This is a genomic window from Aquimarina sp., assembly GCF_977115655.1.
On sequence record NZ_CDSBKO010000028.1, the window covers coordinates 1 to 57,671 of the forward strand.

The 57,671-nt window shown below is 33.1% G+C and carries 51 protein-coding genes and 2 tRNA genes (1 of these 53 running past the window's edge); 19 read left to right on the forward strand and 34 right to left on the reverse strand.

Annotated features, from left to right (window positions below):
- From ACZIYX_RS12745 to rpsT, 3 genes are all read left to right on the forward strand, one after another.
- A tRNA-Glu gene (locus ACZIYX_RS12745) sits at positions 1–72 on the forward strand.
- Positions 73–139: 67 nt separating this feature from the next.
- Positions 140–211 (forward strand) — tRNA-Glu (locus tag ACZIYX_RS12750).
- Positions 212–247: 36 nt separating this feature from the next.
- Positions 248–496 carry a 30S ribosomal protein S20 gene (gene rpsT, locus ACZIYX_RS12755; protein WP_462682629.1) on the forward strand — a complete coding sequence of 83 codons (249 nt, stop codon included), beginning with the start codon at positions 248–250 and terminating at the stop codon, positions 494–496.
- A 118-nt stretch (positions 497–614) separates the two neighbouring features.
- Here rpsT and ACZIYX_RS12760 read toward each other — a convergent pair whose 3' ends face one another.
- The 3 genes from ACZIYX_RS12760 to ACZIYX_RS12770 all read right to left on the reverse strand — a co-directional run bounded on the left by ACZIYX_RS12760 (position 615) and on the right by ACZIYX_RS12770 (position 3,793).
- Positions 615–1,856 carry a glycosyltransferase gene (locus ACZIYX_RS12760; RefSeq protein WP_462682630.1) on the reverse strand — a complete coding sequence of 414 codons (1,242 nt, stop codon included), beginning with the start codon at positions 1,854–1,856 and terminating at the stop codon, positions 615–617.
- 62 nt (positions 1,857–1,918) lie between these two features.
- Complete coding sequence (locus ACZIYX_RS12765; RefSeq protein ID WP_462682631.1) at positions 1,919–2,695, reverse strand: zinc ribbon domain-containing protein; 777 nt, start codon at positions 2,693–2,695, stop codon at positions 1,919–1,921.
- A gap of 3 nt (positions 2,696–2,698) precedes the next feature.
- Positions 2,699–3,793, reverse strand: a complete 1,095-nt coding sequence (locus tag ACZIYX_RS12770) for a Nif3-like dinuclear metal center hexameric protein (protein ID WP_462682632.1) — start codon at positions 3,791–3,793, stop codon at positions 2,699–2,701.
- Positions 3,794–3,935: 142 nt separating this feature from the next.
- Here ACZIYX_RS12770 and lpxK point away from each other — a divergent pair, with 142 nt between their 5' ends.
- Positions 3,936–4,979, forward strand: a complete 1,044-nt coding sequence (gene lpxK / locus ACZIYX_RS12775) for a tetraacyldisaccharide 4'-kinase (RefSeq protein WP_462682633.1) — start codon at positions 3,936–3,938, stop codon at positions 4,977–4,979.
- Between the two features lie 65 nt (positions 4,980–5,044).
- On the opposite strand, the gene ACZIYX_RS12780 is transcribed toward lpxK, so the two are convergent.
- The 4 genes from ACZIYX_RS12780 to ACZIYX_RS12795 all read right to left on the reverse strand — a co-directional run bounded on the left by ACZIYX_RS12780 (position 5,045) and on the right by ACZIYX_RS12795 (position 10,263).
- The gene (locus ACZIYX_RS12780) at positions 5,045–7,267 is read right to left on the reverse strand and encodes a response regulator (protein WP_462682634.1); all 2,223 of its coding nucleotides are present in this window, start codon (positions 7,265–7,267) and stop codon (positions 5,045–5,047) included.
- 31 nt (positions 7,268–7,298) lie between these two features.
- Positions 7,299–8,303, reverse strand: a complete 1,005-nt coding sequence (gap, locus tag ACZIYX_RS12785; protein WP_462682635.1) for a type I glyceraldehyde-3-phosphate dehydrogenase — start codon at positions 8,301–8,303, stop codon at positions 7,299–7,301.
- A 22-nt stretch (positions 8,304–8,325) separates the two neighbouring features.
- The gene (gene lipA / locus ACZIYX_RS12790) at positions 8,326–9,198 is read right to left on the reverse strand and encodes a lipoyl synthase (RefSeq protein WP_462682636.1); all 873 of its coding nucleotides are present in this window, start codon (positions 9,196–9,198) and stop codon (positions 8,326–8,328) included.
- Positions 9,199–9,414: 216 nt separating this feature from the next.
- Complete coding sequence (locus ACZIYX_RS12795) at positions 9,415–10,263, reverse strand: M57 family metalloprotease (protein WP_462682637.1); 849 nt, start codon at positions 10,261–10,263, stop codon at positions 9,415–9,417.
- A gap of 655 nt (positions 10,264–10,918) precedes the next feature.
- On the opposite strand from ACZIYX_RS12795, the gene ACZIYX_RS12800 reads away from it, so the two are divergent.
- The gene (locus ACZIYX_RS12800; protein ID WP_462682638.1) at positions 10,919–11,149 is read left to right on the forward strand and encodes a hypothetical protein; all 231 of its coding nucleotides are present in this window, start codon (positions 10,919–10,921) and stop codon (positions 11,147–11,149) included.
- Here ACZIYX_RS12800 and ACZIYX_RS12805 read toward each other — a convergent pair.
- The 4 genes from ACZIYX_RS12805 to ACZIYX_RS12820 all read right to left on the reverse strand — a co-directional run bounded on the left by ACZIYX_RS12805 (position 11,141) and on the right by ACZIYX_RS12820 (position 14,261).
- Positions 11,141–11,725 carry an RNA polymerase sigma factor gene (locus ACZIYX_RS12805; RefSeq protein ID WP_462682639.1) on the reverse strand — a complete coding sequence of 195 codons (585 nt, stop codon included), beginning with the start codon at positions 11,723–11,725 and terminating at the stop codon, positions 11,141–11,143. The genes ACZIYX_RS12800 and ACZIYX_RS12805 overlap by 9 nt on opposite strands.
- A gap of 37 nt (positions 11,726–11,762) precedes the next feature.
- Entirely contained in the window at positions 11,763–11,969 is a 207-nt protein-coding gene (locus ACZIYX_RS12810) for a membrane or secreted protein (RefSeq protein ID WP_462682640.1), read from the reverse strand.
- An 88-nt stretch (positions 11,970–12,057) separates the two neighbouring features.
- Positions 12,058–13,071 carry a UDP-N-acetylmuramate dehydrogenase gene (gene murB / locus ACZIYX_RS12815; protein ID WP_462682641.1) on the reverse strand — a complete coding sequence of 338 codons (1,014 nt, stop codon included), beginning with the start codon at positions 13,069–13,071 and terminating at the stop codon, positions 12,058–12,060.
- On the reverse strand, positions 13,071–14,261 hold the full coding sequence (locus ACZIYX_RS12820; protein WP_462682642.1) for a pyridoxal phosphate-dependent aminotransferase: 1,191 nt from the start codon (positions 14,259–14,261) through the stop codon (positions 13,071–13,073). Before ACZIYX_RS12820 ends, murB begins: the two co-directional genes overlap by 1 nt.
- A gap of 137 nt (positions 14,262–14,398) precedes the next feature.
- Here ACZIYX_RS12820 and ACZIYX_RS12825 point away from each other — a divergent pair, with 137 nt between their 5' ends.
- A complete protein-coding gene (locus ACZIYX_RS12825; protein WP_462682643.1) occupies positions 14,399–15,736 on the forward strand; it encodes an aspartyl protease family protein in 1,338 nt (445 codons plus the stop codon).
- Positions 15,737–15,889: 153 nt separating this feature from the next.
- Here ACZIYX_RS12825 and ACZIYX_RS12830 read toward each other — a convergent pair whose 3' ends face one another.
- Positions 15,890–16,291 carry a DUF1573 domain-containing protein gene (locus ACZIYX_RS12830; RefSeq protein ID WP_462682644.1) on the reverse strand — a complete coding sequence of 134 codons (402 nt, stop codon included), beginning with the start codon at positions 16,289–16,291 and terminating at the stop codon, positions 15,890–15,892.
- A 126-nt stretch (positions 16,292–16,417) separates the two neighbouring features.
- Between ACZIYX_RS12830 and ACZIYX_RS12835 the strand changes: the two genes are divergently transcribed.
- Positions 16,418–19,051, forward strand: a complete 2,634-nt coding sequence (locus tag ACZIYX_RS12835) for a valine--tRNA ligase (protein ID WP_462682645.1) — start codon at positions 16,418–16,420, stop codon at positions 19,049–19,051.
- A gap of 51 nt (positions 19,052–19,102) precedes the next feature.
- On the opposite strand, the gene ACZIYX_RS12840 is transcribed toward ACZIYX_RS12835, so the two are convergent.
- The 6 genes from ACZIYX_RS12840 to rsfS form a co-directional block, all read right to left on the reverse strand.
- Positions 19,103–19,369 carry an acyl-CoA-binding protein gene (locus ACZIYX_RS12840; RefSeq protein ID WP_462682646.1) on the reverse strand — a complete coding sequence of 89 codons (267 nt, stop codon included), beginning with the start codon at positions 19,367–19,369 and terminating at the stop codon, positions 19,103–19,105.
- Between the two features lie 156 nt (positions 19,370–19,525).
- A complete protein-coding gene (locus ACZIYX_RS12845; RefSeq protein WP_462682647.1) occupies positions 19,526–20,173 on the reverse strand; it encodes a phosphatidylserine decarboxylase family protein in 648 nt (215 codons plus the stop codon).
- The gene (locus ACZIYX_RS12850; protein ID WP_462682648.1) at positions 20,163–20,972 is read right to left on the reverse strand and encodes a phosphatidate cytidylyltransferase; all 810 of its coding nucleotides are present in this window, start codon (positions 20,970–20,972) and stop codon (positions 20,163–20,165) included. The genes ACZIYX_RS12845 and ACZIYX_RS12850 overlap by 11 nt, the downstream gene beginning before the upstream one ends.
- Position 20,973: 1 nt before the next feature.
- Positions 20,974–21,585, reverse strand: a complete 612-nt coding sequence (locus ACZIYX_RS12855; protein ID WP_462682649.1) for an LUD domain-containing protein — start codon at positions 21,583–21,585, stop codon at positions 20,974–20,976.
- Between the two features lie 116 nt (positions 21,586–21,701).
- On the reverse strand, positions 21,702–23,651 hold the full coding sequence (gene ftsH / locus ACZIYX_RS12860) for an ATP-dependent zinc metalloprotease FtsH (protein ID WP_462682650.1): 1,950 nt from the start codon (positions 23,649–23,651) through the stop codon (positions 21,702–21,704).
- Between the two features lie 13 nt (positions 23,652–23,664).
- Positions 23,665–24,036, reverse strand: a complete 372-nt coding sequence (gene rsfS, locus ACZIYX_RS12865; protein ID WP_462682651.1) for a ribosome silencing factor — start codon at positions 24,034–24,036, stop codon at positions 23,665–23,667.
- Positions 24,037–24,125: 89 nt separating this feature from the next.
- Between rsfS and ACZIYX_RS12870 the strand changes: the two genes are divergently transcribed.
- Positions 24,126–24,857, forward strand: coding sequence for a biotin--[acetyl-CoA-carboxylase] ligase (locus tag ACZIYX_RS12870; protein ID WP_462682652.1), 732 nt, complete (start codon positions 24,126–24,128; stop codon positions 24,855–24,857).
- 122 nt (positions 24,858–24,979) lie between these two features.
- On the opposite strand, the gene ACZIYX_RS12875 is transcribed toward ACZIYX_RS12870, so the two are convergent.
- Positions 24,980–25,372, reverse strand: a complete 393-nt coding sequence (locus ACZIYX_RS12875; protein WP_462682653.1) for an SRPBCC family protein — start codon at positions 25,370–25,372, stop codon at positions 24,980–24,982.
- Positions 25,373–25,387: 15 nt separating this feature from the next.
- Positions 25,388–26,029: an orotate phosphoribosyltransferase gene (gene pyrE / locus ACZIYX_RS12880; protein WP_462682654.1), complete on the reverse strand. Its 642-nt coding sequence runs from the start codon at positions 26,027–26,029 to the stop codon at positions 25,388–25,390.
- Between the two features lie 8 nt (positions 26,030–26,037).
- Here pyrE and ACZIYX_RS12885 point away from each other — a divergent pair, with 8 nt between their 5' ends.
- Together ACZIYX_RS12885 and ACZIYX_RS12890 are read left to right on the forward strand one after the other, a co-directional pair.
- Positions 26,038–26,631 carry an NUDIX hydrolase gene (locus ACZIYX_RS12885; RefSeq protein WP_462682655.1) on the forward strand — a complete coding sequence of 198 codons (594 nt, stop codon included), beginning with the start codon at positions 26,038–26,040 and terminating at the stop codon, positions 26,629–26,631.
- Positions 26,632–26,686: 55 nt separating this feature from the next.
- Positions 26,687–27,919, forward strand: coding sequence for a glycosyl hydrolase family 18 protein (locus ACZIYX_RS12890; RefSeq protein WP_462682656.1), 1,233 nt, complete (start codon positions 26,687–26,689; stop codon positions 27,917–27,919).
- Between the two features lie 16 nt (positions 27,920–27,935).
- Here the strand turns inward: ACZIYX_RS12890 and ACZIYX_RS12895 are convergent, their stop codons facing one another.
- Complete coding sequence (locus ACZIYX_RS12895) at positions 27,936–29,678, reverse strand: M14 family metallopeptidase (protein WP_462682657.1); 1,743 nt, start codon at positions 29,676–29,678, stop codon at positions 27,936–27,938.
- 158 nt (positions 29,679–29,836) lie between these two features.
- Between ACZIYX_RS12895 and ACZIYX_RS12900 the strand changes: the two genes are divergently transcribed.
- The gene (locus ACZIYX_RS12900; protein ID WP_462682658.1) at positions 29,837–31,468 is read left to right on the forward strand and encodes a SulP family inorganic anion transporter; all 1,632 of its coding nucleotides are present in this window, start codon (positions 29,837–29,839) and stop codon (positions 31,466–31,468) included.
- Positions 31,469–32,279: 811 nt separating this feature from the next.
- On the opposite strand, the gene ACZIYX_RS12905 is transcribed toward ACZIYX_RS12900, so the two are convergent.
- Complete coding sequence (locus ACZIYX_RS12905) at positions 32,280–33,428, reverse strand: hypothetical protein (RefSeq protein ID WP_462682659.1); 1,149 nt, start codon at positions 33,426–33,428, stop codon at positions 32,280–32,282.
- Positions 33,429–33,811: 383 nt separating this feature from the next.
- Here ACZIYX_RS12905 and ACZIYX_RS12910 point away from each other — a divergent pair, with 383 nt between their 5' ends.
- Genes ACZIYX_RS12910 through ACZIYX_RS12920 form a run of 3 tightly spaced genes read left to right on the forward strand, consistent with a single transcriptional unit; the run spans position 33,812 to position 36,151 of the window.
- Positions 33,812–34,552, forward strand: a complete 741-nt coding sequence (locus ACZIYX_RS12910; protein WP_462682660.1) for a prolipoprotein diacylglyceryl transferase family protein — start codon at positions 33,812–33,814, stop codon at positions 34,550–34,552.
- Positions 34,542–35,936, forward strand: a complete 1,395-nt coding sequence (locus tag ACZIYX_RS12915; protein WP_462682661.1) for a radical SAM protein — start codon at positions 34,542–34,544, stop codon at positions 35,934–35,936. The genes ACZIYX_RS12910 and ACZIYX_RS12915 overlap by 11 nt, the downstream gene beginning before the upstream one ends.
- Complete coding sequence (locus tag ACZIYX_RS12920) at positions 35,933–36,151, forward strand: hypothetical protein (RefSeq protein WP_462682662.1); 219 nt, start codon at positions 35,933–35,935, stop codon at positions 36,149–36,151. The genes ACZIYX_RS12915 and ACZIYX_RS12920 overlap by 4 nt, the downstream gene beginning before the upstream one ends.
- 129 nt (positions 36,152–36,280) lie before the next feature.
- Here ACZIYX_RS12920 and ACZIYX_RS12925 read toward each other — a convergent pair whose 3' ends face one another.
- The 7 genes from ACZIYX_RS12925 to ACZIYX_RS12955 form a co-directional block, all read right to left on the reverse strand.
- Positions 36,281–37,297, reverse strand: coding sequence for a UDP-glucose--hexose-1-phosphate uridylyltransferase (locus ACZIYX_RS12925; RefSeq protein ID WP_462682663.1), 1,017 nt, complete (start codon positions 37,295–37,297; stop codon positions 36,281–36,283).
- 58 nt (positions 37,298–37,355) lie between these two features.
- A complete protein-coding gene (locus ACZIYX_RS12930) occupies positions 37,356–38,663 on the reverse strand; it encodes an MFS transporter (RefSeq protein ID WP_462682664.1) in 1,308 nt (435 codons plus the stop codon).
- A 50-nt stretch (positions 38,664–38,713) separates the two neighbouring features.
- The gene (locus ACZIYX_RS12935) at positions 38,714–39,649 is read right to left on the reverse strand and encodes a glycerophosphodiester phosphodiesterase family protein (RefSeq protein WP_462682665.1); all 936 of its coding nucleotides are present in this window, start codon (positions 39,647–39,649) and stop codon (positions 38,714–38,716) included.
- 114 nt (positions 39,650–39,763) lie between these two features.
- A complete protein-coding gene (locus tag ACZIYX_RS12940; RefSeq protein WP_462682666.1) occupies positions 39,764–40,702 on the reverse strand; it encodes a glycerophosphodiester phosphodiesterase family protein in 939 nt (312 codons plus the stop codon).
- A gap of 244 nt (positions 40,703–40,946) precedes the next feature.
- Complete coding sequence (locus ACZIYX_RS12945) at positions 40,947–42,350, reverse strand: RagB/SusD family nutrient uptake outer membrane protein (protein WP_462682667.1); 1,404 nt, start codon at positions 42,348–42,350, stop codon at positions 40,947–40,949.
- Positions 42,351–42,364: 14 nt separating this feature from the next.
- Positions 42,365–45,838: a TonB-dependent receptor gene (locus tag ACZIYX_RS12950; protein ID WP_462682668.1), complete on the reverse strand. Its 3,474-nt coding sequence runs from the start codon at positions 45,836–45,838 to the stop codon at positions 42,365–42,367.
- A 233-nt stretch (positions 45,839–46,071) separates the two neighbouring features.
- On the reverse strand, positions 46,072–47,235 hold the full coding sequence (locus ACZIYX_RS12955) for a FecR family protein (protein WP_462682669.1): 1,164 nt from the start codon (positions 47,233–47,235) through the stop codon (positions 46,072–46,074).
- 173 nt (positions 47,236–47,408) lie between these two features.
- Between ACZIYX_RS12955 and ACZIYX_RS12960 the strand changes: the two genes are divergently transcribed.
- A complete protein-coding gene (locus ACZIYX_RS12960) occupies positions 47,409–47,993 on the forward strand; it encodes an RNA polymerase sigma factor (RefSeq protein WP_462682670.1) in 585 nt (194 codons plus the stop codon).
- A gap of 237 nt (positions 47,994–48,230) precedes the next feature.
- Here the strand turns inward: ACZIYX_RS12960 and ACZIYX_RS12965 are convergent, their stop codons facing one another.
- Together ACZIYX_RS12965 and ACZIYX_RS12970 are read right to left on the reverse strand one after the other, a co-directional pair.
- Positions 48,231–51,110 carry a T9SS type A sorting domain-containing protein gene (locus tag ACZIYX_RS12965; RefSeq protein ID WP_462682671.1) on the reverse strand — a complete coding sequence of 960 codons (2,880 nt, stop codon included), beginning with the start codon at positions 51,108–51,110 and terminating at the stop codon, positions 48,231–48,233.
- Between the two features lie 31 nt (positions 51,111–51,141).
- Positions 51,142–52,194 carry a glycerophosphodiester phosphodiesterase family protein gene (locus tag ACZIYX_RS12970; RefSeq protein ID WP_462682672.1) on the reverse strand — a complete coding sequence of 351 codons (1,053 nt, stop codon included), beginning with the start codon at positions 52,192–52,194 and terminating at the stop codon, positions 51,142–51,144.
- 255 nt (positions 52,195–52,449) lie between these two features.
- Here ACZIYX_RS12970 and ACZIYX_RS12975 point away from each other — a divergent pair, with 255 nt between their 5' ends.
- Positions 52,450–53,475: a LacI family DNA-binding transcriptional regulator gene (locus ACZIYX_RS12975; RefSeq protein ID WP_462682673.1), complete on the forward strand. Its 1,026-nt coding sequence runs from the start codon at positions 52,450–52,452 to the stop codon at positions 53,473–53,475.
- Positions 53,476–53,803: 328 nt separating this feature from the next.
- On the opposite strand, the gene coaD is transcribed toward ACZIYX_RS12975, so the two are convergent.
- Both coaD and ACZIYX_RS12985 read right to left on the reverse strand, forming a co-directional pair.
- Positions 53,804–54,259, reverse strand: a complete 456-nt coding sequence (coaD, locus tag ACZIYX_RS12980) for a pantetheine-phosphate adenylyltransferase (protein ID WP_462682674.1) — start codon at positions 54,257–54,259, stop codon at positions 53,804–53,806.
- A 200-nt stretch (positions 54,260–54,459) separates the two neighbouring features.
- Complete coding sequence (locus tag ACZIYX_RS12985) at positions 54,460–55,437, reverse strand: D-alanine--D-alanine ligase (RefSeq protein ID WP_462682675.1); 978 nt, start codon at positions 55,435–55,437, stop codon at positions 54,460–54,462.
- Between the two features lie 171 nt (positions 55,438–55,608).
- On the opposite strand from ACZIYX_RS12985, the gene ACZIYX_RS12990 reads away from it, so the two are divergent.
- The 3 genes from ACZIYX_RS12990 (at position 55,609) to ACZIYX_RS13000 (ending at position 57,498) form a co-directional block, all read left to right on the forward strand.
- Entirely contained in the window at positions 55,609–56,118 is a 510-nt protein-coding gene (locus ACZIYX_RS12990; RefSeq protein ID WP_462682676.1) for a PASTA domain-containing protein, read from the forward strand.
- 2 nt (positions 56,119–56,120) lie between these two features.
- Positions 56,121–57,167: an RluA family pseudouridine synthase gene (locus ACZIYX_RS12995; RefSeq protein ID WP_462682677.1), complete on the forward strand. Its 1,047-nt coding sequence runs from the start codon at positions 56,121–56,123 to the stop codon at positions 57,165–57,167.
- A 139-nt stretch (positions 57,168–57,306) separates the two neighbouring features.
- The gene (locus ACZIYX_RS13000) at positions 57,307–57,498 is read left to right on the forward strand and encodes a cold-shock protein (protein ID WP_462682678.1); all 192 of its coding nucleotides are present in this window, start codon (positions 57,307–57,309) and stop codon (positions 57,496–57,498) included.
- A 56-nt stretch (positions 57,499–57,554) separates the two neighbouring features.
- Here ACZIYX_RS13000 and ACZIYX_RS13005 read toward each other — a convergent pair whose 3' ends face one another.
- A protein-coding gene (locus ACZIYX_RS13005) for a glycoside hydrolase family 71/99-like protein (RefSeq protein ID WP_462682679.1) crosses the window boundary here: on the reverse strand, positions 57,555–57,671 show its end. It continues 1,260 nt past the right edge of the window; the window shows 117 of its 1,377 coding nt (coding positions 1,261–1,377); its start codon lies beyond the right edge, outside the window; the stop codon is at positions 57,555–57,557.

A 57,671-nucleotide genomic window follows, 5' to 3' on the forward strand; every position in this document is an offset into this window, starting at 1 on the left:
GGCCCGTTCGTCTATCGGTTAGGACGCCAGGTTTTCATCCTGGTAAGAGGGGTTCGATTCCCCTACGGGCTACAAATAATGAAATTAATTGCAGGTTTAAAGTAAAAGCTATAAATTTGCAATCCTTGAAAAGGAAAATGGCCCGTTCGTCTATCGGCTAGGACGCCAGGTTTTCATCCTGGTAAGAGGGGTTCGATTCCCCTACGGGCTACGAATTTTATAGTAAAGAAATTTAATAGAGAGAGAGATGGCAAATCATAAGTCAGCATTAAAAAGAATTAGAAGTAACGAGACAAAGCGTCTTAGAAACAGATATCAGCATAAAACTACACGTAATGCTATAAAAAAGCTACGTGAGTCTGAAAAGAAAGAGGCAGAGACTTTGTTTCCTACTGTTGTTTCTATGTTGGATAAGTTAGCTAAAAATAATGTTATTCATAAAAACAAAGCGGCTAACCTAAAATCTCAATTAGCAAAACACGTAGCTGCATTGTAATAAAATGCTTGCGTATTTAAAATACAGAAGCCTTTCATATTATGTGGAAAGGCTTTTTTGTTTTTGATATTGAAAAAAAATATTTTTTGATAAAGTATTGAGTGTAAAACAGAACAGATTATTTTGTTTTGTTTTTTTCTTCTATCCAGCGAGACATAAATTCTGTACTTCTAATAGCGTGGTATTGCAACATTGAACCTATAAAGTTATTGTCCCTGTGCTGTTTTATGTCGTTTTGTATTTTTAAAATTTGATCTGTAAATAAAACAGAAAATGTTTTTTTTTGAAACATGGTATTTATGATCTCTATTCCATTTTGTTGCGCTTGATGCCAGATACTTGGGTTAGAATATACGTGTATGGCTGCTTTGGCAAATTCTATAGGGTCGTTTGTGATAAAACCATTCCAGTCTGATTCTTCATTAAGCATTCCTTCTGCTCCAATTGTTGTTGTTATACTAGGTGTACCACAAAGCATTGCTTCTGCTAATTTCCCTTTAATGCCTGCGCCAAATCGCAATGGAGCAAGACAAACCCTGGACTTTTGCATAACTTCGTTTGCATTTTTTGTCCACCCCTTAATATAAAATCTGTGCTTTGGATTGTGTAATTGAGTCGCTTTTTGAGGAGGGTATGCCCCATAGATATGTAGTTCGGCTTCCGGAAGTTCTTTTTGGATTAAAGGCCAGATGGTTTCTTTAAGATATAAAACGCTGTTCCAGTTTGGTTCATGACGAAAATTGCCAATAGTAATAAAATGTTTTCTGCTATAATAATTTGGCCACTCTTTTTTTGTTTTGGTAGTTATTGGTTCTAATAAAAAAGGAATATGTAGTAGCAGGTTTTTGTCTATCTTAAAAATATCCTTCAATATTTTCATTTCAAAATCTGAAATAATTAAAGAAAGGTCACACCGGTATATGCTAGCGATCTCTCTTTTGGTATATTCGTTATTTATGAGATCTTTGATTTCAAATTCTTTTTTGTTTTTAAAACATTCCTGACGTGTTTTTCTAAGGCAATGAAGATCTTCTGTATTTAATATTTTTATAGCCTCCGGGCATTGCTGGGATACTCTCCATCCAAACTGTTCTTCCATGATAAATCTGTCAAATAAAACGATATCAGGACGGATTTTTTTTAGATAAGTGTCAAAGCAGGTGCTATTTGGTTTTATGATTGCTGTAGATATATTGATGTCCTTAAGGTTGAACATGTGTTTTGTTTCTGTAGCAGGGCTGGCAAAGGTTATTTTCCAGTTTTGAGAGATGCATAATTCTATAAGTTGCATCATTCTGCTTCCTGCAGCCGAGGAGTTGGGTTCTGGCCAAACAAATCCTATGATAAGAATATGGTTCATTGTTTGTAAAATCAAAAAAGCCTCAGTTTAACTGAGGCTGTATGTTGTTTAAGTGCTTTTTGCTATAATTTAGAAAAAAGTGCTTGCATTTTTTCTTTTTCTTCTCTGGCAAGTTCTTGGTCTACCAGGATTCTGCCACTATGCTCATCTGTAATAATTTTTTTACGAGAAGCAATTTCCATTTGAACTTGAGGAGGGATAGTAAAGAAAGACCCTCCGGATGCTCCACGCTCGATAGCTACAACAGCAAGCCCGTTTTTTACATTCTCTCTGATCCTTTTATATGCAGATACCAGACGCTCTTCGATCTCTCTTTGATAGTCTTCAGATTTGGATAGTAAAGCTTGTTCTTCTTTTTCTGTTTCTGCTAAAATTGCATCAAGTTCTCCTTTTTTATGACTAAGGTGATTGTTGCGTTCAGCAAGTTTTCCTTTGGTTTGGTCAATGATTTCGTTTTTTTGAATAATTTGAACTTTGTGCTCTTTGATGTGCTTTTCGGCCAATTGGATTTCTAATTCCTGAAACTCGATTTCCTTGCTCAGAGAATTGTACTCACGATTGTTGCGAACATTTTTTTGTTGTTCTCCGTACTTTTTGATCAGTGCTTTTGCTTCTTCGATCAGATTTTTTTTAGTTTTAATGCCTTCATCTATAGTGTCAAGGTCATTGTTTAACTTTTCTAATCTTTTGTTTAATCCGGCTACTTCATCTTCAAGATCTTCCACCTCTAAGGGTAACTCTCCGCGCACATTTCTGATCTCATCAACTCTAGAGTCAATTAATTGCAAGTCATATAAAGCTCTTAATTTTTGCTCAACAGTAACTTCTTTCTTTGCCATATTTTATATGTATTGAATAGGATTGGTATTTTTATCCGATAAAATGATTGCAAAATTACTGATTTTTTTTTGAAGATAACTAACAATTAAGTTTTTTGTGTACTGCTCACTTTCATAATGACCAATATCGGCAAGTATAAGCCTTTTTTCTGCCTCATAAAATTGATGGTATTTTAAGTCGGCAGTGATAAAAATATCTGCTCCTGCACGTTGTGCATTACTAATCGCAAAACTTCCGCTACCTCCTAATACAGCTACTTTTTTTATGGGTTTGTTTAATAAAGACGAATGTCTGATACAGCCAGAACCAAAAACCTTTTTAATGTGTTTTAAAAAATCAATTTCTTTTGCAGGATCAGGAAGCTCTCCAATCATTCCCATTCCAATGTTTTGATTTTTATTTTCTAGTGTGGTGATTTCGTATGCTATTTCTTCATAAGAGTGGTTTTCAAAAAGAGCTTTTAGTATTTTGCTTTCAAAATGTTTTGGATAGGTAACCTGAATCTGTGTTTCTTTTTCTTTATGGGTTTTTCCTATTTCACCAATAACCGGGTTAGCGGCTTCTTTAGGTTTAAAAGAGCCTGTTCCGTTAGACAAAAAACTACAATTATCATAGTTGCCAATCGTTCCTGCTCCGGCTTCAAAAAGTTTGCTAAGCAATTTTTCGGCTTGATCAACAGGGGCGTAGGTTACTAGTTTTTTTATGTTTCCGCTTTGCGGAATAAGGATTTTACGGTTTATTAATCCTAATTGTTCACAGATCATATTGTTTACACCATATAAGGAGTTGTCCAGGGCGGTATGAATGGCAAAAATGGCAATATCGTTTTTGATAGCTTTGATTACCACTCGTTCTACATAATTAGTACCATTAAACTTTTTTATTCCTTTAAAAACAATAGGATGAAAACTAATAATTAGATTACAGTTATTTTGAATAGCTTCGTCTATTGTGCTTTCCAGAGTGTCCAGGGTTACCAAAACTCCGGTTACGATAGTTTCGGGTTCTCCTACCAATAAACCAATATTGTCAAAATCCTCAGCATAAGCTGTGGGGGCTAAATCTTCCAGGTGATCAATAACTTCTTTTATTTGCATTAGGATAGGTGTTTGTTTTTGTTAAAATAAAAGAAATACTATTTCTTGTAATAAAAATGGAATGTAAAAAAACTTTTGTCAATAATCAAAGTTTCGTTTTATACTTTTGTTGAATAAATATATTATTGAAAATATTAAGTACGTGAATTTACTTCGAAAATTACTTTTGCCTTTTGTTCCTTTTTATTATTTGGTTACATGGTTGCGAAATAGGATGTATGATTTTGGAATAAAAAAATCGGCCACATATCATTTTCCGGTTATTGTTGTTGGTAATTTAAGTGTTGGGGGCACAGGTAAATCACCAATGGTAGAATATTTAATTTCGTTGCTTAAAAATAAAGTTGTGTTAGCAACACTTAGCAGGGGGTATAAAAGGGAAACAAAGGGGTTTCAGGTAGTAATGCCTTCATGTACTGCAAAACAGGTAGGGGATGAGCCTCTTCAGTTTAAAAAAAAATTTGAAGATGTTATAGTTTCTGTAGATGAAGACAGGCGAAACGGGATATCAAATTTACGGTCATTATCCCCTCAGCCAGAGGTTATTGTGCTGGATGATGCATACCAACATCGTAAGGTAAAAGCAGGTTTTTATATTTTGCTTACCGCGTATTATGATCTTTATTGTGATGATATAGTTTTGCCTACCGGAAATTTAAGAGAACCAAGAAAAGGGGCTAATCGAGCAAATATAGTTGTTGTTACAAAGTGCCCTAAGGATATCTCTTTTGAAGAAAGAGGGATAATTGCTAAAAAACTTAAGCTTCAATATAATCAACATCTGTTTTTTGCAACAATTGATTACCAAGAGCATATTGTAAATGCTTCTGGGATAAAAACGTTGGATTCTTTGCAGGATATAAATTTTACTTTGGTAACGGGTATTGCAAATCCAAAACCTTTATTGGATTATTATGTGTCATTAGGTTTAAAATTTGACCACATTGGTTTTCCTGACCATCATAATTTTACTCATGAGGATTTGAAAAAGTTAAATGATCTTGAATTTATAATTACTACAGAAAAAGATTATGTTAGATTAAATAAAGATATTTCTGACAGATTGTGGTATCAACCTATGCGGATGATGTTTGTGGATAATTCAAACATTTTTGATGATAAAATATTAGATTATATAAAAAATGAGACCTTATTTGGTCTCATTTTTTATATAAGTTTTGGCTAACTCAAATGTGGTTTATAAGTATTAATATAAACCAACTAAGGCATCACCAAATATTATGCCGAAAATCAGGCTGTAGTTTGATTTTTTATTAGTGCTTTGTGAAGTTTTGTAAAAAACTCTTCAGTTTTATATGGTTTGGGTATAATATCATTAAAACCATTTTCATAAAATTCTTCCAGATTATCATCCAGTGTAACTGCGGTTAATGCAATAATGGGTATATCTTTATTAAAAGCTCTTATTTGTCTGGTAGCTTCTATTCCGCTAATTCCCGGCATGTGGATATCCATAAGGATTAAATCAAAGGAGCTTTCTTTGGTTTTTGATACAGCAATATCGCCATTGTCTGCTACATCGCACTTTATTTTATTTTTCTCTAGTATTTTTCGGGTAATTAATTGATTGATTTTATTGTCTTCAACGACTAAAATGTATTTGTCAATCATTAGATCATAATCAATTTTTTTAGCCTCTTCAGTATAATCAGTGCTTTTATCTTCAAAAATATCAAACTTTAGATCAAATGAAAATGTAGATCCTTTATCTAATTCACTTTTTAGTTTTATTTCACTATCCATTAGTGATAATAAGTTTTTAACGATAGACAAGCCGAGTCCTGTTCCTCCAAATTTTCTGTTGATTTGCACAGAACCTTGTGTGAAATTTTCAAAAATTGTAAGTTGTTTTTTTTCAGATATGCCAACACCATTATCTTTAATTTCAAAACTGAGAAATATTTTATTTTCGATTTGGTTGATTTTTTTTACCCGAATCCAGATATCTCCATTTTGTGTAAATTTTATAGAGTTACCAATAAGGTTGATAAGGATTTGAGAAATTTTTAAAGGATCTCCTTTAAGTTTTGGAGGTATGGATTCGTCAAATTCATAATGTAGATTATTGTTTCTGTCTTTTGCAGACTTGCCCAAAGCGATTAGAACATCGTTTATTCGTTTTTTCAGGTTAAACGAGGTGTTTTCTACCTCTACCTTATTTGCTTCTAATTTATTGAGGTCTAATATGTTGTTTATTAGTGACAAAAGGTATTCTCCAGAAAATTTAAGAGAATTAAGATGTTCTTTTTGGTTGGGAGTGGGGCTTTCTTCGAGTAACAAATGAGTTAATCCTGTAACAGCGTATAGTGGTGTTCTTAATTCGTGGGTAATGGTGGATAAAAACTGAACTTTTGCTTCGCTTGCCCTTTCGGCATTTTCTTTAGCAAGTATAAGTTCACTATTTTTATTTTGCAATAACTCGTTTGCCCTAGCCCTTAAATTATTGTTTTTATATAAAGAAAGTGTTAATAGCGATAATATGGTGATCAAAGCAATACTTAGTATTGTTGTTAGTCGACCTAATTTTAAAGACCTTTGTTGTTGGATGTTTTCTTCGGTTAGTTCTTCAATTAAAACATTATGTTCATTTAGATTTAGCTTGGCACCGGCTTCCTGTGCTATAATTTCTTTATTAGTATTAAATAAAGAGTCTTTTATTTTTTCGTGTGCTCTAAGATTAAATAAAGATATAGGGTATTCTTGTTTTTTTTCATATATCTGGCTATATAATTCAAAGCATTCAGATCGTATTTCTGAATAGCCCATTTCTATGCCAATTTGCATAGCCAGGTCATTTGTTTGTTTTGCTTCGTCTGGTTTATTAAGGGATAGCTGTGCTTGGGCTTTGTTTATATACAGTTTTGCCTTGTAGTAATATTGGTCAAAAGAGTGTATTATAGGAAGTCCGCTATTAAAATGTTGTATAGCTAATTCGGGTTGCTTTTGTGCAAGTGCCAAAAGCCCCATATATAGTTTTATAATACCTTCCTGATCTTTGATTTTATTCTTTCTGGTTAATATTAGTGCTTCTTCCAGGGTTTTTAAAGCAGTATTGTATTTTTTAAGCTTTATAGCTATAGATCCATAAATCGTATAGGAGCTGGATAGCATATAGGGGTCATTGTTTTCTTTTTGAAACGTAATAGCATCAAGGATTAGTTGCTCGGCTTTTTTTAAATCTCCTAGTTCACGATACAATTTTGCAAGTATCATGTTGGTTTTTGCAATATATTTTTTATCCTGTTTTAGGACTGCAAGTTCTTTGGCGTTTATAATATTAGAAAGTGCAGGTTCCAGGCTGGCTTTGTCAATAGACCGAGAGGCATTAGTAAGATAATTATCAATCGAGTCTTGTATTGGGGTTTTTTGTAGATGCTCTGCAGTTTGGGAGAAACTAAAAAAACAACAAGCAAGAAAAATTTTAATTATATAATATTTGATTTGGGTTGGCATTTTTTCTTATGAAATATGTCAACTAAGATAGTTATTTCTTACAAATGTTAATAATTAAATCTATTATTCTGTTACTATACCCAATTTCATTGTCATACCATCCTATGATTTTTACCATTTTCCCTATTACAGAAGTCATTAAAGAATCGAACGTGCAGGAGTACGGATTGCCCAGAATATCAACAGAAACGATAGGGTCTTCAGTATAAGATAAAATACCTTTTAAGTTTGTTTCAGAAGCTTTTTTGAATTCGTCATTAATTTCTTGTATCGAAGTTATTTTTTTTACATTAAATGTAATGTCGGTAAGGGATCCGTTAGGAACAGGAACTCTTATGCCACACCCCCCTATGACATTGCTTAATTCTGGAAATATTTTTGTCAAAGCTTTTGCTGCCCCTGTGGTTGTAGGAACGATAGATTGACCGGCAGCTCGTGCACGTCTTAAGTCTCTGTGTGGTTGATCGTGTAAGCTCTGGTCTGTGGTGTAACTGTGTATGGTAGTAATATATGCTTGTTCTACACCACACAGATCATTAATTACCTTGATCATTGGTGCAGCGTTATTGGTGGTGCAGGATGCATTTGATAGTATGGTTTCTGATCCGTCCAGTATGTGGTCATTAACCCCCATTACAATGGTTTTGATACTATCCTCTATTGCTGGGGCAGAAAGAATAACTCTTTTTGCACCGGCTTTCAAATGTTTTTCTGCATCAGATTTGGTTTTGAATTTACCGGTAGATTCTATAACTATATCTACATCGTATATCTCCCAGTTGCAATGCTCCGGATCTTTTTTGTTAAGTAACGGAGTGGCTTTGTTTTGAACTATAATATAATCCTGATTATGCGTTACTTCATAAGGAAGTATACCGTGTATACTGTCGTATTTTAATAGGTGGCTCAGGGTTTTTGCATCTGCAAGATCATTTATAGCAACAACTTGTATTTGAGGGTGATTTATTAATAGCCTAAATAAATTACGACCGATTCTTCCAAAGCCATTAATGGCAATTTTAACAGGAGTGTTCATTAAGTATGTACTGCTTTTTTAATTACGTTAAGTGCTTTTGTGCTTTGTATGAAGATCTAACAAGAGCGCCACTTTCAACATGTCTGAATCCCATTTTTAGACCAATTTCTTCATATTTTTTAAACTGATCGGGAGTTATAAATTCTTTTACAGGAAGATGTTTTTTACTTGGTTGCAGATATTGCCCTATAGTTACAATATCTAAATTAACAGCTCTAAGGTCTGTAAGTGTTTGTATTACTTCTTCTTCTTTTTCTCCAAGTCCAAGCATGATGCCACTTTTTGTACGCTCTATGCCATTTTGCTTAAGGTAGTTTAACACTTGTAGGCTTTGCTCATATTTGGCTTGAATCCTAACCTCTCTGGTTAATCTTTTTACGGTTTCCATGTTGTGAGAAACTACTTCAGGTTTAACAGCTATAATTCGATCTATATTATGTGTTTTTCCTTGAAAATCAGGTATTAATGTTTCTAATGTAGTATCAGGATTCATTCTTCGGATTGCCTGAATGGTTTCTGCCCAGATAATGGATCCGCCATCCAAAATATCATCTCTGTCTACAGAGGTGATGACAGCATGTTTTATATTCATAAGTTTTATAGATCGAGCTACTTTTTCGGGTTCTTCCCAATCTATAGTTTCAGGTCTTCCTGTTTTTACACCACAAAAACCACAAGAACGCGTACAAATGTTTCCTAATATCATAAAAGTTGCGGTGCCTTCGCTCCAGCATTCACCCATATTAGGGCAACTTCCGGATGTACATATAGTATGCAGGTTGTATTTGTCTACTAATCCTCTCAGTTCAGTATATTTTTTTCCTGTAGGAAGCTTAACTCGCAGCCATTTCGGTTTTCCTTTAGGGGGCGATACACTAGTAACATTGTTATTCATACAAGCAATATTTTTAGCAAAAATACAAAGAAAGCTTAGATTACTACCTAGTAGATTTAAAAGTTATGATTTTGATAAGGTTTTAAACAAGTTTATTTTATTTGTATAGCTCATTGTAAGAAATGATTATAAAATAAAATAGCATCCACTGTAATGGATGCTATTTTGATTTGATCTTTTTCTACTATTAATATAGTAGTCAGTTTTTTAATTTGTTTAGTACAGATATTCTAAAGCTACTTTGTCATATTGTCCAAATTCACCTTCGTTATAAGGAAAACAAGCGTTCATTATAGAAGAATCATCCTGGCTGGCTCCTGGCGTTCCCGGTATATGAATAGCTCCATCAGACCCTACAGGTTCTCCTTGTTGTCCACAAGATTTTCTGGTGTTCCAGTCTGTATGTCTTAATCCAAAACAATGCCCTAATTCGTGAGTAAATAATCCTTCTAATAATTGGTCATCATCATTTCTGTTAGCACCTCCGTTAATTTTGATTCTTTTAAACGGCTCTCCCGATTGAGGGAAACCAGCTTCTCCACGCACTCCATCTTGAGCTATGATAGAAGCAGTAGTTTCTGTATATGCTACAATGTCATTGGCATTAAAGCTAGAAGAAAAAACTACATTAAACTGGATGTTGATATTTAGAGCATTATAATTTGCTACAGCATATTGTAGTCCTCTCTGTGCTACAGCACTTAGTCCAAACCTGTCATTTCCTGTATATCCTACAACACGAACTGTTCTTGGGGTACTTACTAAATTGGTGGTTTGATATTGTTTGCTTTGTACTCCATTACCTATGTCCATTTTCATGATTTGGTCATAAGTCATTTTGATATCACCTTCTAATATGTACACTTCTTCTTTAGTTCCGTCAATATCTGTAACTGTTCGTTTTTCTAGCCCATTAGGATTGAAGCCTATTTTTGCTACTTTAGAAATAACATCTTTAGATATTTCTTGAGAAAGCTCATCTGTAGTTTCAATAGTTGAATCTTTTTCACAAGAAGCAAAAATCAAAATTCCTGATGCTACAAAAGTTTTTAAGTAATTTTTCATTTGAGTTTGTTATTAAATTGTTAAGAATAACTCAAATATATCTTAATGGATATTGAAAAATAGAACTGTTTTCATGAACTGTCGTTTTTATTTCATGAACTGTCGTTTTTGACTTATTAATAATTTGTTTTTGGTGTTTTTTTAACATTAGTATTTAGTTATTCTTAAATAAAAGGTATGTTTTGTTTGTAAAAAGATAAAATATGCTATTAGTATATGTGTTTTTCTAAGTTGTAATGATAATGTTGTTAGATATATTATGCCATTTTAACTTTGAAATAGCACTAATAAATTATTTCTTTTTCGTCTATTCTTCGTTAAAAAATATAACCGTAACTATAGCTATGCTTGATGCCAGATCAAGTCTGGCACAAGCTTTTTGCCTTGATACTTAAAAAATAAATTCAATTTCTATGCGCACTATTTCAAAGTTAAAATGGTATTATTTGTTATAGTACTGGTTAAAGTGTTAATAGCTAGAATGGGTACAAGTTTGAGGAGATATTAGGGGCGGTTGTTCATTTTATAATGATTTAGTTTACAGAAAAACCTTAATCATACAGAGCGTTAACACCAAGTTAAAATTAAGTTAACACAAAATTTTTTCTTAATTTATTAGTTATTCTGTCTAAGATAAAGAGAAATTAATGTAGTCATGCTCGAAGAATTGGTAAACTCCAAAAAAATAAAAAACAATAGAAAGCGTGTAGAAAAATGGTTATTGGATAATCAAAAGTATATAAATATTACAGCAATAGAAAAAGAAATTTCTGCTCCAAAGGGACTTGTTCAAAAGTTTGTAAAATACGATAAAAAGATTAATGATAAGTGGATTGATCCGTTGTATAGTGTTATTAAGCAATTTACGTCTTTTACATTAAGGTGATTTTTTTTGCACAGCACTGGTTATAATTTCTGCTAATAGTTTTCTGGCGCGTAATAATTTTATTTTTACATTATTAATAGGCTCATTAAGTTGTATTGCTATTTCTTTATAGCTTAATTCTTGAAAATAACGAAGGTTGATTACTTTTTGATAATTAGGTTTTAATTGTTTAATATAAAGAAGCAGTTGTGCAAGGTTTTGTTCTGTAATTAATTTATCTTCAGGGGTAGGATTGTCATCAATGATTTTATACACAGAGTCATCTACTTTTGTGGTGGTTTTGGACTGTATGGATGCGTTTTTTTTTCGTAATAAATCGATATGTATATTTTTTGAAATTTGTATTAACCAGGTTTTAAAGTTATACTCTTCCTTAAATGTGTCAATCTTATCAAATGCTCTGGAAAAACTTTGTATGGTTATATCTTCAGCTTCATATTCATCATGAGTTCTTTTTAATTGAAAATTATATACTTCATTCCAAAAAGTATCCAAAAGATAATTAAAAGATGTTTGTTTTCCTTCTTTGGCTTTTTTTATATGATCTTCTAGGAGCGTAAGATTTTCTTTTTTCAATGATTTTTTTTTGAGCAAAATAGATCGATTTAAAGAACTATTTAGAATGTTCATCTTCGTTACAGTTTGAAAATTGATCAGGTGTTTTTCCACAAAGAGAACAGGACTCACCATCTTTATTTAAAAACGGGCTTTGGCTGGCACAAGTACCTGCAAATTTACCATCTTTTTTAGCCCACAATTTAATGGCAATCCCCCCAAAAGCTATAAGTAACAGACCTATTGTAAGTAATAAAAGTTTCATAGTTATAAAAATCAAATTTATGTACAAAGATACAAAGAATGTATTTCTATGCCCGAAATAAATGAAAAATTAAGAATTGGTACTTTCTTTAAATGATATTAACTTCTGTTTCCAGAATAATATCAAACTTTTCTTTGATTTCAGATTGAATCTTTTTTGATAGATCTAATATTTCTGTGCCCGATGCATTATTATAATTTACCAAAACCAAGGCTTGTTTTTCATGTACACCAGCATCTCCCCATCGTTTTCCTTTAAAACCGGATTGCTCTATTAGCCATCCTGCAGGAACTTTAACATGGTCATGATCTACTTGATAATAAGGGATGGCAGGGTACTTTTCTTGTATTTTTGTAAAATGACGGGTCGAGATAACGGGGTTTTTAAAAAAACTACCGCTATTCCCTATTCGCTCAGGATCTGGTAGTTTGCTTTGTCTAATCTTTATTACGGCTTCAGAAACATCTTTAATAGTTGGTTGTATAATTCCTTTATCTACCAGGGCATTTTCAATAGCTCCGTAGTTTGTATTCAGGATATGGTTCTTTTTGGTTAACTTAAATATAACTTTGGTAATGATATGTTTACCCTTTGCTTCTTGTTTAAAGATAGAGTTACGATATCCAAATTTACAATCCTCATTTAAAAAAACATGTTTCTTTCTGGTAGAGATATGAACAGTTTCACATTGTACCATTGTGTCTTTAAGTTCAACACCATACGCTCCTATATTTTGAATTGGAGCACTGCCAACATATCCGGGAATTAAAGAGAGGTTCTCCAGCCCGCCAAAATTGTTTTTAATACAATATTGTACAAAGTCATGCCATTTTTCTCCGGCATTTACAGATATTATAACAAAATCGTCTGATTCTTCTATAATTTCTATGCCTTTTATTGCAATATGCACAACCAGGCAGTCCAGATTTTTTGTTAATAGCATATTGCTTCCCCCACTCAAAACAAAAATGGGTTTCGTACTATTTTCTGCTAGTAAGCTATTAAGATCAAGTTCAGATTTGATAGAGATAAATTTGGCAGCAATCACATCGATTCCAAAAGTATTGTATTTTTTTAGTGATTTATTGTACTCAATTCTCATTAACCCGTATATTTTTCTAAAGCAAATTTTAATATTTCTAAAGCTTTTGTTAAATCGTCCTTATTTAATACGTATGCGATTCGTACTTGGTTTTTTCCTTTATCGGGGCTTGAATAAAACCCAGAAGCGGGTGCAAGCATTACTGTTTGTTTGTTCAAATCAAATTCATCCAGCAACCATTTGGCAAAATGATCTGCATTTTGAATAGGCAGTTCGGCAATACAATAAAAAGCTCCTTTTGGTATAGCTACTTTTACACCGGGGATTTTTTTAAGACCAGCAATTAAGATATCTCTTCTTGATTTATATTCTGCAACAGTTTCTTTGTAGTAAGACTCTGGCGTTTCTAAAGCTGCTTCACTTGCTATTTGTGCCAGGGTAGGAGGGCTCAATCTGGCCTGTGCAAATTTCATGGCAGTTTGCATAACGCTTTTGTTTTTACTTATCATACAACCAATACGAGCCCCACACATACTGTATCGTTTTGAAACAGAATCTATAATTATAGCATGTTCTTCTAATCCTTTTTCTTGTAAAATAGAATAATGTTCTGAATCGTCATAAACAAACTCTCTGTACACTTCATCTGAAATTAAAAAAATATCATACTGGATTGCCAGTTTAGCTAATTGTTTTATTTCATCTTTACTATACAGGTAACCTGTAGGGTTTCCCGGATTACAAATAAGAATAGCTTTGGTTTTTTTTGTAATCAATTTTTCAAATTCGTTTATAGATGGTAAAGCAAATCCATTTTCTATTTTAGATATTACAGGTACTACTTTAACGGTTGATTGTGTCGAAAAACTATAATAATTAGCATAAAAAGGTTCGGGAACTATAATTTCATCTCCGGGGTCTGTGATGCTTCCCATGGTAAATATAAGAGCTTCACTACCCCCGGTAGTAACAAGGATGTCATTTGCTGTAACATCGATTTTATGTTTGGCATAATAAATAGTGAGTTTTTTTCTGAAACTTTCAAACCCTGCAGAATGGCTGTAGCCTAAGATATCTAGTTGGTGATTTCGTATCGCTTCCATCGCGACCACAGGTGTTTTAATATCTGGCTGACCTATGTTTAAATAATATATGTGCTTACCTTCTTTTGCAGCTTTTTCTGCAAAAGGAACCAATTTTCTAATTGGAGATTCTGGCATAGCTTTACCCTTACTTGATACTATTGGCATCTAATCTGATTTATAAAAATAAAATACCGGCAAATTTCATAATAATTTAAGAAATAGAGACATGTTTGGTGCAATTTTTCAACTATTTTTCTATATTTAGTGTAATGAAGATTTTATCACCAGATTTTTGTCAATTCATGAAAAGTAAAATAATACTTGTATTTTTGCTTTTTTCCTTTGTTCTTGCTGCGCAGAATAGTTTTGTGTTCCCTACAGGAAAAAAATATGAAAAAATTAAATTCGAACTAGCAAATAATCTTATTGTAATTCCGGTTATGGTAAATGGGGTTGAACTTTCCTTTATTTTGGACACAGGAGTTGGATCTACAATTATTTTTAGCGTTGATAATAAAAGTTCTTTAGAACTTAAAAATGCCTCAAAAATTCATCTTAGAGGGCTGGGGGATAATGAACCGGTAGAAGCAATGAAATCTACCAATAACGAGTTAAAAATAGGCGAAGTCGTTAGTTCAGATCATAAAATTTATTTGGTTTTGGATGAGACTATTAATTTTTCTCCAAGAATGGGGTTTCCTGTACATGGAATTATAGGATATGATTTTTTTAAGGATTTTGTTTTGGATATTAATTATATGAAAAAAACAATACGGGTTTATAATCCGGAATCATACATATATAAAAAATGTAAAAAATGCTATCAAGCTAAGCTTAATTTTGTAAATCAAAAGAAAAGACCATTTTTAGCGGCAAAATATAAATCCGGCGAAGATCTTATAGACGTAAATCTTTTGATAGATTCTGGTTCTGGTTCTTCTTTGTGGTTGTTTGAAAATAAAGAAAAAGGGATCTCTATACGTAATAATTCTTTCAGGGATTTTTTAGGAAAAGGATTTAATGGAGATATATATGGTCGTAAAACCAAAATAGAAGAACTTCGGATAGGTGATTTTAGGTTAAAACAAGTCAAAGCTTCTTTTCCGGATTCTATATATATACAAGGCATATCTTTAGAGGACAGGCAAGGATCTTTGGGAGGAGATATTTTAAGGCGTTTTTCTCTTATTGTAGATTATCCCGGTCAAAAAATATCTTTTAAAAAGAACAGTTTTTTTGATAAACCATTTCATTATAACATGAGCGGGCTTACTATCCAGCATAGTGGCTTTTTACTTTCTCAAAAACCCAGGAGCGATGGTTCTTACATTCATGAAAGTAATAGGGTCTATATAGGTTTGGAAGGTATTGTAAGTAAAAAAACACTAGAACTGTCTACTAATTTTGTTCTTCAGCCAAAATATGAGATATCAGATATTAGATCAGGTTCTCCGGCAGCACTTGTTGGTTTGCAAAAAGGAGATATTTTACTGGAAATAAATGGAAAAAAAGCATACAGGTACAAGCTTTCCAGCCTGAATGATTTGTTTTATTTTGAAGAAGGGAAAAAAATAAAGATGGTAGTAGATAGATTAGGAGTAGTAATAAGTTATGAATTTTATCTTAAAAAAGTACTCTAGAAAAAAAGATAGATATAGAAGTGGTTTATACTTTTTTGATTCTGGCAAAAATAGTTGTTTTTTATAGCGAATTAAAAAAGTTTAAACTACTTCATATTTAAAAAGCCACTATATAGTGGCTTTTTAAATATATATTTTGAAAATATAAAGAGGTTAATTTTTCTTTTCCAAAACACTTCCGTCAAGGACAGTACCTTTTATTTTTATAGCCATTGTTGGATTATCTGCGGCATTAGAGGTAACTGTAATAGTTTTACGAATTGGACCAACTCTGTTAGTGTCGTATTTAACTTCAATAACACCAGATTCTCCCGGAGCAATAGGTGCTTCAGGTTTTTTAGGGATAGTACATCCACAACTTGAGTAAACTTTAGAAATAACCAAAGGCGCATTTCCTGTATTTGTAAATTCAAATTGGCGAACACCATCACTACCTTTTGCTATCTCCCCATAGTCAACAACTTCGGATTTGAATTTTATTTCTGCTTTGGTATCTTGTCCATATATGGCTGTGCCAAGAAAACCAATAAATAAAATTATCATTATTTTTTTCATAACGTAGGTTTTTATTAAATGTAAAAGTACTTACTTTTTATTCAACTGCAAAATCATAAAAGACTTTCTGGTTGTCATATATAATAATTACTTTTGCACTTCAAAAATCAAAAATCAGACCAAAGTATGGCTTTAGCAGGAAAATACAACTCGAAATTGATAGAAGAAAAATGGTATGCCTATTGGATGGAAAATGATTATTTTCATTCAGAAGTAGATGAAAGAGAAGCATATACTATAGTTATTCCTCCGCCAAATGTCACCGGTGTTTTACACATGGGGCACATGCTTAACAATACAATACAAGATGTGTTAATTCGTAGAGCGCGCTTAAAAGGCTATAATGCTTGTTGGATTCCCGGAACAGACCATGCCTCGATTGCTACAGAGGCTAAAGTTGTTGCCAAGCTAAGAGAAGAAGGTATTGATAAAAATGATTTAACCAGAGAACAGTTTTTAGAACATGCCTGGGAATGGACACATAAGCATGGAGGTATTATTTTGGAGCAGTTAAAAAAATTAGGAGCTTCCTGCGATTGGGAGCGTACTGCTTTTACTATGGATGACAATTTGTCTGCGTCTGTCATTAAGGTTTTTGTGGATTTATATAACAAAGGATTGATTTATCGTGGGTACCGAATGGTAAATTGGGACCCTGAGGCTAAAACCACTTTGTCTGATGAAGAAGTGATATACGAAGAAAAACAAGCTAATCTGTATTATCTTAAGTATAAAATTGAAGGAACCGAAGATACGCTTACTATTGCAACAACCCGGCCAGAGACTATTATGGGAGATACAGCAATTTGTGTTAACCCCAATGATGATAGATTTACACACCTTAAAGGCAAAAAGGCAATTGTGCCAATTGCTAATCGGGTAATACCTATAATTGAAGATGAATATGTAGATGTTGAATTTGGTACAGGATGTTTAAAAGTAACCCCTGCTCACGATACAAACGACAAGATGTTAGGTGATAAACATGGTCTGGAAGTAATAGATATATTTAATGAAGATGCTACTTTAAATACTTTTGGATTACACTATCAAGGCAAAGATCGCTTTGTGGTTCGTAAAGAAATCGTAAAAGAGTTGGAAAGTATCGGAGCTTTAGAAAAAACAGAAACACATCTTAATAAAGTAGGGACAAGTGAGCGTACCAAGGCAGTTATAGAACCAAGATTAAGCGACCAGTGGTTTTTAAAAATGAAAGACCTGGCCCAGCCGGCATTGGATGCTGTTTTGGATAAGGAGGTTAATCTGGTTCCTGAAAAATTTGTGAATACCTACCGTTACTGGATGGAAAATGTAAGAGATTGGAATATCTCACGCCAGCTTTGGTGGGGACATCAGATTCCGGCTTATTTTTATGGAGATGGTAAAGAAGATTTTGTAGTTGCAGAAAGTAAAGAAGATGCTTTGGTTTTGGCTAAAGAAAAAACTGGAAATAATAAGTTGACAGATGCAGATCTCTCTCAAGATCCGGATACTTTGGATACCTGGTTTTCTGCTTGGTTATGGCCAATGAGTGTTTTTAATGGTATTTTGGAACCAGATAATAAAGAAATCAATTATTATTACCCTACTAATGATTTGGTTACAGCTCCTGAAATTTTATTTTTTTGGGTAGCCAGAATGATTATTGCCGGGTACGAGTATAGAAAAGAAAAACCATTTACCAATGTATATCTTACAGGTATTGTGAGAGACAAACAAAGGCGTAAAATGTCTAAGTCGCTGGGTAATTCTCCGGATCCATTAGATTTGATAGATAAATATGGCGCCGATGGTATTAGAGTAGGAATGCTGTTAAGCTCTCCTGCTGGTAATGACCTAATGTTTGATGAGGATTTGTGCGATCAGGGAAGCAAGTTTGTGAATAAAATATTTAATGCTTCAAGGCTTGTTTTAGGTTGGGAGGTTAGTGATACAATTGATCAGCCAGAAGCTTCTGCTGTGGCTATTGCATGGTATAAGTCAAAATTTCAGAAAGCATTGTTAGAGTTAGAAAACAACTATGACAAATATCGCATTAGTGATGCTTTGATGACGACATATAAACTTATATGGGATGATTTTTGTGGTTGGTTGTTAGAAGCTGTTAAACCTGCTTACCAGGCTCCGATAGATGCTAAAACATACCGGGATGTAATTTCTGTTTTAGAAAGTAATCTAAAAATAATACACCCGTTTGTTCCTTTTATTTCAGAAGAAATTTGGCATCAAATAGCAGACAGAACCAAAGAAGAAGCTTTGATTATAACTAGTTGGCCAAAAATAGATTCGATTAATGAAGATTTGATTTCTCAGTTTGAAGTTGCAGCAGATGTGATTTCCGGAATTAGAACTATACGGAAAGAAAAAAATATAGCTTTTAAAGAAGCTATTGAATTATCGGTGCTCAATAATGAGAACAATAATACTGTTTTTGACGCTATAATTTGTAAACTTGGCAATCTTTCAGAATTTAATTATGTTCAGGAAAAAGTAGAAGGAGCAATTTCTTTTAGAGTAAAATCTAATGAATATTTTATACCTGTTTCCGGAGCAATCAATGTAGAGGAAGAGATTCAAAAACTGACAGAAGAGTTGTTATATACCAAGGGTTTTTTAAAATCTGTACAGAAAAAATTACAAAATGAGCGTTTTGTAAATAATGCACCAGATCAAGTTATTGCTAACGAAAGAAAGAAAGAAGCAGATGCAGAGGCTAAAATAGCTACTTTGAAGTCTAGTTTAGAAAATTTATCGAACTAAATTGATATCCAAGACTAAAAAGGAACATTTATAAATTACAAATGTTCCTTTTTAGTCTTGAATATGCTTATTTACTAATTCTATGTATTTTATTTTAGCCTTTTTGGGAGAAATATTTTTTACTTGTAAAAGAGCGTTTAATTTGAATGCATTTCTAATCTCGTCATCCCCGGATGGCGTAAAAAAACCTTGGGTATGGGTTGCTTGTTTGTAATATGCATATAAATGAAGCATAATATCCGGAGCTAATTGCGTTTGGGTATTGCTGGCACGCTCATACGCATCATTAAAGGCGATATCTAATTCTTTTTCGGTCATGTAAGAAAAACGAAATTCCTTTTTTGAGAGTCTGTTTCAAAAAAAACTCAAAAACGGCGGTTGAACTATTTTTAATTTATACTAATTTTTTATACCTCCCGAGAGATGGATTTGTTTTTAGCATAGATCAAAATCTGTGGTTTGTATATCTTTTTTTTATAGTAAAGCAATAATGTTTTCTCCTCCTTTTACCTTTTGGTTTAAAGTAACATTTATGTTGGTTCCCAAAGGCAAATACACATCTACTCTGGATCCAAATTTGATGAATCCACTATCAGAACCCTGAACTACCTTTTCTCCTTCTTTTGCGTAATTTACGATCCTTTTTGCTAATGCTCCTGCTATTTGTCGATATAATATTTCTGTGTGATCATTTTTTACTACTACTGTAGTTCTTTCATTTTCTTCAGAAGCTTTAGGGTGCCATGCCACCAGATATTTACCCGGGTGGTATTTGCTAAAAGCAACTTCTCCACCAATAGGGTGCCGGGTTACATGCACATTTACAGGAGACATAAAAATAGATACCTGTAGCCGGTTATCTTTAAAGTATTCTTTTTCATATACCTCTTCAATAACAACAACTTTTCCATCAACTGGTGATACTACGGTAGCATCGTTAATTTTAGTGTTTCTTTTTGGGTTCCTGAAAAATTGTAACACCAAAATTAAAAAACCTAATGTTATTGCCAATATTGCAATTTGCCATTCTTTGATTTGAATAGCAACGTACGCAGCAACATTGATCCCTAAAAACAGAACAAGTGCTACTGATATTATTTTGTATCCTTCTTTATGAAACATGCTTCAATATTTGTAAAAATGCGTATAAAAACGGGCTTGCAAATATAATACTATCTAAACGATCATATATGCCTCCGTGACCGGGCATTATAGTGCCGCTGTCTTTTACCCCAGCCTGCCTTTTGAACTTAGATTGAATTAAGTCTCCCAGTGTGCCAAAAATACTCATAATTATGCTTATAATCAACCAAATTCCTATAGATAAAATTTCAGAAAAAACAGCAATTAAATATCCTGCCAATAATGAAAATATAAAACCACCAATAAATCCTTCAATGGTTTTTTTTGGAGAAATCCTTTCTAAAAGCTTGTTTTTTCCAAAGTTTTTACCAACTAAATAGGCAAAAGTATCATTGACCCAGGTAATTAAAAATGCTCCTGCTATTACAATGGGTTGATATTTTCCTGTGTGATTAGGGATGAGAGTGGCAAAAACTATACAAGTAATTAGATAAAAAATACTGGTAAAGTATTTTCTTTTTTCGAACATAGGAATGATTCGAATTGTAACAAGATCTTTTACCAAAAACAATTCTGTAATAATAGTAAGTATTAAAACAGGGAGGATGACATAAAGATAAAGTTGATCCTGGTATAGGTTTAGTGAAACAAGGAGGGTAATAAATATAATGTAAAGCCTTTTGTTTTTAAGGTGTATTAGTTTTTGAAATTCATATATAGCGATAATACCAAAAATCAAAAATATTCCTATAAAAGTATATTTAGAAATAAATATAGATAATAGTAATGTTAGTATGTATAAAAATCCCGATAGAGATCTTGTAAGCAGTTCTTTCATATTATAAATCTTCCAGCAGGAGCAAATATAAATTTTTTGAACTACTTCCGTAGCTTAAGAAATCCTTTTCTTTTTGAGGTTCAAAATCTTTAATGGTGGTAATATTAGATGGTATAGAGTTTTTGTTTTTACTTTTTATTCCTTTCAGTCCTTCTCCAATGCTTTTAACTAGCTGGCTAGTAGATGCTAAGATTACGAAATTGTCGGGTAATTCGGTTATTTTTTTTTCTTTAAGTTGATTTGAAGAGATTAATATAGCACCATTATCGGCTATTAAATATTCGCAAGTTGCAAAAAAGAAGGAAGCAGAAATATCTTTAACATAATTTAGATTAAAACCAGAAAACTTATGCTCTAAAGCTGTATCAAAGCAACATACGTTTTTTTCATACCAATCATTTTCCAAAAGAATTTTGTCAAAAGAATCAGAAACTTCATTATCATTATCACAATAAAGAAACTTGCCTCCGTTTTTTTTGAAGTTCATCATAAAGCTTTCGTCGATTGGAAGATCGATTTCTGGCATATATTTACTGCGATCATCTATATGACGTTCTTTGTTCTTTTGGTCTGATTTAGATTTGGAGAAAAATATTCTTCTAAATAGACTCATACTTTAGATTGAGATTGGGGGATTACGGTTTTACATTACCTCCAAAGATAAAAAAAATCTTAACCCAATATTCTATTAAGTTAAGATTTTTCGAATTACTAGCAAAAATAATGGTGCTAAGAAGGTTCTGTAATGATTTCTTCTTTTTTGCCAAAAGGTCTTGCTCCAAATATTTTCTCCAGATTATCTTTAAAAATAACTTCTTTTTCTAATAAAACTTCTGCCAGTTCGGTTAATTTATCTTTATTATGCTCTAATAAAGTAATTGCCCGTTGGTATTGTTCTTCAATTATGTTTGAAATTTCTTTATCGATCAATTCACTGGTTTGTTCACTATATGGTTTTGTAAAGTTATATTCACTTTGCCCCGAGGAATCATAATAAGTAAGGTTTCCTACTTTGTCATTAAGGCCATAAATAGTTACCATTGCCCTGGCTTGTTTGGTTACTTTTTCAAGATCACTTAGAGCTCCTGTAGAAATTTCATTAAAAATAACTTTTTCTGCTGCCCTGCCTCCTAATGCAGCACACATTTCATCCAGCATTTGATTTGGCCTAACGATTAGTCTTTCTTCGGGCAAATACCATGCGGCACCAAGAGATTGTCCTCTGGGCACGATAGTAACTTTTACTAATGGAGCGGCATGTTCCAGCATCCAACTTACAGTTGCATGACCGGCTTCGTGAAATGCAATTGCTCGTTTTTCTTCTGGGGTAATAATTTTGTTCTTTTTTTCAAGCCCTCCAACAATTCTGTCAACGGCATCCAGAAAGTCTTGTTTTCCTACTGCTTTATTTCCTTTTCTGGCTGCTATAAGGGCAGCTTCATTACATACATTAGCAATATCTGCTCCAGAAAACCCGGGGGTTTGTTTTGCCATAAATTCTGTATCCAGTTCATTTTCAACTTTCTTTAATGGTTTTAAATGAACATCAAATATTTCTTTACGTTCGCGAATATCTGGCAGATCTACATAAATTTGGCGGTCAAAACGACCGGCTCTGAGTAGTGCTTTGTCCAGTACGTCTGCTCTGTTGGTTGCGGCAATAACAATTACATTGGTGTTGGTGCCAAATCCATCCATTTCAGTCAATAACTGGTTTAGTGTATTTTCCCTTTCATCGTTAGATCCCGAAAAATTACTTTTTCCTCTGGCTCTACCTACAGCGTCAATTTCATCTATAAAAATAATAGCAGGGGATTTTTCTTTTGCTTGTTTAAAAAGATCCCTAACTCGTGATGCCCCAACTCCAACAAACATTTCTACAAAATCAGATCCTGATAATGAAAAGAAAGGTACTTTTGCTTCTCCTGCAACAGCCTTTGCTAGTAATGTTTTTCCAGTTCCCGGAGGTCCTACTAATAAAGCTCCTTTAGGTATTTTTCCTCCTAGAGATGTATATTTTTCTGGATTTTTCAAGAAGTCTACAATTTCTTGTACTTCTTCTTTAGCTCCTTCTAAACCTGCTACATTTTCAAAAGAAACTTTTACATCTGTATTTTGGTCAAAAAGTTTGGCTTTGGATTTTCCTATATTAAAAATTTGCCCTCCGGCTCCACCGCCAGATCCTCCGCTCATTCTGCGCATAATAAATATCCAGACTCCTATTATTAATGCAAAGGGTAACAAGGTTATGAAAATTTCTCCCCAAACATTACTCTCTGTATCGTAGCTTACTTGTGTATCCAGATTATTGTCTGTTTTTATAGTAGCAATTTTGTTTTCGAAGTTTTGTAAATCACCAAATTCAAATTGATAATCAGGGTCATTAGGGCTTGCTGGAAGTATAGATTTATTTTGATTTTTTTGATGTTTTTCTAAAGATTTAGCTTCTGTAGTAAGAAAAACCTTCGCTTGTCTGCGATTGACAATCACTACTTTTTCTACTTCTCCATTTTTTAAAAAATCCTGAAATTCTGACGGGGAAGTTACAGGGGCTGATCCTAGTCCGCTTCCTCCCATAAAATTTAATACTAAAAAACCAACAATGATAATAGCGTAAATCCAATACGCGCTAAATTTTGGCTTTTTATTTGGTTCTGTTTTCTTATTTTCTTTGGCCATTTACGGTTTTCTTTTAATAATTTGTTTTGATAACTGTAGTTTTTGCATCGCCCCAAAGTCCTTCTATATCATAGAATTCTCTTATGTGTTTCTGGAAGACATGTACTACAACATTTACATAATCAATCAATACCCATTCTGCATTTTCGCTTCCTTCCACATGCCATGGTTTGTCTTTAAGTTCTTTGCTTACCGTTTTCTGGATAGAATTAACAATTGCGTTTACTTGAGTATTAGAAGTTCCATTGCAGATTACAAAGTAGCTACATACTGTATTTTCGATATCTCTAAGATCCAAAATGTTAATATCATTACCTTTTACTTCTTCAATACCTTTTAATATTTGAGTAATTAATTGATCGTTACCAATTTCTTTTTTAGTCATGCATTTTTTTAATTTGTGTAAAGTTATTACTTTTTATGATTTTATGTCTCTATTAGTCGGACATTTGTAAAACTTTTACATCTTAATATATGCATATAATCAAAGTTGATGCCATTGACTCTACAAATACATTTCTTAGAAACCTTAATCGTGAAAAACGTTTAACCAATCCTGTGTGTGTTATTGCACGAGAACAATTAGCGGGCAAAGGACAAATAGGGTCGGTCTGGCAAAGCAATTCTGGAGAAAACCTTACGTGTAGTGTATTTATGCAGGTAAAGGATTTACAATTAATGGATCAGTTTTATCTTTCTGTCATTACATCATTAGCGGTTTATGATACTTTAAAAGACTTGATGATTCCTAAATTAGCTATTAAATGGCCTAACGACATTCTGTCAGGGACAAAAAAAATTTGTGGGATTTTGATTGAAAATGTAGTTAAAAATGGCAGTTTGCAAGGAGCTATAATAGGGATTGGTATTAATGTTAATCAAATTGTGTTTGATAATTTGCCTCAGGCGGGTTCTTTAAAGCATATTTTGGGAAAGAATTTGGATATTGAAGAAGTTCTGCATTTGTTGTTAGCTAGGCTCAAGAACAGGTTTTTGGCATTGCATAGTTCTAATTTTCCTAAATTGAAAGAGGAATATGAATCTGCTCTTTTTAGAAAAAATAAACCCTCTACATTTTTGGATGTAAAGGGAGAGTCTTTTGTTGGGATTATTCAAGCTGTTACCAATAAAGGTAAGCTTCAGGTCTTAATAGAAGACGATATTATTTCAGATTTTGATCTTAAAGAACTAAAATTACTCTATTAATACGGTATTATATAGTGATTTTTAATCTTTTATAAGGGATTTTGGCTTTTTTGAGGCTTGCCCCAAAACGGGGATATATTTTCAAAAAGCATACTTGGTGTGAGCTTCCCCAAGGTTGTTGATTATAGTTTTTCTATATTTTGACTAAGAGTGTTAATAAAGTTTTGGATAGGGTTTTTAATCATCATAGACATCATTGCGTTAAACTGTCCGTCAAAAGTAAGTTTTGTAGTACTTTTTCCATCTCCACAATCCACGATATCAGCTGTAAGTGTAAAAGGAAGTTTGTCGCTTGCTGCCCCTAACACTATTTGACTAGGGCTAGTGGTTTCTTTTTGATCCAAGACTAATTCTGGCATTCCTTTTAATTGAAAAAGAAACCTGGAATCACTTATTTTTTCAAATTTTTGTTTGCTCTCTGGCATGAGTTGCTCAAAATTTTCAACTTTGGTTAAAAATTCGAACACATCTTCTGCACTTTTATTTACGGTTACAGTAGGGCTTTCTAAGTTCATAATACTATTTAATAATTATAGGTTCCACTCGGCAGGATTAATTCTCCATTTTTGCAGGGTTTGCAGTTCTTCCTTTGTGATATAACCAGTATCCAGAGCCTGCTCCAGAAGGTTGTCATAATTGCTTAAGGTATGTAAGGATAATGCCGCATTTTTAAAATTTTGTGTGGCAATATCAAAGCCGTAATTAAATATAGCTACCATTCCCAAAACATTGGCATCCACCTCTCTTAATGCTTCTACAGCATTAAGGCTACTATTGCCTGTACTAATTAAATCCTCCACGACGATAACATTTTTACCAGTAGGGACAATACCTTCGATTTGGTTTTTTCTTCCATGTTTTTTTGCCTCGGGACGAACATAAATAAATGGCAGGTCTAATTGTTCTGCGACCAGCATTCCTATTCCGATAGCTCCTGTAGCTACTCCGGCAATTACATCGGGTATACCATATTCATTTTTTATGAAATCAGCAAGGTGCTTGCTCAAAAAATGGCGTATTTCGGTATACGAAAGAGTAATTCTGTTATCGCAATAGATAGGAGATTTCCATCCAGAAGCCCAGGTAAAAGGTTCTTGTGGTTCTAATTTAATTGCGTTAATTTGCAGAAGTAGTTCAGCAGTTTTTTTTGCTGTATTTTTATCAAAAATCATAGTTGCAAATGTATAAAGTTTTTGTGAATAATACTCCTATTATTCTTTCAACAAAAAAGTCTATCGAGGGTTATAAGATAATTCAGATTAAAGATGCTGATTTTCCATCTATTATAAGAGATATTTTAGCAAATAATACCAAGTATCATCTTTATCATAAAAAAGAAGATAGACTTATCGAGTATTTATATACAAAGCTACCAGTAGTTATTGCAGGAGGAGGAAAGGTGTATAATGCAAATAATGAAATTTTGTTTATCCGGCGTAATGGAAAATGGGATTTGCCAAAAGGTAAAGCCGAAAAAAATGAAGATATGGAAACTGCTGCTATACGAGAGGTTGAAGAAGAAACAGGGGTTACAGGATTAGAGATTACAAAATTTTTGTACAGAAGTTACCATGTGTTTAAAAGAAACGGAGAGTTTAGATTAAAGGTAACATATTGGTTTGAGATGAAAACAGGTTATGATGGAGAATTGGTGCCGCAAAAAAATGAAGGAATTACCAAAGTAAAATGGAAAGATAGAAAAAAAGCAAAAAAAGCGTTGATGGACTCTTATGCTAATATAACACAATTGTTTTCGTATGATTATTTGTCATAGTTTTATCATTTGATATAGAGGTGATCGATTCTGTGATTTTAAGAATGGTAATGATATGAAAAAAGTGTTTGTAATATTACTTTTAGCTGGTGTTTCTATTGTTTCTTGTGATAAGAAGGTAAAGGACAAGAGGATTACTGTTTCTGTAATCAAAGATTCAATCAACGAATATATTGGACCTAATTATTCGCATCATAAACAACTTTCAGATTACAAGTTTACTACAGAAAAACAATGGGATAGTTTAAACAGGGTTGATAATCATTTAAAATCGAAGCCAAAATATACTATCCATAATAATTACAAAACTTTTGGGTGGCATATTTTTTCCAGAGGGTCGGCCTATAAGAGTTATAATTTTTCATTGTTATGGGGTGTTTCTTATTTTTCATATATAGTAAATGCAAAGACGGGTAACTACGATAATATTCATCAATGGAAAACAACTGCGCTTGTGGATAGCGCAAAAGCTAACAATTGTAAAGTTTTTCTTACGATATCTAGTTTTGGGGCAAAAAAGAATGCTGTTTTTTTAAGAAACCCAAAGGCGCATAAAACCTTGGCAGATAGTTTATTGGCGTTATTGGATTTTAGAAAAGCAGATGGGATAAATATTGATTTTGAAGGGGTTTCTCCCAAAAACAAAAATGAGTTTAGTGATTTTATTGTTAAATTATCGGATAGGCTACATAGAAAAAACCCAAATTATCAAGTTTCTTTGGCTTTATATGCTGTAGATTACCATAATATATTTGATATAAAAAAAATAAATTCTTCGATAGATTTTTATACACTTATGGCGTATGACTATTATGGGGGATTTAGTAAGCATGCAGGTCCTGTATCTCCTTTAAAAGGAAGTAAAACATGGGGGGCACATAGCATAGAAACTTCTGTTGATTATTATTTAAAAGAAGGGGTTGCTCCAGATAAACTAATAGTAGGATTACCATATTATGGAGATAAATGGAGGACTGAAAACTCTTCAATACCAAGTAAAGCAGAGAAATTTCTTTCGCATGATACATATAGTGATATACAAGAATTAATATCCTTAAACAATTATGAAATAAATTTTGACACCATTAGTTCTACCAAATATGGTTTGTATGAAGAAAATGGTATAGTAAGACAATTATGGTTTGATGATAGTCTTTCTTTATCCTATAAATATGATTGGATTAAAAAGAAAAAATTATCCGGGGTAGGAATCTGGGCTTTGGGATACGATCATGGCGAAACAGAATTATGGGAGCTGTTGGCAAATAAATTTAGCAAAAAAGAGTAAGCCAGATATTTGGTTTTTATTTGATAACCCTGTATACAGGATATCGCATGTGTGCTTTTTCATAATTATAAGATTGTTTGTGTATCCAATCTAGTTGGGCATACCAATTATTGACAAATATTGAATCTTTTTTCTTTTCTTCAAAATTAGCTTTTAACTCCTCATTTTGAGCCAACAATTCAAAGGCTTTATCTTCCCATACATAAGGTGAGAAACCTTCTTTTTGCTGTAGGATGGTATCAAAAAAATTCCAGTTAAAAAATGAATCGGGAGCTTCAGGTTCTAAAGTTTCTATAAGATATCTAAATGCTTTTTGATCTGTGGAGACTATAATGTCTCCTTTTTTAAAATCTATTTTTTCAATACTCCTGTTAATCGAAGTTTGATAATGCATATAGTGTCCTTCAAAAGGGGTTTTAGATGTTTGATAATCCTTAATATGGTACACTTCCGCAGTAATGACAGAATCTTTTTCAAGGGTTTTAAATGCAACATTATTGATGGCCAATAAATCAATTACTCTAGACCATTCTTTTGGAATTATATAAGCTTTTGGCACTTTTATTTGAGTGGCAGGAGAGAAATAATTCCTGTAATTGATTTCTCGTGCATAGGGTTTATTTGGATAGTATTTTAATCGTTTGGCTCCGGTAATTTCACTATTTATAAATTTGCCTTCAAACCCTTTGAAAATAAATTTAGTAACCCGGGTAGTATCTGTTATCCATTGTACTGGATAGTTTTCTTGTTTTGTTTGGTTTTCAAAAGTTTTTTCTCGTACTAAACGAATTTTATTTCCATCTTTTTCGATGATATCCACCATAGATTTCATGAGTTCGTATGTTCCTTCTACTCTTTGCTTATAAGGTTTTAACATGTGGGTTTCAACCATCATGCCCAATGTGTTCCATAATGTAGTATATCCAGTAGAATATCTGGGGGAATCCATGAACTGGGTCCACCCATTATCAGGAGTTGTTCCCCAAACGTTTACGTATGGAGTGATGTCCCAGTTTTTAGCCTTAAGCAGGTTTTCTAATTGTGGGTGCATTTCCTCATGCAAATATTTTCCTAATTCACCTCCTAGTTTGTTATGCTGTGTAAACAAGTGGGTAAGCGTGTATTGATAATCGGCACCATTGCTAACATGGTTATCTATAAAAACATCAGGTTGTACCAGATGAAATATTTTAGCAAAGGTTTCTGCATTTTTTGTGTCACTTTTTATAAAATCCCTGTTCAAATCATAATTACGTGCATTTCCTCTAAACCCATACGATTTAGGGCCATTTTGATTAGTTCGCGTTCCGGAATTTCGGTTTAAAGCGCCCCCAATATTATATACTGGTATTGTTGTTAAAACTGTATTGTCTGGAGTTTTTATTTTGCCTTGGGCAAGATCTCTGAACAATAACATGGTAGCATCAATCCCGTCACTTTCTCCCGGATGAATCCCGTTATTGATAAAAAGAATACGTTTTTTGGATCTAATCACTTTGAAATCAAAAATGGCACCAGGATTATATGTAACTATATGCAATGGTTCTCCGCTATCGGTCATACCTGTTTCATTAATGCTGATTGATGGGTACGTTTGTGCCAGATTTTTATAATAGGTAATAACATCGGGATATGTTGGGGTTTCGGTTCCGTTACTTTTTTCAAAAGTTGTTATAAAATCAAAATCAGAAGCTTTTTGCTTTGGGGTATTACATGAAATAATACTTAGAAAAAAAAGGAGTAGGGTTGTTTTTTGCATTTGCACGATATATGAAAAGGATAAATATACTAAAGTTTTCAGGTTTTAAAATCTTATAGAATCATTTAGTGCGATTTTGTGGTATACGGCATAAGAAATTGATTTTACTTGCCAACCCATAAAATAACTGTACTTTTGCACCCTCAAATATCATAATTATGACTGAGTTTGTAAGAAAAATTATTCCGAATGCAAAAGATGATGTATTGGCAGGGATTACAGTGTCATTAGCGATGATACCCGAAGTAGTGGCTTTTGCTTTTGTAGCTCAAATAGACCCTTTGGTGGCATTATCAGGAGCCTTTATTATAGGATTGATAACAGCAATTTTTGGAGGCAGACCAGGATTGATCTCCGGGGCGGCAGGTGCAGTAGCAGTTATTTTTGTACATCTTATATCAGAAGGGCATGCCAAAGGGATGGCTTTTGATGTTCCTGTAGAAAACATGGGATATTATTATCTGTTAGGGACAGTAATGCTAATGGGGATTATACAAGTAGGGGCAGGAATATTAAAGTTAGGGCGTTTTGTACGTTTGATACCACATTCTGTAATGATGGGGTTTGTAAATGGCCTTGCTATTGTGATTTTTATCGCACAGGTAAAGATGTTTTCCCATAAAAAATTAGAAACAGGTATTGACGGGGTGAAAAAGTATATAAATATACCTATGGAAGGCGCTGAGTTGTATACTACAATCGGTTTTGTTTTACTCACGATGGGGATCGTTTGGTTAGTACCAAAGATAACAACCAAAATACCTGCTGCATTAACCGCAATATTAGTAACAACAACTGTTGTTATTTTTGGTAAATTCAACATAAGTACTGTAGGTTCTTATATTAGAGAAGGAGGGGGGGCTGGATTATCTGGTGAGTTCCCGACACCAAATATGGAATTTTGGCAGTATATACCTTTTACATTAGATACACTTACTTTTATATTACCATACGCTTTTTTAGCGGCCTCGGTAGGGTTAATTGAATCATTGATGACGATGAATTTGGTAGACGAGCTTACAGAAACCAGGGGTAATGGTAACCGCGAATGTGTAGCTCAGGGAGCCGGAAATATTTTGAGTGGATTATTTGGTGGTACAGGAGGATGTGGTATGATAGGGCAAACTGTAATAAATATTAATGCGGGAGGTAGAGGAAGATTGTCTGGCGTAATGATGGCATTAACATTGTTAACATTTTTATTATTTGCAGATCAGTATATAGAGCAAGTACCTATTGCAGCACTGGTAGGAGTAATGGTTATGATGGTGATAGAAACATTTGCATGGTCTAGTTTTCGTATTCTTAGAAAAATACCTAAAGCAGATGCAGCTGTATTGATTATCGTTTCTGCGGTAACGGTTATTTATGATCTGGCAATTGCTGTTTTTGTAGGAGTTATTATTTCGGCATTGGTTTTTGCCTGGGAAAATGCAAAGCGAATACGTGCCCGTAAACATATAAAAGAAGATGGTACCAAAGTATATGAAATTTGGGGACCATTGTTTTTTGGATCAATACAAGATTTTAACAACAAGTTTGATGTTAAAAATGATCCTGAGTTTATTGAAATTGATTTTATGGAATCCCGTGTGTCTGATCATTCTGCACTAGAAGCAATATTTGCATTAGTAGGAAAATATCAGGACGCAGGCAAAAAAATTAAAATAAAACACCTTAGTGATGAGTGTAAGGTATTAATGATTAAAGCTTCTCCAAAATTAGCTGGTGTAATAGAACATGGTATTGATGATCCAAGATATCATGTTATGGCAAAAGCGATGAAGTAAATAGAGATGATAGAGTATCTTATTCTTTTGAGCTATAGATAAAAGTCCTTTTTTAAGAAGGTTTAATCCCTTATTGAGGATTTAATTCCCAGAGGATTGCCATCAAAAAACATAATATACTTTTGAAAGCATAACATTGGTAATGTTAATTTAATTTTGAAATCGTGCGTATAGAAATTATAATCCGGGCAATGTCGTTAAGTTAAGTTGTATCTTTTTGAGGATTAAATATAACTAAATTAATATGAAATGGCATAAAAGATTTATAAAGGAAAGATTAATGTTATTTTATGTTGATTTAGCTATATCTGTAAAAGCAAAATATTCCTTTACTTCCATCATGGATTCCAGCCTTTGGTTTATCCTAAACTTGTTGAAGGGCTGGAATGACAAGCAAAAAGCATTGTGTTTTGGTTGTTTTGTCATTCCGGCAATTTGTCATCTCGTTGAAGAACAGGACTGTGTCTGCTATTAATAAACTATAAATCAATAGTTTAGTTTTTGGCTTAACGACATTGATAATCCAGGTTAAACTTATTTTTTAATTGCTCAAGGCAAAAGCTTGTGCCAGACCTGATTTGGTATCAAGTATACTTGTGCAGAGCTAAGCCGAAGTTATTGTTATGGTTAATTATAGGGGGAAAGACAATTTTATTGCACTAAATTCAAAGTTAAAATAGCATAAACAATGTATTTTTGTTTCTAATATAAAAACAGAATTAATTAAAAAGAGGTTTATAATTAAAAAAACTATAAACCTCTTTATTCTTGTTAGATAAGTAACTAGTATGCTGTTTCTGTATTACTTAGTTTATTTACTGGCCTTAATTTCAACTTTACTGTCTATATAAATATTAGCACCGGTTTGTTTTTCTATTTCAAAACTATAAGAGCTGGTAGCAGTATCAAATTGTTTAGAATAGTTATTGGTAATATCATTTTTTGCAGTACCATAGCTAAAACTTAATTCGCACATTTCATATCCTGCATTTACATGATATTCTATTTTTAAAGTGGTATCACTTACAGATGCAATATTAATACGACCGACTTCTTCACTATTAGTGGTGTCACATCCGTCAAGATTTGTAATTATATCAATGTTAAATCCATCAGGACCTTTGGAATCAATAAAAGTGTAGGCTAAGAAAGTATAGAAAACATTATCCTCGCAAAAACCACATTGTTCATGATATCCGTATGCAGAAGTACAAGCAACCTCACATTTTTGTTTACAATATTCAAAAGATCTTACCCACTCTCCGTAATAATAACAATTAGAATAGTATGAATAGCTGTATCCTTGAGTTAAGTCTTTATTGTATGCAAAAGCAGAATAATAGCAACCACTATCCTTATTGTATATTTTAGAATAAGCTATTATTTCGAAACAATCCAAATCTATTGAAGATAATGGGATTACATAAGTAGCTTTGTCCATTCCGCCATAGTAATAAGGGAAAGCTTTATAGTTAAATTTACTAAGATTAGGAAAACCGTTAGAGTAAAAAGGGATATTTCCTTTTGCTCCTATATAAAGATATACTTTCTTCATAAGGTTACGGTCATTGGTCTCAAAATTTAGATATAGATTTTCATCGTCATTAGATACAGTAACATTACCAACTTGTAGTTTTCTGGAACCTACCAATAAAGGCATAGTTGTAGTGTTACCACAAGCTTCAATATCAACATCTGATGGTGTAAGCAAAGTATAATTGCAGTGTCTGTATGTTTTTGAGCTATTTGTAGCCGTAGCAGGAGCTTCGTCTTCTCCTTCTAATTCTTCATCTTTTAAGCCTTCAGATCCATCGTTTTTAATAAAATCAGGTTCAATATTAGTCTTTTCAGACTCCAAAATGATCTCATTTTCAACAATTTCATTTTCTTCTTTACTACAAGAAGCAAAAATTAAAAATAATGCAATAAAAGAATACCCCAATAAGTACTTTTTTTTCATAATAAGCGATTTTGATTAATTTGTAATATGTTAATAACAGGAACAAAGTTAATAAGAATTAATGATTTTTCTTATTAATGAAACAAATAAAGTTTAATGTATCATATTGATAATCAGTTAAATGAGATTATTCCTACAGTTTGTTTTTTGTTTAGTGACGAAAAGCAAATAAAACTGTTAAAAGTAAGGTGATTGCAGTTTTATTAGGAGGGGATTTTATACAAGAAAAGAAGGAATTTTCTTCAATTTAAAAGAGAGATAATAATATAATTACAAAAACAGTATTCGATTAGAAATAAAAGTATTGTTTTTTTGTTAAATGTTCTGGGTTCTCTATAATAATTATGATGTATATTTCGGTTTTAAAATAGAACCATAAGTAAATGAATATTCCTTTTGAACCTGTTTTTTTTGGCTATAAAATAAATGTTCATTTAATTTTAGAATATGCTGCTTTTTTTATAGGATTTAGATACTATATATATCTTAAAAAACAGGTACAGGATCATATTTCTTCGGCAAACAGACTTTCTATAATTATAGGAGCAATATTTGGGGCATTTTTTGGTTCCCGTATTATTGGTTTTTTAGAAACCCCAGTATTTTATTATACTCCACAGTATATAATTCAACTATTAAATACAAAAACGATAATGGGCGGGCTTTTTGGTGGTTTGCTTGGGGTAGAATTAGCTAAAAAAATAATTGGCGAAAAAAAATCTTCGGGGGATTTATTTACGTTTCCGATCATATTGGGAATAATTATAGGAAGAATTGGCTGTTTTTTGGCAGGAATTACCGAGTTTACTTATGGCAAGCCAACCTCGTCTGTTTTAGGAATGGATCTGGGTGATGGGATTCTAAGGTATCCAATAGCTTTATTTGAAGTTTTTTTTCTGATAATTTTATGGGTTGTTTTAAGGCGAATTCAATCTGGATCTAAACCAGAAAGCGGAGTGCTATTTAAATATTTCATGATTTTTTATTTTTTATTTCGATTTTGTATCGAGTTTTTAAAACCAAATACTTTTTTAATTTTAGGTCTTAGCAGCATTCAATATTTATGTATATTATGCTTGGCTTATTATAATAAAACCATTAGATCACTACTATATGCCCGTTAGAGATTATACGTATTACGATTTTACATTGAGTTTGTGTCCTGCTTGTCTGAAAAGAATTGATGCCAAAATTGTTTTTGAAGAGGACAAAGTGTTTATGCTAAAACGTTGCCCAGAGCATGGCAGGTCTAAAATTTTGATTGCCGATGATATAGAGTATTATAAAAATATCAGAAACTACAATAAACCATCAGAGTTTCCTTATAAATTTAATACAGCTACCGATTATGGTTGCCCTTATGACTGTGGATTATGCCCGGATCATGAACAACATTCTTGTTTAACTATTATAGAAGTAACAGACAGATGTAATTTAACATGTCCTACCTGTTACGCATCCTCATCTCCTCATTATGGCAGACATCGATCTTTAGAGGAAATAAAAAAGATGTTGGATACGATTGTAGAAAATGAAAAAGAACCTGATGTTGTTCAAATAAGCGGAGGAGAACCTACTATACATCCTCTGTTTTTTGAAATTTTGGACTATGCCAAACAATTGCCAATTCGGCATCTTATGATAAATACCAACGGTATTCGTATTGCAAAAGACAGTAAATTTACCAAGAGATTGGCGGGATATATGCCGGATTTTGAGGTTTATTTACAGTTTGATGCCCTAGATACAGAAGTTCTTAAAAAATTACGAGGCGAGGATCTTACAGAGGTTAGAAAACAAGCAATTAAAAACCTAAATGATGTAAACCTGTCTACCACTTTGGTGGTTACTTTAGAAAAAGGGTTAAACGATCATTTAATAGGAGATATATTAACTTTTGCCACAAAGCAAAAATGTGTTAGAGGGGTGACGTTTCAACCTACTCAAATAGCAGGAAGGCTTGAAGGTTTTGATACACAAACCAACAGGATAACATTAACAGAGGTAAGAAGAAAAATATTGGAACAATTTCCTGTTTTTGAATCTGATGATCTTATTCCTGTTCCTTGTAATCCTGATGCTTTGGTAATGGGATATGCATTAAAAAATGAAGAAGGGATTTTACCCCTGACAAGATATATAAACCCGGCAGATCTTTTGGATAATGGTAAAAACACTATTGTGTATGAACAAGATCAAGAGCTGCATGGTAAAGTTTTAGAGTTGTTTAGTACAGGAAATTCTGTAGAAACAGCCTCAGAAAACTTAAAATCTATTATGTGCTGTTTACCAGAGATAGATGCGCCGGATTTGGGGTATGATAACCTGTTCAGGATTATAGTTATGCAATTTATAGATGCTTATAATTTTGATGTACGGGCAATCAAAAAATCCTGTGTGCATATCGTAAATAAGGATTACAAAATAATCCCTTTTGAAACGATGAACTTATTTTATAGAGATGACAAAAAAGAATATCTGGAACAATTAAGAAAAGAAATAATATGATTACCAATACCATTTTTTTGGAAGTAGGAAACCTTGACGGATTAGTTTATTTTCTCCTTTTGATTCTTTTAGGGCCTCCGGTTTTTCTAGCTATAGTTGGCCTTATATTATTTAAAACAAAATATCGCAAGGCAGGAAAAATTTTCTTTATTCTTTCTGGAGTGTACTTGGTAGTAGGATTAGGGATCTGCGGAGCAATGATGGTTGGTTTTTAATGGTGTGGGGGCAAATTGTTTACAATACGCATTTTCAAAAATAATATCCTTGGTTAATAGGGTTGTTATAAGGTCAAAATGGGATTAAGCCTTTTTTTTGAGGAATTTAATCCCTGGGATTATTTGGCGTTATATCAACTCCCTTAATAATTTTGCAGCATGTTCTGCAGTAATATCTCTTTGAGGAGTAGCAAATAACTCATATCCTACCATAAATTTTTTGACCGTGGCACTACGCAATAAAGGAGGATAAAAACTCATGTGCCAATGCCAGTGATTATTCTTTTTTCCATTTGTAGGAGCTTGGTGTATACCACTGGAATATGGAAAAGAACAATTAAATAATTTGTCGTATGTTTTGGTTACAACCGAAATGGATTCTGCAAATAACCCGGAACTCTCTGTGGTCAAACCAGATATATCTTTGCTTGGTTTTTTGGGAACAATCATAACTTCAAAAGGCCATACCGCCCAAAAAGGTGTCAAAACCACAAATAATTCATTTTCAAAAATGATACGTTCTTTTTTAATTAATTCCTGAGCTACATATTCTTCTAAAAGGGTTTTTTTATAGGCTTTATAATATTTTAATTGCTGTTTGTCTTTTTTTAAGACTTCGTTTGGGATGGATGATTGACTCCATATTTGTCCGTGCGGATGCGGATTACTACATCCCATTATTGTACCTTTATTTTCAAATATTTGTATGTAATTGATAAATTTATTTTTACCCAATAAAAGAAACTCTTCTTTCCATAATTGAATAACGGCATTTATATCATCAACAGACATATCTGCTAAACTTTTAGAATGATCCGGACTAAAACAAATTACTTTACAAATACCTTGTTCACTACGAGCATGAAATAAACCATCGATTATATTAAATTCTTTTGCGTTTTGCTGAAGCGAAGCATAATCATTTACAAATGAAAAAGAACTTTTATATTTTGGGTTTTTTTCTCCATTAGCCCTTATATTTCCGGGGCATAAATAACAATCGGTATCATATTTTGGAATTTTAATATTATGAACGGCTTCTTCTTGTCCTTGCCAAGGTCTGTTCATTCTATGCGGTGAAACCAAAACATACTCTCCTGTTAGTATATTTTTTCTGATATGCGAATGTGTTTTGAGTAAATCCATAAACTGATTATTTTTTCAGGACTTGTTTTAAAAAAGAAATATTTTTTTGGATAGAAGGTTAAGTTTTTTTCCACGTAAACACTGCTAAAACTACAGATATTATAGCAGCACCAATCCAAAATATGGTAATCGTTTCAAAATTGTAAATAGTTTCGCCGTTTACAATCAGCTTATTGCTCTCTATTAAGTAACCACTTGCTATATCTTGAATCCCTGCTGCTGCGTAACTCATTATCCCAATAATACCCAGTGCGGCGCCAGATGCTTGTTTGGATGCAATGTCTACAGCCATTAATCCTCCTAGATAACATATAAGGGCTCCTATAGCTAAACCAAAAATCACCATGCTGGAAGTATCCAGCCACCAAACATTTTTGGGACCTAATAAAAATAGAGCAAGAGCAAAAACATTCATTATTCCAAAAATTAATGCCGGTTTATTTCTTCGGCCTTTAAAGAACGTATCTGATATGTATCCCGATGCAGCTGTTCCAATAATACCAGATATAGCACTAATAGCTACTAATGTATTTGCTTGGGTTAATGAATATCCTTTTGCTGTTTCAAAATAATAAGGTCCCCAACTATTTACGGCATAGCGAGAGATGTACATAAATGCGCTTGACAAAGCTAATATCCAGATATACGGATTTTTGAGAACACCTTTTTGCTCACTCCATGTAGATGTTTTTTTCTTTCTGAAATCTTTATTTACAGGCGGTAACCCTTTGCTTTCTGGAGAGTCATGAAAAAACAATGCGATCATTAAACAGCCTATTACTCCGGTAATAGCAGCTGTCCTAAAACCCCATTTCCACCCAAAATAGGAAGTTACTACTGCAGTTAAAATATACGTTAGAGCCTCACCAATATTATGACTGGTACTCCAAAAACCATAAAAGCTACCACGTTCTTTATCTGTATACCATCTTGATAAAGACACTATACTGGAAGGGGCGCCCATAGATTGTACCCACCCATTTACCCCCCAACAAATAGCAAAAAAGAAAAAACTACCTGTAAATCCCATTATCAGATTTGCTAAAGCCGAAATTAAGAGTCCTGTAGACATAAAACGTTGTATATTAATATGATCTGCTAAAAAACCATTGATTAGCTTGCCTGCCGCATAAGTAAAGAACAGGGAAGACCCTATAATCCCTAATTGTGATTCTGTTAATAAACCTGTATCTACTATTGGTTTTTTAACCACATTTAGGCTTAAACGGCATACATAGTATAAGCCATAACCGAGTGTAGCAGATATAAATATTTGCCATTTTAGCTTTTTATAGTACTTTTTTTGAGTCTCTACAGATCCTTTTATATCTATAGCTTTTGATTTTTGAAAAAAATTTATCAGCATATTTATAGTGTTGAGGTATTGAAATATTTACAGACCACCGTGGGTACTAATTAATCATGAAGCTTTTTTTCTCTCAAATACATTAACAATGCCTCGGGGCGATCTGTCATTATTGCATTTGCCCCATTGTTGATTAACCATCCCCATGAAGCATCGGCGCCCTGAAGAAGCATTTTCTCGTCGCTATATCCTGCGCAAAGTTCATCCCATAACGCAATATTTAGTACGGTAACATTTTGGTCATTTAGTTTTTTGATCTCTTTTAAGTTTTGCGAATTTTCTGAGTCAAAAAGTATCTCGTATGCAATAGGAGAAAGAGTCTTTTTGTACTCTGAAATAAATTTTGAAGGATTTTGAAGGTCATATAAAACAATAGGCATATAAATTATAGAATCCATTATACTACCATATTTGTTTATCATAAAATCTGCTGTTTCCCGTCCTTTAAAAATAGCTTGTTTAGTAGTTTTTGTTTTTTTTAATACGTTATAAGCTTCTTTTACCGTTTCTCCTTCTACTTTGTCCAGATTGACCATGATTTTATCTTTGGTTAAAAGCATCACTTCTTCCAAAGTAGGGACTTGCTGTTTTGCCCCGCTTATCCCACAAGCATTTTTTAAACGTAGTTTTTTTATTTCTGCCAAGGTCATATCACTTACTTTTCCGTCGCCGTTGGTAGTACGATTTACAGTAGCATCATGCATTAGGATCAAATGCTGGTCTTTGGTAAGCCTCACGTCAATTTCTACAATATCTACACCAAGCTCTATACATCTTTCAATAGCTTTCAAACTATTTTCTGGTGCATATCTCCAGTCTCCTCTGTGAGATACTGTAAGAATATGTCCTTTTTTTGGATTTTTCAAATGTTCTAGTACAGTTGCAGTTTTGGCAGGAGTGCTATCAACGTTTTTTTGTGCTATAGCATTTGTGAAATACCCTGTGAGTACAAAAAAACTAAAACAGTATGTGAGTGTTTTTTTCATTGAGATTGTTTGTATCTAAAATTAATATTCAGGATTAGGTTTTGTAGAACAGGGTTTATTTATTTGGTTTTGAGATGTATATATCAGTAAGAAATTTGTAAAAGAGCAATTGCTCTATTTGTGTAATCCGGCATTTCTTAAATATTTTAGTAATAATGCAGGTCTGTCTGTTTGAATGATATCAACGTTGTTATCTACATACCATTTATATATATTAATATCTTCTACTGCTTTTTCGTCATCATGACCTCCGTTATGATGAGACCATAGGGAGTTTACCCATACACCAGATCCTTTGGCACGAATATCATCAAAATACTGTATGATTTTTAAGGTGTCTTGAGGTACAACAAATTCAAAAGCTACGGGTAAGCGATTTTTTAAATAATCGTCTACAATTTCCTGGCTTTGTGGATTTGGTAAGGGGATAATAGGCATAAAAAAAACTTTATCCAGGTACTCCCCAAATTCACTTTCAACTTCTTCTCGTTTTTTGACACCTTTGATAACTACCTGATTTAGTGTTTTTGTTTTTTTAATCACCTCGTAGCATTTATCAAAAATTGAATAGCCTTTATCCAAATTAATCAAAATTTTATCCTTAGCCAGCATTAGCGCTTCTTCTAGTGTTGGTATTTTATGAGCAGTAGGGATCCTTAACCCGTCTACTAATTGTAATGTTTTTAAACTATCCAAAGTCCAATCTTTAACAAAGCCTTTGCCCGTGGTTGTTCTGTCTATAGTCTCGTCATGCATGACAACCAAATGCCCGTCCTTAGTTTCTCTAATATCTATTTCTACCATATCCACCCCCATTTTTATGCAGTTTTCTATAGCTTTCAAAGAGTTTTCCGGAGCATTTCTCCAATCTCCACGATGGGCAACCACTATGATCTCTTTGTTTTTGGAATCTTTGAGATTGGTTATTTTTTCTTCGATAGAAGAAATTTCTATTTGATCTTTATTGTATACAGGTATGTTTTTATCTGGTTTATTGGTATTACAGGCAGCAATTAATACTACTATAATTATTTTGAGAATATTTTTTTTCATCCTAAAAAGATTTTGAGAATCGGTATAAAAAATCAAAAAACACACAGGGCATACCAGTTGTACTTTGAATTTATATTATGCCTGATTCAAAGTATAAAAGACATCCAGGTACTTACACCTTTGGCTTATGATTTTAATTCGGGTTTAATAGAAATGAAAGAGAATCTTTTATAGATCCTCCTTCATTTCAAAAAAAAAAAAACTACTACTAATTCAGATAATATGAATGGTTAATAAATATGGTTTAATAACCAGGGTTTTGAGTAATGGAATTATCGGTGTTAATTTGGCTTTGCGGAATAGGATATAATAATTTATTGTTATCAATGGTAAAATCACCGGATTCAGAATTATGAGCATTCATAGTCTCGACCGCTTTTCCTGTTCTAACCAAATCAAACCATCTATGGTTTTCTAAATTTAACTCTACCCTTCTTTCGTTTGCTATGTGTGCCCTAAAACTTTCTTTATCTGGTAGGTTTGTTGCATTTAGGCTGGTAAGCCCTGCTCGGTTTCTAATTTGATTAAGCAAGTCAAAAGCTCGTCCGTTTGCTTGATATCCTTGCTCATTTAGTGCTTCTGCCAGCATTAATAAAACATCTGCATATCTAATCACAATTACATTGTTTTCACCATCCTGGGCAACGGTCATTCCCGGATCTATATATTTAAGGGTATATCTTACCCCTTTCTCTTGGCCTATAGAAGCGTCTCTTCGTACATCTCCGGTTTCAAAAGCATCATATAGATCTTGTGTAGGATGATTATTGCCACGAGCTCCTGCTACGGTACCAGATACTCTGAATATGGTTGCGTACGGGCTTCCTTCTTCGGCATTGTTTACACCTCTTTTAAATTGAACTTCAAAAATGGATTCTGCATTATTTTCGTTTTCAATACTAAATATATCGGCATAATCAGGTAATAATGAATATCCGGATACGTTGTTCAGATTTGTAATTGCCTGGGCATAATTACCTAGTGTTAAATGTACTTTTCCTAACAAGGCATTTGCTGCTCCATTGGTAGCTCGTCCTGCTTGGGATTGCGTTGCAGGTAATTTGGATATTGCTTCTGTTAAATCTGAGATAATTTGGTTATAAATCTCAGAAACAGGTGTTCTTCCTTGTCCAAAAAAAGTATTGGGGTCTGTAGTCTCTTTAGTTACTAAAGGAATATCTCCAAACAAGCGAACCAGATTAAAATAGGTTAAAGCTCTGATAAATAAAACTTCTCCTGTTCTGGAGTTTTTTATTTCCTGTTTGATATTCGGGATCTTTTCAATTCTGTTTAAGACGATATTACATTGTTGAATACAAACGTAAGCATCTTTCCAGGTTTGATCCAGAACAGGGTTTATACTGCTTAAATCAAAAACATCGATTTGCCCATAATCACCATTATTATTACTTAAGGCTTCTTCGTACGTATTATCAGACCGTAATTCTCCTAAAAAGGGAATATTAAATCCGTATAAACCATCAGATTGCAAACCGTTGTATGCCCCTGATACCACTTGTTCAATTTCAGATGCAGATTGAAAAAAACCATCACGTCCTATTTCTGTTTCTGGTATGATATCTAATTTATCTTCGCATGAGAAAAATAAAAAAGATATAAATATTGTTGGTATATATATAAACTTCATGATATTTTATTTTTTTAGAATGACATATTAACTCCAAAAACCATTGATTTTTCTGAAGGATAATTACCTAAAGTATATCCTGGTGTTAATGGATTACCGCTTGTTTGTTCTGGGTTAAATCCTCTGAATTTTGTCCATATCACAGGGTTTTTTGCTGTTGCATATATCCTAAACTTAGAAAATCCTATATTTTTTAATAATCTTTCAGAGAAGGAATAACCAAGTGTTATGTTTCTGATTCTAAAGTAAGAAGCATCTTCAAGAAAAAAGGTTGAAGTTCTTGCTGCTTTTCTGTTGTTGGATAGATTAGCATCTGGTTGAGGAAACGAGCCATTAGGGTTATTGGTTGGGTGAAACCTGTTGTCAAACGCTTCTTGTGATGCATTCGAAAAAGATTCGTTGCTTAATAAAGTAAGGAACAGGCTGCGATCATATACGCTAACCCCTTGTACCCCATTAAATAAAAAACTTAGATCAAAGTTATTATATGCAAATCGGGTACTTATTCCATAGGTAAAATCAGGGATATTATCTCCAATGATATGTTTATCATTTGTATCTACAACACCATCTCTGTTAGAGTCTTCGATGATAAAGTCTCCGACTCTCGATCCATCAAAACTTGGGTTAGAGTCTATAGCTGCCTGATCTTTGTAGATGCCCAAAACATTATAACCATAAAAAGAGCCAATAGGAGATCCTACTTGAGTAATGTGGCTTCCACCATCCCCTCCGGATATAATCTCTGTTCTTCCCGGAGCAATTTCAATAACCTCGTTGTCAGATTTTGTATAATTCACTCCAATTTTCCACTTTACAGGTCCTAAATTAATGTCAGAGGTGTTTAATTCGATCTCTATCCCTTTGTTTCTAACTTTTCCTATGTTTTGAATCGAAGTAGAAAACCCTGATTGGGACGGAACCGGGACTTCTAATAGCAGGTCTTTGGTATCGGCAATGTAATAATCTGCGGCAAGATTTAATACATCATCAAAGAACCCCATATTTAAACCATAGTTTGTGGTTATAGTAGTCTCCCAGGACAGGTTGGGATTTGGAGAAGTAGAGGTGGATAAACCACCAACTAATTCGTTTCCTAAAATAGAGTTTGTTTCTTTAAACAGTGGGATTGCGCCATAATTTCCTATTTGATTATTTCCTGTTTCTCCCCAACTAAATCGTAATTTTAAGTTGCTAATGGCAAAATCTTCTTCAGGAAAAAACTCTTCTCTGCTTATTACCCAACCAACAGATGCTGCAGGAAAGACGCCGTATTTTGATTCTTTACCAAATCTTGAAGAACCATCTCTTCTTAAGGATGCAGAAATCAAATATTTGTCCAGATAATTATATTGCAGCCTTCCAAAATAAGATAATAATGCCCATTCGTCAATTTTTTTGGTTGCCGAAGTTGAATTAGCTCCTTCTATATTGGTAATAAGGTCATTAGGGAAATCACTTCCTGTTGTGGTTGTTAACGATGTTTTTTCTTTTTGAAAAGAATATCCTGCCAATAGTTTTAGATTGTGATCGTTAAATGATTTATCATAGCTTAAAGTCGTTTCAACCAACCAGTTTTTGTTTACTAATGAAGCTTCGCTGCCTCTGGTTACCGAAGGGGCTTCATCTCTGTATGCTCCTATAAAAGAAGGTCTGAAATAGGTATTGTTAAAACTGGTATAATCCCCTCCCAAAAGTGTTTTAAATTTTAGGTCAGAAAGTAATTCCAGTTCTAAAAAAGTGTTTCCATAAAGTCGAAACTCATTATCTCTATTGGTAATTTCTTTGGCAATAGCAACAGGGTTTTCTGCCAAAGATGCATCAGAGAGGGTGTTTGCTCTAATCTGGCCACTTATATTATAACTTCCATCAGCATTATATGGGGCAAAAAAAGGATAAGAAATTATAGCTTGCTGAAGAGGCCCGTCTGCCCAGTCTTCAATAATTTTATTTGTAGTAGCATAAGTAGGGGAAAGGTTAACTCCAAATTTGACTCTGTCATTTAATTTAGATTCAATATTAAATCTTGCAGACATTCTTTCGTAGTCTGACCCCAAGATGATTCCTTGTTGATCAAAATAACTTCCAGAAACAAAATAGCTGGTTTTTTCACTACCGCCACTTACAGATAAGTTATAACTGCTTATAGGGGCTGTTCTAAAAATTTCATCCAACCAATTTGTATCTGTCAATCCAGATTCTTTGTTTAAGTAAGGGGTTAGATATTCCGGGATTAAGATTCTTCTGTTAGATGGATATCTGGAGGTTCTGATACTGTTGTTGTCCGTAGCAAGGTTTACTGTAGGGTTTAAATTAACATAGGCTCTGTCTCTTGCTTCTTTAATAAGCTGGGCATAGTCATAAGCACCTAATACATCGACTTCTAAACTTGGTTTTTGAAATCCGGTATAGACATCCAGGTTTATTTTAACACCGTCGTTTGGTTTCCCTTTTTTTGTAGATACCATGATAACCCCACTAGCACCTCTGGATCCATATATAGCTGCCGAAGCAGCATCTTTTAGGATATCTATAGATTCAATATCATTTGGGTTTATAGAACTTAGAGAGCTTCCTTCTGTCAAAGGAAAACCATCTACTACTATTAAAGGGTTAGTCCCGGCGGTTAAAGACCCTACACCTCTTATATTTATTTGAGTGTTTTTACCAGGCGCTCCGGATCCTTCGGTAATCTGAACTCCGGAAGCCTGACCAGCAATAGTTTCATCAAATCCTCCAACAGGAACATTCTGGATCTCTTCGGCTTTAAGAGAAGTTATAGATCCTGTTACTCTGGCTTTAGATTGAGAACCATATCCTACTACAATTACATCTTCTAAGACAGATGTGTCCTCTGTTAATTCAACATCAATGAGGTCTTGTCCGTTAACAGGAACTCTTTTGGTAACAAACCCAAGATAAGACACCACCAATACGGCTGTGTCATCTGTAATATTAAGAGTGTAATATCCGTCAAAATCGGTTGTGGTTCCTATAGACGAACCTTCGATTACTATAGAAGCTCCCAGTAAAGGTCTTCCTTCTTTGTCTGTTATTTTACCACTTACCAGTTGTTGAACCGGATCTGTATTTGCAGATTGCTTCAAGGTTCTTTTTTCGTTGGGCTGTGCAACTTTTAATAAAATTTTGCGGTCTTTTATTTCAAAAGAAGTTTTGGTGTTCAAAAAAATCTTTTTTAATACTTCATCAATATGCTCTTTTTTTATTTTTAAGGAAATTCTACGATTTAAGTCTACTGCTTTTGTATTAAAAAGAAACTTAAATTCGGTATTTGCCTCTATTTCATCAATGATTTCTGAAATGGTTGCGTTATCCATGTCAAGAGAAACTTTTGTTTTTTGAGAATATGTAGAATTTGCATGCATAGTAAGCATAATGAAAAAGAAAAAGAACAGAGATAGTTTCATTCTTAAATCAATTTTTAACTTCCATAGTGAAATGCACCAGGGGTTTACTATTTTTTTCATACTTTTAGATGTTTAATTAGTGGTTATCTAGTTTTTTAATCACTTAGCATAATCGGAAAATGCGTCACCATTTTCCGATTTTTTATTTTTTAAACTTAGCATTTGTTAATTCCTCACTCAGGGTTTTTATCCCTCAAGGCTTATTTCAAAAAAAGATTGATTTTTGGCAGTATACCTTGTGAGCTTTTTTTGGGGTTGTAGATTGTTTTATTATCTCATAGGCGTTTCAGTTATTAGTTAATTACAATTTTATCACTTACTATGTTATAATTTATTTGATATACTTTATTGAAGTAGTATAAAACATCTTCTATACTTTCTTCATCTACTTTTATATTTGCATTAAAGGTTTCGTGATCCAGTTTTTTATTATTGTTGATGATGGTTACGTTATAATGGCGTTCTAGTTTTTTTATAATATTTTCAAACGGAGCATTTCTGAATATGATATTTCCTGTTATCCAGGAAGTATAAATTTTGGTGTTTACTTTATGATCAGAAATCGTTTTTTCGGACTTATCAAAGTTTCCTTTGTATCCGGGTTTTAAAGTCATTCCTTTTTTACCTTCCAAATACTGTTCTTGGGTGTTTAAATTAACAGACCCGTCAACTAATATTACTTCTGTATGGTCATCTTCGGGATAATTTATAACATTAAATTTTGTCCCCAACACTTTTACATTAAGCTCATTGGCGCTTACAATAAAAGGATGTGTTTTATCTTCGGTTACCTCAAAAAAAGCTTCCCCGTCCAAAAAGACCTTTCTGTTTTTATCTTTAACAAATGTTACGGGATATTTGATAGAGCTACCAGAATTAAGGAATACCTGTGTTTGATCAGATAATACAATGCTGAAACGTTTTCCGTACGGTACTGTTACTGTATTGTAATGCAGTTTTGTAGATGAAACTTGATTGGTATATGTTAATTTTGAGCCTTTTTGTTCTCCTACAACATTTCCGGTAGAATCTATGATTTTGGTATTGCCTGTTTCAGAGATAATTTTGATGGTGCCATCGCTTAATTGCAGGGTAATGTTGTTCTCTTTAGAAGCGAGTACTGTATCAGGTTTGGTTTTGATTAAAATCTGATGGGACAAATATCCTGTTCCCAAAAGCAGGATGAGTATGGCTGCATATTTATAATATGATTTTAGCTTGCGATAATGAGAAATCTTTTTTTGTTTTTTTATTTCTTTAATTAAATGCTCTACTATTTTATCCGGATTAGCATCATTTATACTATATGTTATTATATAGTGTGTTTTTACATACTCTTTAAAAATCTGCCGGTTAGATGGTACTTTTATCCATTCGGATAACATATCCAACTCTTCTATAGTGGCTGATCTGGATATATATTTAATAATACTATTTTCAATTGCAGACGAAATCATAGATACCTTTATTATATTACTATTACAAAGCTGTTTTTAAACACCCTTGGTTTTCTGTTTTTTTTTTTTTATTATATTTTCTGTTTTTATCATTTTTATGCTCAAATTAGCATTTTGGTATTGAAGTATTTTAAATGATTTTATTAATACATCTTTAACACCTTACCTTATTAATGAAAACTTTTTTTTCGGATAATACTGTATTGATAGACAACCTTATTAAAGGCAATGAAAAAGCCTATGCTTTTTTGATAAACACATATCATGAAAAATTGTTTGTATACGCAATGAGCCTTACCAATGATCGGGATATGGCTCAGGATATTGTGCAAAATGTTTTTGTAAAAACCTGGACGTTTCGGGAAAAGCTCAAATCTAACTTTCCTATACAAAGTTTTTTATATAAAACGGCATATAACGAGTTTATAAATCAATATCATAAAAACCAATCGGTCTCAATTCTGGAAAAAACGTATGCCGAAGCCTTACAGGAGGTTATTGAAAATACAGAAGAGAGCTTTTTGACAAACAAAATAGAATTGGTTAATAAAGAGATAGAAAAATTGCCGGCTAAATGTAAACAGGTTTTTTTATTAAGCAGGAAAGAAGGACTTACTAATATAGAAATTGCCGAATATTTAAGTATTTCTATCAAATCTGTAGAAGGACATATTACCAAAGCTTTTTCTATCATACGAAAAGAGCTTAAAGAAAAAATATCACAAATATTATTTATCTTTTTTAAACAAAAAGCCTAGAACTTTTGTATAAAAGAAATAGAACGTTTTGCTTGTTAAGCGTTTTTTTTTACAAAGGTCTTATTGAGCTATATTATCCTTAAACGAAATTACTGTAGATAGGATCAAATTATTTTTGCTATGGTCGAAAAAGAAATATTTTTGATTACAGCATTTTTAGGATAGAAAAAAGAGGGTGTTTGATTTTTCAGGCACCCTCTTTTTAAAATTTATAAACTATCTGTAATTGTATGGTACTTATTTAATAATAAGTTTTTTGGTTACCGTTTTAGCACTGCCATAAATCTTTACGAGGTACATGCCTTTAGGAATGTCTTGTACATCTACCTGTATACCTTCTTGGTTTTTGATGCTCAACTTAATTTTTTTCATTACTTTGCCTTGCAGAGAACTAATGTACACCGAATGGAAACCATTAAAACCTCCCCAGCTTATATTTACTATATTATCTGTAGGGTTTGGAGATAGTATAACTTTTTCTGTATCGATAACAGCTATATTTTTAGGTTCTTCTACAGCTTTTTTGGTTATTGATTGTGCTGGTGGAATAGTTTCACTACAATTGGTGACCTGGTACCTGTATCTTGTCTCTCCAAGTTCTAGAATATTAACAGAACCCATTTTTAAATTGAAATCAAACCTGGGTATATGAACATTACAATGATCTACATCTTTTACTGCTCTTTTACAACCATTACTATTTTTTTCAAAGGTTTGGACACCAAGTACAGTAGAGTCTAAAAAGTCATTGGTTTTAATGGTAAAGCTATTAGATAGGTCACAATTTACTGAAGCTTCTAAAAGAGCCCAACTTTTAGGATCACTAGTTGTATAGTTATCCCATTCTCCATTGTATAAAAAATGGGATTCATTAGAAGGAGCATTAATAATTAAAGTTGGATCCATGTGTGTTTCTGCATTGTACATACAGCTTCCTGGAGAAAACTCTGTAATCGTTACTGTTCTGCAATATTGTAAGGATTCTTGTACTTCTTCAAAATAGAACCCATGCTCATAGGATTTTAAATCATTATTTGGTGTAAACTTTATGTTATTATCTTTTAGTGGCAGTGATAGAAATTGGTTTGTAGCATTATCCCTTATAAGATAGGTGTCTACTTTTTCGTTTTGAGGATTAATTAAAGTACCTATCTTTATAATGGTATAAAATGTTTTTTGGGTTTTGAATCCGGTACTGCTAATATCGTTTTTTTTATGGCTAAGAAAAAATTGTGAGTTCAGATATCCCATTCCGGCAATAGTATATTCATAAACCCCATTGTTCTTTAATTCACGGTTTAGTAACCATTTTGATCGGTTGTCTGTTACATCTATTTTTTCATAAGAAGCATTCATACGATTTTTAGATACTACCATTCTTTTATTCTCTGTATTACTAGAAAAACTTTTAATATATACTCCTCTATGAATGGCATCAGGATCTGATGGAGCTGTATTTATGTTTTCTACAGGAAGAAAATAAAAAGAGGTATTTGCTTCTATTTGAGAACTATCAGATTTAGGGGTTTTCATCTGTAAAGAAGATAAACCACTTCCTGCCCCTATCATATAACCAGTAGTGGTATTATATAAGTAATAGCTATTTGTTAGTCCTATATTTTTTGTCGAACTACCATACTTAAGTTTCCATTCTGCATTTACAGGATTATTGTTTAATTTAATCTCCCCAAAAGGAAAGTCAGGATTAGAAGGATTTGTAGCGGTTAAATATTGCCCGTTTATACTAATTCTGTAGTTGCCATTACCAGTATATTTTAAATTCCATTGATTTTTTTCCTTGGGATCGATAAAATTAGGGTTGTTATTTGTTTTAAGATCCGAGCTGGTAATAGTGATTCCGGTATGAAATTTATTATAAACTCCAAAATAGTAATTTCCATCGGTAAACACAGGTATTTCCGGAGCAATTTTTATTCTTTCTTCAAAGGTAAATCTTTGATTGTCTGTGTCTTTATATTCTTCAAGAGTTATCTTTGCCCCATCGTTTGTACTGTTTTTATCTACAGTCAAAACCAAGCTAGTTTTTACATCTTTAATAATATAATATTGTTTGTTGTTTTTTCTGTCAGATACTATTTTAAATAAACGACGTTCATTTGGATTAGCTGTAGTTGTTTCAGTACCTGTACCTAATTTACTTAAATAAAAGCCGGGCAAGGATTGTAAGTAAAAAGTATTGTTATTGGCAGAAGTTGGTTTATCTTCTATAAGGGACCAAAATTGATTGTCAATAAGGGCTTCGTTATATGATTTTTGTACTATAGGGTTTATTCCAAATCCGTCTACAGTAAGTACTTTTCCAGAGTGTAATGCTTTGATGACATAATTTTTTCTGGTACTAAATCCTTGTTCGTTTTCATGGTTTTTTTGTACATCTTCGATAGATAAAGGACCGCTGTATACTTTAAAATCATCAATGCGATCTACCGTATTTCCGCTTATAGCTCCTATTCCCCATATTGCAGATTCAGGAACTTCGTTTGGGGCAAAATAATTGCGACGACTGGATAATTTTCCTTCCGGGCTGCCTATAGATACTTCCATGGCATTTTTTTCGTATGACAATGCCACAAAATACCATCCTTTAGAGGTAAATTTTACAGGATCCCAAAACCAAAGTTCAAAACTAGTAAGGGTATTGCTTTTTGGTTTTCTGAAAACAGACAGTCGATCCCCGTTTCTTCGCATACCTAAATGGCGAATTTCATGAGATTGACTAACAGACTGCTTTGCAAAAAACATTTCCTGAATACATGAAGGTTCTGGAGTGTTAAGGTTGCAAGGAGAGATTGGTTTGTCGATATACACCCAAAAAGTGATTGCATATCCGTTTTTGATATCGTGATCGATAAATTTTGGGGTTTCGACATATTTTTTATCATTTCCTGTAAAAGATAAAGCCCCGGTAGGATTACCAAAACGGTCTTCGACAAATGCAATCGTAGATTTGGCTATTGCGTTTTTGTTTTTAATGTTTTCATTTAAATTATCGTTAAACAGATATTCTCGCACCAATGTTGGTGTTTGTTGTGCGGTGAGTGGCAACCCTGTTAAGAAGGTTAATAACAAGGCTAGATATATATATACTATTTTCATGATTTCTAAAAATTTATAATAAATTGAGGTTTTATTGTGCTTTGCCAATAGATTTAAAATATGAAATTAATGCCTGGGGACGATCTGTAATTACATAATTGGCATTATTTGTAGAAAGGAACTCCCAATTTCCGCGGGCATCATCAAAAAAATCATTAAGGTTTCCACTATTTTTGTAATCATAACTCCAGTATACAGGAACATCATCACAGGATACTGTAATTCGCTCTGGTGGATTATTAGGATTTGTTTGTTTTACAATAACTTCTGCTTCTACTCCTTTGGTCGATTCTGGCCAAAATGAATAAGTACCTACCCATTTATTATTATTTCTGGCTCTTTCTACAAAACCACCTGGCTTAAGCATCGGTGAACTTTGTTGTTTAAATATAAGTTCCATCCCATATATATTAGTGTTGTTTAGGTAGTCTGTAAAATATTTCTCTGTTGCATTTTCATGCACTACAGGGGTATAAAAAATATCCTGTAAACTGGTTCCAGCATCTGTTAATATTTTTTCTAACTCTTCCAGTTGTAACGGTCCTTTAACAACAAGTTGCCTTAATATCTGGTGTTTTTTGGCTAATCGGATGGCTTCCTTAAGAATAAATTCATATTCTTTTCCTTTTCCTTTAATATCCAAATTAATCAGGGCTTTATTTTTTAAATGAACAAAAGCTTGTTCTAGCGATAGTAGTTCCTGATTGGTTAAAAAGCCCTGATAGTTTTTAAGTTTGGTGCCTTGTAACTCTGCCCAGGTATAAGAAGATATTACCCCTTTTTTATTAGTAACCCTGTTAAGACATCCATCATGAAAAACAACAGGGATTTTGTCTGAAGTTAATCTTACATCAATTTCTACCATATCGGTTCCTATCTCGATAGCTTTGTCATAAGCTAATTTAGAGTTTTCTGCTGCTTCATGCCAAAACCCCCTGTGAGAAGAAACTATAAACTTGGTTCGATTTGCATTATAGTTTTTAAACTTTTCAATTACTTTGTTAATGTCCTGTTGGCCATATCCCGTCGGGATACTTAACAGTAGCAGCGTTAAAAAAAATAAAATTTTTGATTTAGTTTTCATTATTAAATAAGGTTTTAAGTTAAAAAATGTGTAAAGTATTTTTTTTATGATAATCAAAATTAGACATTGAATATCTTTACCTCGGTTACTAGTTTATTAATACATTGTCTGTTTTCTTATCGCAAACGTTTGCGGCACATAGAAAATAAAATTCTTCACATACCATAATACTCTATACGGGTACTGTTTTTATTTTAAAGAAAAACAGTACAGGCATCGTATTTTTTTTGAATTAATAATCTTAAAACCTTATATATGAAAACTACTACCCTTAAAGATATAGCCAAAGAAGCAGGATTTTCGATAACCACAGTTTCCAAAGCACTAAGTCAAAATGAGCATTTAGATGTTAGTAAAAAGACAAAAGAAAAAGTACAGCACATTGCGCGTAAATTACACTATACCCCAAACCAATTGGCCATTAATTTAAAAAATAGCCGAACTTATACTATTGGGGTTATTTTGCCAACGGTGGTTCATTGCTTTTTTGCAAGAGTTCTTAACAGGATTATCGAAAAAGCCGAAAAAAATGGCTATTTGGTTATTGCTCTCCAATCTAACGAGAAATCTTCTGCTGAAAAAAAAATGGTAAACCTGTTGCTGGACAAAAAAGTAGACGGGATCTTAATTTCTCTGTCCAATGAAACCAAAGACTTTACACATTTAAAAAAAATATTGAGCAAAAAAATCCCTCTGGTATTATTTGATAAAATAGAGCCTTCTATAGACTGTTCAAAAGTTAGTGTAAACGATAAACAAGCTGCTTATGAAGCTGTTTCGTTTTTAATATCTAAAGGGCATAAAAAAATAGCTCATTTTAGGGGGGACCTTAATCCAAAAGTCTCTAAGGATCGTTTTGAAGGGTATAAAAAAGCACTGATTGATCATGGTATTTTGTATGATCCGTCATTAATATATGTTTCTAATACTAATTCAGACTATGAGGATGGTTACAGTTTTACTCAAAAATTACTGGCAGAACATCCCGATGTAGATGCAATATTTACTGTCACCGACCTGATTGCTATTGGCGCAATAAACTTTTTGCAGAAACATTCTATAAAAATCCCCGAAGATATAGCGGTTTTTGGTTTTAGTAACTGGACCACGTCCTCTATGATATGCCCTGCATTATCTACGGTAGAACAACCTTCTGCTATGATGGGGGAAGTTGCTGTAAAAATATTGTTAGAAGAGATCAGAATGCAAAAGGAACAAAAGGCATATAATATCAGGGAGATTATCCTTCCGGCAAAATTAATTATCAGACAATCTTGTTAGGTGGGTTAGTTTACTGTTTTTTTTGGATACCTGGCGTAGTTTGAATTTACTATAAAGCAAAATGATGGTTTTTTCTTTTATTCTGCCATAAAATAAAATCGTAACCATAGAAAAAATCATCATTTTGTTTCTTTTTGTATTATTTCAAAGCCAAAATGATATTAAACCCGCTTTATGTAGTAGGAAATCTTATGCAGGATGGATATCAAGGATAATAAGGGGTTGGTATTTTATTGTGGGTTATTATATTCAACAAGTTTAAAATTGATAAGGTTGTTATAATTTTTTACAACCAAACAAGGAGCATTATCTGTTTTTTGGCAATATTCTATTTTATTTTAACAGTATCAGGAACCAAGTCAGATACATCTCCGCCATTGCGAATCACATCTCGAACAATAGAAGAAGAAATATAACTTTTTCCGGAAGATGTTAACAAGAAGACCGTTTCGATATGTGACATTTTTCTATTGGTATGTGCTATAGCTTTTTCAAATTCAAAATCCCCCGGATTTCGGAGCCCTCTTAGAATAAAATCGGCATTTTGTTTTTTACAAAAATCAATCGTTAAGCCCTTATAGGTCATCACTTTTATTTTTGGTTCATTTTTAAAAGCTTCCTCCATAAATTGCTTTCTTTCTTCCAGAGAAAACATATATTTTTTTTCCGAATTTACTCCAATAGCAAGAATAACCTCATCAAATAACGTAAGTCCTCTTTCTATAATGTCGTAATGTCCCAGGGTGATGGGGTCAAATGATCCCGGAAAAACAGCTCTTCTCATAGGTAGTTGTAGATTTATGTATGTGTATTACAAATATAAATGAATTTATGAATCTAATATGTTCTCCTTGTGTTTTGGGGTATATTCTTCTGCTTTTCGGGAATATTTCTCAACACTCCAAGGATGTTTCTCAACACTCCGAAGATGTTTCTATACACTTCGGGCTTATTTTCCGGTATTCTCAGGATATAGTCAATAAATTAAGGACGCATACAAGCTTCAATAGCATTCGAAAATAGTTGCTTTAAACTAATTCCGGCTTTATTTGCTTGTTGAGGCAAAATACTGGCTTCACTTAATCCGGGATTGGTGTTCATTTCTACAAAATGAGGTTCTCCATTATGAAATATATATTCGCTTCTCGAAAACCCTTTCATTTTTAAAATTTGATATACTCTTAGTGCAAGATCCTTAACTTTTTTGGTGTCGTAATCAGACAGTCGGGCAGGTGTTATTTCTTCAGATTTACCAAGATATTTAGCTTCATAATCAAAAAATTCATTTTGGCTAACAATTTCTGTAATAGGCAAAACCAAATCCTTGCCGTTATATTGAATAACCCCAACAGAAACCTCTGTGCCACTCAAAAAAGATTCAATTATAATTTCATCATCTTCCTTATATGCAACTTCAATTGCAGGAAAAAGCTCTTCTTCGGTTTTAACTTTGGATACGCCATAGCTGCTACCCGCTTTATTTGCTTTTACAAAACAAGGCAAACCTACTTTATCTATAATAGCTTTGGTATCTATTGTATCTCCTTTGTTCAAAAAGTAATTGGTAGCGGTAGGTATTCCATAAGGTTTTAAAGTGCTTATGCAATCTCGTTTGTTAAAAGTAAGTGCTGCTTGATAAAAATCACAAGAGGTTTGTGGTATTTCTATAAGTTCTAGATATGCTTGTAACAATCCATCTTCGCCGGGTGTGCCATGAACGGTGTTAAAAGCAGCATCAAAATTAATTTTGATTTTATCTATAGTAACAGAAAAATCATTTTTATCAACAGGATATTTTTGATTTTTATCATCTATATAATACCAGCCATTACTGGTAATGTGTATTTTATAAGGGGTGTATATATCTCTGTCCAGATTTTTGTATATTACATTTCCACTTTGGATCGAGATATCAAATTCGCTGGAGTATCCTCCCATCAAAATAGCTATGTTTTTTTTCATGGAGTATTTTTTTTAAAAACAAAAATATCATTTATCTCATAAGAAAAGATTAAAACTTTCCGTTTTTATATATTTGTCCAAATTATAAATGTATTTATGAATTTTTTCAAAAACCTTTTCAAGTTTGTTTATAGCAAATTATTCTTGATTCAGTTGGTTATAGCAGTTGCAATGATTGCTATATTATCTTATGTAACACTAGAATGGTTGGATAGCACAACAAACCATAATCAACGAATTGTAGTGCCCAGTTTAAGCAAAAAGACATTAGATGAGGTAGATAAAGTGCTTAAAGAAAAAGAATTACGATACGAAGTGCAGGATTCTGCAAATTTTGACCCCAATTATCCCAGATATTCTGTAATAGAACAAAATCCGGTAGCAGGTAGCGAGGTCAAAGAAAACCGTAAAATTTATGTAACACTAAATCCATCCGGATACCGCAAGATAGAAGTTCCCGATGTAGTACAAAAAACAAAAAGGCAAGCAGAACCAAAATTAATAGCGTTGGGGTTTAAGATAGGTGCGATTACCTATCAACCCAATATTGCTAAAGATATGGTGTTGGAATTGAGGCACAAAGGCAAACGATTACAACCGGGAACTAAATTAATGAAAACTTCGACTATTGATTTGGTTTTGGGAGACGGACAAGAAGGAACAATAAACCTGTCTAATTGATTTTGAAAGATAATACAGATATAGAGGACCTGGATACTAATGATGATCTTTATGAGCATTATCGTTTTGTGGCCGGTGCAGGACAGATCCCGTTACGGGTCGATAAATTTTTAATGAATTTTGTTGAAAATGCGACCAGAAATAAAATACAGCAAGCAGCCAAAGATGGCAGTGTGTTTGTAAATGACATTGCTGTAAAATCAAATTATAAAGTAAAACCAAAGGATGTGGTACGGGTGTTGTTTGCCCACCCTCCTTATGAGAATTTATTGACCCCAGAAAATATTCCTCTGGATATCGTATATGAAGATGAGGTGCTACTTGTGGTCAATAAGCCCGCAGGTATGGTAGTTCATCCGGGGCACGGTAATTATTCTGGTACTTTGATTAATGCATTGATTTATCATTTTGATAATTTGCCCAACAATAGTAGTAACCGCCCCGGATTGGTACATCGTATAGATAAAGATACAAGCGGGTTATTGGTGATCGCTAAGACAGAAGAAGCAATGACACACTTGGCAAAACAGTTTTTTGATAAAACCAGCCAACGGGAATATGTAGCTATTGTGTGGGGAAATATCGAGGAAGAAGAAGGCGTTATTGAAGGAAATATAGGCCGGCATCCTAAAAACAGATTGCAAAACACTGTTTTTGAAGGGGATGATGCATATAAAGGAAAACCTGCGGTTACGCATTATAAGGTTATAGAAAGATTAGGATATGTAACATTGGTTTCCTGTAGATTAGAAACAGGAAGAACTCACCAAATACGGGTGCACATGAAACATATTGGCCATACTTTGTTTAATGATGAGCGGTATGGAGGCGAAAAAATTTTAAAAGGAACAACTTTTACCAAGTATAAGCAGTTTGTAGAAAATTGTTTTAAAATATTGCCAAGACAGGCGTTACATGCAAAAACCCTTGGCTTTGAACACCCGGTAACCAAAAAACAAATGTATTTTGAAACACCAGTACCAGAAGATATAGAGCAGTGCGTTGAGCGATGGAGAAATTATGCCAAAAACCAATTGCCGGAAGAGTAGATATCTGGTAAATAGGTATTCATTTGATTGTTACTAAAGCGTTTGTGAAGTATTAAATAAAGGTTATTAAAAACTTTATTTTGAAATAAATATAAATAAATGACGAAATAATAGTATTTTAGCATTTTAATATTTTATAATGAGCAAAGGAACAGTAAAATTTTTTAATGACTCCAAAGGATTTGGATTCATCACAGAAGAAGGATCAAACAAAGATCATTTTGTACACATTTCAGGTTTAATCGACGAAGTGCGTGAAGGTGACGAAGTAGAGTTTGACCTTAAAGAAGGTAAAAAAGGAATGAACGCGGTAAACGTGAAAGTATTATAATATACATTTTGACTTTTTTAAAACACAAGCCCATCAAATGATGGGCTTTTTTTGTGTTAATAAAACCTTCTAACCGCTTTTAGTATTTTATCTGCACGTTGTAAATCCAGATTTTTTATATACTTATAAGTTCGATTCAAAAATTTTTGGGCTTCTATATTATTTTTGTAATC

Bases quoted from the DNA above. Each gene is read 5' to 3' on its own strand.
- ACZIYX_RS12810 (WP_462682640.1), bottom strand. From the start codon at position 11,969: ATGAAACTTTTATTACTTACAATAGGTCTGTTACTTATAGCTTTTGGG.
- rsfS (WP_462682651.1), bottom strand. From the start codon at position 24,036: ATGACTAAAAAAGAAATTGGTAACGATCAATTAATTACTCAAATATTA.
- ACZIYX_RS12845 (WP_462682647.1), bottom strand. From the start codon at position 20,173: ATGTTTCATAAAGAAGGATACAAAATAATATCAGTAGCACTTGTTCTG.
- ACZIYX_RS12890 (WP_462682656.1), top strand. From the start codon at position 26,687: ATGAAAAAAGTGTTTGTAATATTACTTTTAGCTGGTGTTTCTATTGTT.
- ACZIYX_RS12760 (WP_462682630.1), bottom strand. From the start codon at position 1,856: ATGAACCATATTCTTATCATAGGATTTGTTTGGCCAGAACCCAACTCC.
- ACZIYX_RS12925 (WP_462682663.1), bottom strand. From the start codon at position 37,297: ATGGATTTACTCAAAACACATTCGCATATCAGAAAAAATATACTAACA.
- ACZIYX_RS12870 (WP_462682652.1), top strand. From the start codon at position 24,126: ATGCATATAATCAAAGTTGATGCCATTGACTCTACAAATACATTTCTT.
- ACZIYX_RS12830 (WP_462682644.1), bottom strand. From the start codon at position 16,291: ATGAAAAAAATAATGATAATTTTATTTATTGGTTTTCTTGGCACAGCC.
- ACZIYX_RS12895 (WP_462682657.1), bottom strand. From the start codon at position 29,678: ATGCAAAAAACAACCCTACTCCTTTTTTTTCTAAGTATTATTTCATGT.
- ACZIYX_RS12960 (WP_462682670.1), top strand. From the start codon at position 47,409: ATGAAAACTTTTTTTTCGGATAATACTGTATTGATAGACAACCTTATT.
- ACZIYX_RS12855 (WP_462682649.1), bottom strand. From the start codon at position 21,585: ATGAGTCTATTTAGAAGAATATTTTTCTCCAAATCTAAATCAGACCAA.
- ACZIYX_RS12950 (WP_462682668.1), bottom strand. From the start codon at position 45,838: ATGAAAAAAATAGTAAACCCCTGGTGCATTTCACTATGGAAGTTAAAA.
- ACZIYX_RS12915 (WP_462682661.1), top strand. From the start codon at position 34,542: ATGCCCGTTAGAGATTATACGTATTACGATTTTACATTGAGTTTGTGT.
- ACZIYX_RS12990 (WP_462682676.1), top strand. From the start codon at position 55,609: ATGATTGCTATATTATCTTATGTAACACTAGAATGGTTGGATAGCACA.
- ACZIYX_RS12820 (WP_462682642.1), bottom strand. From the start codon at position 14,261: ATGCCAATAGTATCAAGTAAGGGTAAAGCTATGCCAGAATCTCCAATT.
- ACZIYX_RS12905 (WP_462682659.1), bottom strand. From the start codon at position 33,428: ATGAAAAAAAAGTACTTATTGGGGTATTCTTTTATTGCATTATTTTTA.
- ACZIYX_RS12885 (WP_462682655.1), top strand. From the start codon at position 26,038: ATGTATAAAGTTTTTGTGAATAATACTCCTATTATTCTTTCAACAAAA.
- ACZIYX_RS12850 (WP_462682648.1), bottom strand. From the start codon at position 20,972: ATGAAAGAACTGCTTACAAGATCTCTATCGGGATTTTTATACATACTA.
- pyrE (WP_462682654.1), bottom strand. From the start codon at position 26,029: ATGATTTTTGATAAAAATACAGCAAAAAAAACTGCTGAACTACTTCTG.
- ftsH (WP_462682650.1), bottom strand. From the start codon at position 23,651: ATGGCCAAAGAAAATAAGAAAACAGAACCAAATAAAAAGCCAAAATTT.
- murB (WP_462682641.1), bottom strand. From the start codon at position 13,071: ATGAGAATTGAGTACAATAAATCACTAAAAAAATACAATACTTTTGGA.
- ACZIYX_RS12765 (WP_462682631.1), bottom strand. From the start codon at position 2,695: ATGGCAAAGAAAGAAGTTACTGTTGAGCAAAAATTAAGAGCTTTATAT.
- ACZIYX_RS12795 (WP_462682637.1), bottom strand. From the start codon at position 10,263: ATGAAAAATTACTTAAAAACTTTTGTAGCATCAGGAATTTTGATTTTT.
- ACZIYX_RS12985 (WP_462682675.1), bottom strand. From the start codon at position 55,437: ATGAAAAAAAACATAGCTATTTTGATGGGAGGATACTCCAGCGAATTT.
- ACZIYX_RS13000 (WP_462682678.1), top strand. From the start codon at position 57,307: ATGAGCAAAGGAACAGTAAAATTTTTTAATGACTCCAAAGGATTTGGA.
- ACZIYX_RS12780 (WP_462682634.1), bottom strand. From the start codon at position 7,267: ATGCCAACCCAAATCAAATATTATATAATTAAAATTTTTCTTGCTTGT.
- ACZIYX_RS12970 (WP_462682672.1), bottom strand. From the start codon at position 52,194: ATGAAAACTAAATCAAAAATTTTATTTTTTTTAACGCTGCTACTGTTA.
- ACZIYX_RS12955 (WP_462682669.1), bottom strand. From the start codon at position 47,235: ATGATTTCGTCTGCAATTGAAAATAGTATTATTAAATATATATCCAGA.
- ACZIYX_RS12930 (WP_462682664.1), bottom strand. From the start codon at position 38,663: ATGCTGATAAATTTTTTTCAAAAATCAAAAGCTATAGATATAAAAGGA.
- ACZIYX_RS12940 (WP_462682666.1), bottom strand. From the start codon at position 40,702: ATGAAAAAAAATATTCTCAAAATAATTATAGTAGTATTAATTGCTGCC.
- gap (WP_462682635.1), bottom strand. From the start codon at position 8,303: ATGAACACTCCTGTTAAAATTGCCATTAATGGCTTTGGAAGAATCGGT.
- rpsT (WP_462682629.1), top strand. From the start codon at position 248: ATGGCAAATCATAAGTCAGCATTAAAAAGAATTAGAAGTAACGAGACA.
- ACZIYX_RS12875 (WP_462682653.1), bottom strand. From the start codon at position 25,372: ATGAACTTAGAAAGCCCTACTGTAACCGTAAATAAAAGTGCAGAAGAT.
- ACZIYX_RS12910 (WP_462682660.1), top strand. From the start codon at position 33,812: ATGAATATTCCTTTTGAACCTGTTTTTTTTGGCTATAAAATAAATGTT.
- coaD (WP_462682674.1), bottom strand. From the start codon at position 54,259: ATGAGAAGAGCTGTTTTTCCGGGATCATTTGACCCCATCACCCTGGGA.
- ACZIYX_RS12920 (WP_462682662.1), top strand. From the start codon at position 35,933: ATGATTACCAATACCATTTTTTTGGAAGTAGGAAACCTTGACGGATTA.
- ACZIYX_RS12770 (WP_462682632.1), bottom strand. From the start codon at position 3,793: ATGCAAATAAAAGAAGTTATTGATCACCTGGAAGATTTAGCCCCCACA.
- ACZIYX_RS12825 (WP_462682643.1), top strand. From the start codon at position 14,399: ATGAAAAGTAAAATAATACTTGTATTTTTGCTTTTTTCCTTTGTTCTT.
- ACZIYX_RS12935 (WP_462682665.1), bottom strand. From the start codon at position 39,649: ATGAAAAAAACACTCACATACTGTTTTAGTTTTTTTGTACTCACAGGG.
- ACZIYX_RS12965 (WP_462682671.1), bottom strand. From the start codon at position 51,110: ATGAAAATAGTATATATATATCTAGCCTTGTTATTAACCTTCTTAACA.
- ACZIYX_RS12835 (WP_462682645.1), top strand. From the start codon at position 16,418: ATGGCTTTAGCAGGAAAATACAACTCGAAATTGATAGAAGAAAAATGG.
- ACZIYX_RS12945 (WP_462682667.1), bottom strand. From the start codon at position 42,350: ATGAAGTTTATATATATACCAACAATATTTATATCTTTTTTATTTTTC.
- lipA (WP_462682636.1), bottom strand. From the start codon at position 9,198: ATGAATAACAATGTTACTAGTGTATCGCCCCCTAAAGGAAAACCGAAA.
- ACZIYX_RS12975 (WP_462682673.1), top strand. From the start codon at position 52,450: ATGAAAACTACTACCCTTAAAGATATAGCCAAAGAAGCAGGATTTTCG.
- ACZIYX_RS12900 (WP_462682658.1), top strand. From the start codon at position 29,837: ATGACTGAGTTTGTAAGAAAAATTATTCCGAATGCAAAAGATGATGTA.
- ACZIYX_RS12840 (WP_462682646.1), bottom strand. From the start codon at position 19,369: ATGACCGAAAAAGAATTAGATATCGCCTTTAATGATGCGTATGAGCGT.
- ACZIYX_RS12800 (WP_462682638.1), top strand. From the start codon at position 10,919: ATGCTCGAAGAATTGGTAAACTCCAAAAAAATAAAAAACAATAGAAAG.